Below are 57,260 nucleotides of genomic sequence, written 5' to 3' on the forward strand. Positions count from 1 at the left end.
AGCGCCCGGCGCAGCAGGGCGGCATCACCGGCCAGGCCGCCCCGGGTCGGCCAGACCGAGAAGTCCCTGCGGGTGGACTGCTCCCACGCGGTGGGCGGGACCCGGATCAATGTGTCCGGATCCAGGGCGGATTCGGCAGCGGGATTGCGTGCGTACGGCGGGGCCGCCGCGCCGTCCGGTTCCCAGCCGTCGCCCGGAAGGCCGAGCAGCGCACCGCACACGGCGAGCGCCGCCGCCGCGACCAGGGCCGCCTTGACGTGCTGGCGGCGGCGCATCAGATCGGTCGGACGGGCCTGGAGCGAACACGGGTCGAACTCCGGGGAGCCGAGGAGCGCCGCGACGCCGGAGCGTGCCGCCGTCTCCAGCCCGTCCGCCTCCGCCAGCGCGGCCCGCGGGTCCGCCACCCCCGCGGCGGTGAGCACCTGACACACATCGAGGTCGGGCAGTTCCTCCAGCCCGCGCAGCACACACGCGGCCCTGCCGGCCCCGGTGAGCGCGGAGAGCCGCTGGTCCAGGGCGAGTTCGTCGGCGCCGCCGGAGCGCGGGAACACCCGCAGGCCCCAGACGTGCGGCAGCAACGGCGGGAGCTGGGCGCGCCGGGGCAGCGCGAGCCGCCTCAGCGGGAGCCCGGCGTCCAGAGCCTGGCTCAACACCCGTCCGCGCACATACACATAGCCGGGGTCGGTGTCGCCCGCGGCGCGGCGGGAGCCCGGGACCGCGCAGTCGGCGTCGCCGACCGCGGCCGGAGCGGTCCTGCTCCGCGGCAGTGAGCGCTGTGCCAGGGCATGCGCGGTCAGCACGCGGCGGTTGCGGCCGAGAGCCGGAGGCAGTACGAGATACGCGATCCGCACAAGCCGCGGATAGTGCTCGACGAGCGCCGCCTCGGCCTGCTCAACGGCGACGGGGCCGGGGACGGGAGCCGGCGGGGCGGGGGTGGTGACGACATCCTGTGGGCGCACGTTCAGCAGAACGAGCGAATGGTCCTATGGTCACCCGGCGCACCCCGATCGGACGGGGGGCCGTCAGCCCGCGAGCCGCTCGTGGATGTGCTCGATCGACTGGACCGGCACGCCGAGCCCTTCGACCACGTACTTCTCCATCGTGCCGTAGCGCGCGTCGACCTCGTCCAGCGCCGCGGCCAGATACTCAGGCAGTACGCCGATGACCGCGAGGGCGGCCTCGGGGTCGCCGCCCTGTGCGATGTAGCCCTCGATGAGCGGGGCGAAGGCCTGCCGTACCGCCGTGTTGACGGCGAGGTACTCCGCCTCGACCGCCTCCGGCGGCGAGCCGAGCAGAGTGAGCACGATCGCCGCCGCCCAGCCCGTACGGTCCCTGCCCGCCGTGCAGTGGAAGAGCAGGGGGCCCGCGTCGGAGTCCGCGACCTCGGACAGGAAGGCGCGGTAGGCGGCGCGTGCCGAGTCGGTGGTGACGAAGCCGCGATAGGTTTCGGCGAACACCTTCTGCGCACGGCCGCCGCCCAACTCCCGCTCGGCGAGAGCGGGGTCGGCCAGCACCTCCTTGATCCGCGCCGCGGGTGGCATGCGCCCCGCCGCGACCTGGTCGGCGAGCACGTCCGCGAGCAGGAGCCGGCCCCCCTCGGGGATGCGGTCCGGGCGGGCGAGACGCTCCGCCCGCGTCCGGAAGTCGACGACCGTGCGGATGCCGAGTGCGGCGACGGCCGGATCGGCGGCCGGGTCCAGGCGGTCCAGCTGCCCGGAGCGGAACAGCAGACCGGAGCGCACGGAGTGGCCCGCGGGCAGCGGTGTGGCGCCGAGGTCGCGGAGATTGGCGACGGTGGTGGCGGGGATCGCGGTCATGGCGGGCGGCTCCCTGGCTCAGAAAGGGTCTATATCAGGATAAACAACCTAGATGATCGACCATCCGCTGAAGTGGACCGTGCCCGTGGCCCCGCTGCCGCCGTTCGCTGCGGTCATGAACAGTCCCACGTCCTGGACGGCGGCTGCTCCCGGCACGGACACGACGGCGACCGTGCGCCAGGTGGCGCCGCCGTCCGTCGAGCAGGAGCCGGTGAAGGAGGTCCCGGCGCCGCGGGTCAGCCGGAGCAGCACCGGGGCTCTGAGGCCGGTGATGCGCTTGTAGGTGTCGAGGGTGCCGTCGCCGTTCGTGTCGTACGACAGGACGATGCCCTGGCCGGGCGTCGCCGCCAGATTCAGGAAACCCTTGTCGCCGGGCGTCGGCAGACTGTTGCGCACGACGATGCCCGCCCTGGCCCACGCGGTGGTGTGCTCCTGCGCGTCCACGCGCAGGACGACGCTCGCACCCCGTGCGAGCGCGCGCTCCCGGTAGGCCGTACCGAAGTGTGTGGTGCCCCGCCACAGGTCGGTGCCCGCGCCGTTGATGGCGAGACGGTCGCCGAACTGTCCGAAGACGGCCCTGTTCGTGGTGTACGTACGCCACCCGGAGTCCAGCGGCGACGCCACGAAGAGCGCGCTCCTGCGGGTGACGGCCACCCGCTCCTCGCCGCGTGGCCCGTACCGGGTGACCAGCTCGTACGGCACCGGGCGCAGCGGCTCGTCCAGCGGGTCGGCCGGAGCCGCCACCCGCCAGGCGACCGTCCCGGTGCCGCCCGCCCCGACCTGCGCCAGGAAGGTCTCGCCCTGTGGGGCCGCGTCCGGTCCGGTCAGGGTGAAGTCGACACGGCCGGTGGAGCGCAGCCCGCTGATGTTGCGGAAGGCGGCGGTGACGGTGCCGGTGCTGCCGGGCGTGAAGGCCGGCGGGTCCACGATGACGTCGACGAAGCCCTGGTAGGGAGCGGCGGCCAGGGTGTCGTGCACCCGCCGGGCCGTGCGGTACGCGTCACCGGTGGCCCGCACCGGATAGGCGCGCCGGTCCTTCGTCCACGCGTCCTCGGCCGGATACCAGTCGAAGTCCTTGGGCGGGCGGCCCTCCGCGAGCGCGGTGGCCAGTTCGTCCAGATACGACTGCCACTGCGGCAGATGGACGTCCCTGATCAGCCCGTGCCAGTCGCGGTTCGCGTAGTTGCCGATCCGGTCGGCCGCCGCCCGGTCCGCCCAGGTGGTGATCAGTGCGCGGGCGGTGCGCTCCAGCTCCACCGCCTCGTCAGGGTCTGTCGCCAGCCGTTTGGCGTCCTCCAGCCAGGGGCCGAGCAGGAAGGAGCGGTGACAGCCGGCCATCGTGTCGCTCAGTCTCATCAGCTTCAGCCAGAGCGCCGCAATCGCACGGAAGCCGTCGACGTCCTTGTCCGCATATGCCGCCCGTAACGCGGGCTGCAAGGTGCGGGAGCGGTTGGCGAGGGCCTGACGGGCCAGGTCGGTCAGATCATGGCGGTAGGAGTCCGAGTCCCGCAGCGAGGGCCGCACGCCGAGCAGCGCCGCGAACGCCGTGTCGAAGCCCGCCGGGTCGAAGGCGGTGGCGATCGAGGACGTCATGCCGGGGCGGTGGCAGAACAGCGAGTCGTAGGGGCGGCCGTCGGTGCTGGTGAGCCGGTACGCCGTCGCGGCGAGCGCGGAGAAGGCGGCGCGAGCGGAGCGGTCCTCGCCGCCGTAGCGGATCTGCGCGTACTGGGCGAACCACGCCTCCCGGTCGATCGTCTCCTCGCGCCAGGCGAGCTCGCTGAACAGCTCCAGGGCCGCCGGGTCGCGCTCGGCGGCCTCGGGCATGTACGCGGTGCCCGCCAGCGCGCTGCCCGGCCTGTCGCGCCAGGCGGTGAACCTGGCCGTCCAGCGGTCGGTGTTCGCGCCGATCGTCGTACGCCCGCCGAAGTTCGGGATGGTGCCGAAGGCGTACGGGGCTCCGCCCCACTCCTTCTCGCGGTCGGTGACGGTGTCGAGGTCGGAGAGCCCGTCGACGATCAGCACCCGGTCGGTGTCGATGGCGTCCAGGAGCGCCGGCCGCGGGTTGGACCGCCAGCCGAGGATCACCCACGTGGCGCCGGGCCGGGCCTTGTGCAGTGACGCCTCGACCGCGCGGGCCGCGTCCGCGACCGGAACGTCCCCGGGCGTGCCGCCCTCGTGCAGGAGATCCATCTTGAAGTGGCCCACTTCGCCGAACAGTTCCCCCTGGTGCCGGTAGAAGCTCGCGGCGACATCGGCGAAGCTCCCGGTGCGGGGGTCGAGCCAGTCGGGACGGCGCAGTCCGTTCCAGGTTCCCTGCGGGACGACGCGAGCGCCGGGATTGCGGGCGGCGAAGCCGTCGGGGACCGTGCCGAAGTAGCCGGGCAGGACCGGGCGCATGCCGAGCTCACGCATCCGGTCGGCGATGCTCCTGCCGAGTGCGGCCCGCTTGGCGATCAGCCCGGGGGAGAGCGGGCCGCCGTACTCGCTCATGTTCTGCAGTAGCCACCAGGGCTGGTGGGACGGCGCGGGCAGCCAGGTGCGGGCCTCGGTGTCGGTGTAGCCGAAGTCCATCAGGAGCCGGTGGTAGACGGCCTCCTGGCCGGGGGTGACCAGGACCTCGTTGCAGCCGTGCAGGGCGAGCACGTCGAGCAGGCGCTCCCAGCGGGGCCAGTCCGCGTACGGGGCGGTGTAGCCGTCGTGGGTGTCGTTGCAGACGAACCGGTGCGGGACGGTCGCCGACCGCTCCAGCGGCCGGTGGGGTGCGGGCAGCCGCCGCGGCAGATCCGTCCGGCTGCCCGACCAGGTGATGTGCGCCCGGCAGACGTACTTGAGGTACCAGTGCACTCCGGTGAGCTGGACGGCCGGGCTGGTTCCGGCCACCTCGATGCGGCCCGCCGAGCCGGTGACGCGGAAGCGTTCGGGGCCTTCCAGCGCCCGCAGCCGGAACTGCTCGGCGTGGTGGGGGAGCAGCCGCAGGAGCGCTTCCCGCGCGGGCGGGACGGCCGGGGGCCGTGTCGAGGGGACGGCGGCGGGGGGCGCCGTTTCCTCGGCCGCCGCCCGGGGAGCGCGGCCGGCGAGGGCCGCGCCTGCCCCGATCACCCCCACGGTGCCCAGGACGGTACGTCTCGACAACTCGCTCATCAGCGCTCCTCCGTGTTGCCCACGTCACAGCCGGTGCGTGCGTCGCGCAGGTTACCGGGAGTTCGCTCGCGTGAAGGGAGGGTGTCAGGGCACGATGGCCGGATGCGGACGAGTACGAACAAGGGCGCGAGGCGGACGGCCCGCGCAGCACTGGCAGTTCTGGCCCTGACCCTTGCCGCGGCCTGCAGTTCGGGCGGCGACAGCGACGGGCGTGGCGGCGACGGGGACAAGGCGCCGAAGACGGCGACCGGCACCCTGGAACAGATAGCCGAGCAGGCCGAATGCACACCGAACATCCAGACGGACGCGGCCGAGATCCGGCAGGCGAACTGCACCACCGGCGACGGCAAGTATGTGCTGGCCACCTTCGCGTCCGACCGCGGTCAGCGCGAATGGATCAACGAGGCCAATGACTACGGCGGCACCTACCTGGTGGGCCGCAAGTGGGTCGCGGTCGGAGACGCCAAGGTGGTGACGGCGCTGCGCGGCCGGCTCGGCGGTGAGGTGGAGACCGGCACGGAGCACCACGAGGGAAGCGGCGGTGGCAGTGGCGAGGGCGAGACGGGCCACTCGGAACATCACGGAAGCTGACGGCGAAGACTCTGGGCGGGGCCGAATCGGCAGGATCGGCCCCGCACACGCCCCGCTCAGGGGAGCCGAAACGGCACATCGGCCCCCCGCTCAGGGGAGCCGAAACGGCAGGATCGGCCCCCCTGAGCAGGGGAGCCGATCCAGGCCGTGTCAGGGCGTCACTGGCACTTCTGGCCGTTGTTGATGCAGTTCACCACCTTGTTCATCACGTTCTCGTCGAAGACGTTGATGAAGTCGCCGTGGTCCGTGATCGGCTTGTGCAGCTGCTCCGGGAAGGAGTCCACCGCGAAGCCGGGGCCCGGAGGAACGTTGTAGACGATCCGCTGGACCAGCTGCGGGATCGCCTTGAATCCGTTGCCGCACTGGCCGTTGGCGTTCGCGAAGGCCACATGGGTGCGGTGGTTCGCGCTGTCGGTGTTCTGGCCGTCCCAGCAGCTCTGGAACTTGAAGGAGCGGACCACCTGGCTGCCCTGGGGGCAGATCGGGTACTTGTCCTTCAGCTGGCGGTTCTCGAAGCCGGTGCAGCTCCAGGAGGCGTTGGCGTTGGCGGGCCCGTTGACGAAGGCCTTTGCGTCACCGGTGATGATGCGCAGGAGCTTCGGCATGGCCGTCACCTTGCTGACGGGGTTGCCGACGAATTTCATCGTGACCTGGGTCGGAGTCTGGATCTTTCCGATGTTCTGGTCCTTGCCGCCACCGTCCGCGTTGGCGTCGTTCTCGTTCTGGCCGTTCTGCAGACGCAGCACCGGCCAGAAGTAACTCGACTTGTCGCCCTGGTTCTGGCACGTGGTGTCACCGTTGGCGAGATCGTCGTCGCTGGCGAAGGCGTCATTGGCCTGATTGCCGACGTAGTCGTGCATATGGTGCGCGCCATTGCTCACACCGGGGGCGACGATCACATTGTCCGGATTGAACTTGCCGTTCTGGTTCGTTCCGCACTGGGTGACGAAGGAGCCCCGGGAGCCGTTACGGCGCTGCTGGGGCTGCTGGACATTGGGCTGAACGGACTGGATGTCTACGAAGTCGGACGCCTCGGGGCCGTTGCCGCCCTTTCCGCCGCCGTTGCCCTGATCGTCGCCCTGACCATCGCCATTGCCCTGGTCATCGCCCTGACCGTTGTCCTGGCCGCCATTCTGGTCACCATCTTGACCACCGTCCTGGCCGTTGCCGTCCTGACCGTCCTGACCGTTCTGGTCGTTCTGGTCGCCCTGACCGTTCTGGTCGTTGTCCTGGTTGTCTCCGTTGTTCTGGTCGTTCTGGTTGTCACCGTTGTTGTCGTCATCGGCCAGGAGCGAGCATTCAGCGAGTTTGTCCATGTTCTCGGGTCGCTGACCAAACCGGCCGATGGCCCCCGAGATCCGGTCGATGCTCGCCCGGCGCTTGTCCCTGAGGGGATTCAGGATCGCGCTGTCGGCGAACTGCTGATCGCGCTCGACCTGCTGCTTCTGGTCAGCGAATCTCTTGTACGCGTCAGTGATCTGGCTGTCCATCTTGGCCAGTTCGCCGTCGACTTCCTGGCGGGCCTGGTCCGGCACGTCCGGGAGACCGTTCGCGACCTCGGGGCAGTCGATGGTGGAGACCTGCCGCCCTGCGTTCTCTGTCTGCCCGAACGTGCGACCGGAGTGGTTCTCGCCGGCGGATGCATACACATTGACCGCGACCAGCCCACCCCCGCCCAGGATCAATGCGGCGGAGGCGACAATCGCCCGGTTCGCCAGCGTCGAGCGTTTTCTCATTGCGTGTCCCATGGAACTCCTCTGCTTCGTCGCCGGGTGTGGGTAAGGGGGTCCCGGCTGAGGGGAGAAGCGCGACGTCCAATACGGGTGTGGCGCGTGGGGTGTTCAAGCCGATCGCGTTTGAACCGCGGATTCGTAGAATCCTCCAGCAGCAAATCCTGTCCATTGCCCCGAAGTCGGACAGCCAGCGGGATGGCAGGATGGACACCATGACCGAGATCCATACCCCCAGGCTCCTGCTGCGCCGCTGGCACGACGACGACCTTGTCCCGATGGCCGACATCAACGCGGATCCGCAGGTGATGAGGTGGATCGAAGACGGCTCCGCCCTCGACCTCGAGGAGACCGCCGAAGCCATCGAGCGCTGGGAGGAGGAGTGGGACGAGGAGGGCTTCGGGCTCTTTGCCGTCGAACTGCTCGCCTCGGGCGAACTGGCAGGCTTCGTGGGCCTGTCCGTGCCGCACTTCCTGCCGGAGGTGCTCCCCGCGGTGGAGATCGGCTGGCGGCTCGGCACTCCCTTCTGGGGTCAGGGCTACGCCTCCGAAGCCGCCCAGGCCGTCTTGGAGTTCGCGCTCCAGGACCGTGGCCTGGACCGGGTGATCAGCATCGTCCGGCCCGGCAACGACGCCTCGGAGAACGTGATGCGCAAGCTCGGCATGGTCCCGGAACGCGAAACGACGCACCCCGTCCACGGGTTCCCGCTGAACGTCTACGCGATCGACCTCACGGAGTACGTCGGGTGACCTCGCCGGGCGGGCCGGGTGATCGGCCCGCCCGGAGCCGGCGGCCGGCGCGAAGCTACCCGCGGTCCAGATACGCGAGCACCGCGAGCACCCGGCGGTTGTCGTCGTCCGACACCGGCAGCCCCAGCTTCCCGAAGATGTTCGACGTGTGCTTGGCCACCGCCCGCTCCGTGACCACCAGTTGCCCGGCGATGGCCGCGTTGGAACGGCCCTGCGCCATCAGCTCCATGACCTCCAGCTCACGTGGCGTCAGCCCGCCCAAGGGCTTGTTCTGCGACCGCCGCGAGAGCAGCTGTGCGATCACCTGCGGGTCCATCGCCGTGCCGCCCGCGGCCACCCGCCGTACGGCGTCGATGAACTGTTCGGCGTCGAAGACCCGGTCCTTGAGGAGATAGCCGACCCCGCCGTTGCCGTCGGCCAGCAGCTCGCGTGCGTACAACTGCTCCACATGCTGCGACAGCACGAGCACCGGCAGCCCGGGCCGTGCCTGCCTGGCCGCCAGCGCGCACTGCAGGCCCTCGTCCGTGTGCGACGGCGGGAGCCGGACGTCGACGACAGCGACATCCGGCTCCAACTCGGCCAGCGCCTTGGTCAGTTCGGGCCCGCTCTCCACCGCGGCCAGAATCTCGAAGTCGTACGCCTGAAGCATGCGGACCAGGCCGTCACGCAGCAGGAACAGATCTTCGGCTAGAACAACGCGCAAGGGATCTCCATGGTGACCATGGTCGGGCCGCCCGCGGGACTGCTGACGGCGAGTACGCCGTCGAATGTACCGAGCCGGCGTTCGATACCACTCAGTCCGGAGCCCGAACCGATCGAGGCGCCGCCCCTGCCGTCGTCCGTGACCGCGATGCGCAGCGAGCCGTCCGCATAGGTCAGATCGATCCAGATCCGGTCGGCGCCCGCATGCTTGACCGCGTTGGTCAGGACCTCGCTGAGCGCGAAGTACGCGGCGGACTCGACCGGGGCGTCGGCGCGGCCGGACAGTTCCACATCCACCTCGGTCTCCACGGGAGTGCGCAGCGCCAGCGCCTTCACCGCGTCCCCGAGCCCGCGCTCCGCCAGGACCGGCGGGTGGATACCGCGGACCAGGTCGCGCAGCTCGGTCAGCGCCTCTGCGGAGGACTCACGCGCCTTGGAGATGAGTTCCTTGGCCTGCGCCGGGTCCTTCTCGATCAGCGCCTCGATCGTGCCGAGGTTCATCCCCATGGCGACGAGCCGGGCCTGTGCCCCGTCGTGCAGATCCCGTTCGATACGGCGCAGTTCGGCCGCGGAGGAGTCGAGCGCGTCGTGCCGGGTCTCGGTCAGCCGGTCGATGCGCTGCTCCAGTTCCCTCGCGTGGCCGGGGGCCAGCATCGCGCGGGTGAGCCGGAAGTGGGAGCGGACCAGGACCGGGTTGGCGTTCATGGCGACGACCAGCCAGATCACCCCGAGCGCAGCCGCCAGACCGGCCGTGGTCCAGCTGTCGACCGGTACGAACGCGTACCAGTAGGTGCCGTCCGCCTCCACGATCGGCTTCCACAGGCCGGTCAGGAGCAACAGGCCGAAGATCCCGTCGAGGACCAGCCCCGGAGCGACGAGCGTGCCGACCGCGCCCGCCGTCATGTCCACCAGCAGCCACCGCATGTCCCGCCAGGTCGCCGGGTCCTTCAGCATCAGCGTGCAGCGCTCCACCTGGCCGGTGACGCCGGTGCGCAGATCGCGGGGGAAGGCGCGGTACGGGACGGGTATCCGCACAGACGCCCACCGGGCCGCCAGCAGCCGCCGCTGATGGGCGTGGGCGCGCACCAGGGCCAGCACCGTGGGAGTGGTGAACACACCCACACCGATGGGGATCAGGCATAGGGAGACCACCGTCAACACGAACAACGTGATCGACCCGATCAGCGCCATCAGCGCGAGCACCAGCCCTTGTACACCGGCCACCACCGCGTCACGTGCCTTCACAGCCATCATGGTGTTTCCCCTCGCCGTCCGGTCTCAGGCACCAGTGTGGCCGGGGCGTTCAGCGAAGGCACTGGGCTCTGCCACCGAGTGGGGGTGTAGCCAGCACCACCCCCTGAGCTCGCCTTTCGTCCCCGGGGAAGGGCCCAGCTGCTGGTGTGGCGTCGCGTGCTTCGCCCCCCGGGACTCCGCCCGGGGGAGCCGACGGGGCTGCGTGTGCAGCCCCGCTGCCGATGGAGGACGAGCCGTCGCGGCTCAGGGCGCGTACTTGTAGCCGACTCGCCGTACCGTCTGGATCGTCCGGCGGTGCTCCGCGCCCAGCTTGCGGCGCAGCCGCGCGACATGAACGTCCACCGTCCGGCCGTCGCCGACATGGCCGTAGCCCCAGACGGTCGTCACCAACTGGTCGCGGGTGTGCACCCGGTGGGGGTGGGCCACCAGACGCGCGAGCAACTCGAACTCCAGATAGGTCAGATCGAGCGTCGCGCCGTCCACATGGGCCGTGCGCTGCTGCGCGTCGATCCGCACGGGGCCCTCGCCCGCCGCCCCCTCCGGCTGCTCGGGCGACATCCTGCCCGGGAGCTGATCGGCCGGCAGGAGCACGAGGTAGCCGACCATCGGCGGCCGGCCCGGCAGGGTGGGCAGAGTGTGCTGGGGCGCGGGCAGCCATGTGGCCCCCGGCGGAAGGAAGCCGGCGACATCGATCAGAGCCTCCGGCGCGACGACCTCGTCGCGTTCGACGGCTCGGAGCCGATGCCGGCCCGGGGTGGGCGTGTCGGCGGCGGGGACAGCGGAAACGGCGGAGAAGGTACGGGTGTTCGCCATGAGAGGTCAGCTCTTTCGCGCGAGAAGTCGACGAGGAAACGTACGGACCTGCGCGCTGGCCGAAGGCCGGGATGGGCGGCTTTAGAGGGCCTGCGCGTTCTTCGCGCGGCAACACACCCGGTCGAAGTCGTGATGCTGCCGGGACGGCCAGAACGGCTCAAGGTCGGTGCGCCCCGTCGCGGTGTGCTGGTGGCTGGCCATGTCCCTATTGAAGCAGATGGCAGGGTGCCGCATCAGTGCCCTTCCGTACCTTGATACGACTCCGGCGCTCACCTCACGCCGAAGGGCGCTCAGCTCAGCCGGAGGACGCTCACCTCACGCCGAAGGGCGCTCACCGGCCGTACCGGTGAACGCCCTTTCGTGATGCCCGTGGCGTCAGACCTGGTCGGCCTTCTCCAGCGCGGCGCAGCAGGTTTCGACGAGGAGACGCGTCACCACGTACGGGTCGACGTTGGCGTTCGGGCGGCGGTCCTCGATGTAGCCCTTGCCGTCCTGCTCGACCTGCCAGGGGATACGGACCGAGGCGCCGCGGTCCGAGACGCCGTAGCTGTACTCGTTCCACGGGGCGGTCTCGTGCAGACCGGTCAGGCGGTCGTCGATGCCCGCGCCGTAGTTCTTGACGTGGTCGAGCGGCTTGGAGCCCTCGCCCAGAGACTCGCAGGCGGTGATGATCGCGTCGTAGCCCTCGCGCATCGCCTTGGTGGAGAAGTTGGTGTGCGCGCCCGCGCCGTTCCAGTCGCCCTTGACCGGCTTGGGGTCGAGGGTCGCGGAGACCTCGAAGTCCTCGGCGGTGCGGTAGAGCAGCCAGCGGGCCACCCACAGCTGGTCCGAGACCTCCAGCGGGGCGAGCGGGCCGACCTGGAACTCCCACTGGCCGGGCATGACCTCGGCGTTGATGCCGGAGATGCCCAGACCCGCGGCGAGGCAGTTCTCCAGGTGGGCCTCGACGACGTCACGGCCGAAGATCTCGTCAGCGCCGACACCGCAGTAGTAGCCGCCCTGCGCGGCCGGGAAGCCGCCCTCGGGGAAGCCGAGCGGGCGTGCGCCCTTGAAGAAGGTGTACTCCTGCTCGATGCCGAAGATCGGCTCCTGCGCGGCGAACCTCTCGGCGACCTCGGCGAGCGCGGCTCGTGTGTTGGTCTCGTGCGGCGTCATGTCCGTGTTGAGGACCTCGCACATCACGAGCACGTCGTTGCCGCCGCGGATCGGGTCCGGGCAGGAGAAGACCGGCTTGAGGACGCGGTCCGAGGCGTGGCCCTTGGCCTGGTTGGTGCTGGATCCGTCGAAGCCCCAGATGGGCAGCTCGGCGCCGTCCGTCAGTATCTTCGTCTTCGAGCGAAGCTTGGCGGTCGGCTCTGTGCCGTCGATCCAGATGTACTCAGCCTTGAACGTCACGGGGCCTCATCCTTTGCGGGTGCAGCGGTCTGCTGTGCAGCTTCGCAATTCGGGATTTCCCGACCGTTGCCCGATTGTGAACCCCACGTTACGCCGGACCGGTGCTCCGGTCCCGCCGCCTGGTGAGGTCCGCGACGAAGGTGTGCGGAACGACGGAGAGGCCGTGGACAGCGGGCGGGCATGCATCGGATCCGTCCGCTTCGTATACGGGATCCCTCTCTTCGCGGCCTACCCCGGGACCATTCCGGCGGCGGGCACACGGCAGGCACACTGGGGCCCATGACGAACCCCGCGAAGCGACTGCGTATCGGACTCCTCGGCGCCGGGCCATGGGCGGAGCACACTCAGGCTCCCGCGCTGGCAGCCCACCCGGATGTCGACTTCGCCGGGGTGTGGGCCAGGCGGCCCGAGGCCGCCGTCGCGCTCGCCGGTGCGCACGGCACCACGGCCTACTCCGGCGACGACGGCGCGGACGCGCTCTTCGCCGCCTGCGACGCGGTCGCCTTCGCGCTTCCGCCGGACATCCAGGCGCCGCTGGCGGCCCGCGCCGCCGCGGCGGGCTGCCACCTTCTGCTGGACAAGCCGGTGGCCACGAGCGTGGAGGCGGCAGCGGAGACGGCGCGGGCCGCCGAGCGGGCCCAAGTCGCCTCGGTGGTCTTCTGCACGCTCCGCTTCTCCGCGGACACCGTGGCCTGGATCGCCGAACAGGCGGCGGTGGACGGCTGGTTCACGGCTCACGCGCAGTGGCTGGGCTCGCTGTACGCGCACGGCGGGGACAGCCGCTATGCCGCCTCGCCGTGGCGGCGCGAGAAGGGCGGTCTGTGGGACGTCGGACCGCATGTGCTGTCCGTGCTGATTCCGGTGCTCGGCGATGTGACGCAGGTGACCGCGGCACGCGGCCCCAAGGACACCGTGCATCTGGTGCTGGGGCACACCTCCGGTGCGTCCAGCACGGCCACGCTCGGCCTGAGCGCTCCGCTGAAGGCGTCCGGCGTGAGCATCGAACTCGTGGGGGAGCCGGGGAAGGTCGCACTGCCGGACTGGGGCGACGCGGTCCGCTCGTTCTCATCGGCGGTGGACGCGCTGCTGGAGTCGGCGCGCACGGGCCGGGCGCACGACTGCGACGTACGGTTCGGGCTGCGGATAACGGAGATCCTGGCCGAGGCCGAACGTGGCCTCGGGCCCCAAGGGGTGTAGGGCCTCTCGTTGTGCCCGGCGGCGGTCGGCAGGGCACAAGGCCAGGACGGTGCCGTGCCAGACCCGACGGACATCCGCTTCCGCGGGCGGGTGGACTTCCCAGAGCCCGCCCGAGGAGTCGGGAAGGGGCGGCACCGTCCTGAGATCCGCCGGGTCAGCCGATCTTCTCGATCCGGGCCTTGCGGATGAGGAACTTTCCGGGCTCGCGGACCTGCTCGAAGGCGGCGTTGTTCAGCAGGGCGCAGCTCCCGGAGGTGGAGGCGACCTTGACCGTGGTCGACTTGTTGTTGTCGAGGTTGGTCACCTTGAGGGTGGTGCCGATCGGGAACTGGCCGCTGGAGGCGGCGGGGGCGCCGGCCTCGCCGGAGAGGGTCACGGTCGATCCGGCGCAGACGACCTGACCGGCCGCCTGACCGCCGCCGTTCTGGTCTCCGCCCTGGTTCCCGCCCTGATTGCCGGCCTGGCCGCCGCCTTGACCGCCGCCGTTCTGGTTCCCGTTCTGGTTTCCGCCCTGATTACCGTTGCCGATCTTCTCGATCCGGGCCTTGCGGATGAGGTTCTTTCCGGGCTCGCGGACCTGCTCGAAGGCGGCGTTGTTCAGCAGGGCGCAGCTGCCGGAGGTGGAGGTGACCTTGACCGTGGTCGACTTGTTGTTGTCGAGGTTGGTCACCTTGAGGGTGGTGCCGATCGGGAACTGGTTGCTGGAGGCGGCGGGGGCGCCGGCCTCGCCGGAGAGGGTCACGGTCGATCCGGCGCAGACGACCTCGCCGTTCGCCTGACCGCCGCCGTTCTGGCCTCCGGCCTGGTTCCCGCCCTGGCCTCCGGCCTGGTTGCCGCCTTGGTTCCCGGCCTGGTTTCCCGCGGGCGGCTGAGTGGCCTCATCTCCCGCACCTCCCGCCTCGCACCCGGAAGCCGCCTGCTTCCGCTTGATCTCCTCGATGACCGCTTGCCGGTTGGCGATCCTCGCCTCGGACTGCGCGTCCGGATTGGCCCGCTGGTCGGCGATGAACTTCTCGTTGTTCTTCAGGGCGGTGTCCAGGCCGTCGCAGGCCACCGACGCGTTGCTGGTACCGGTCATGACGACTGCCGTACCGCCGACGACGACGGCGGCGCCGACGAGCATGGCGATCTTCTTCTTACCGCTGAGGGTCTTCTTGCGCGACACGTGGGACTCCTTGTCGGGTCGGTTCCGTGTGCCGTTACGTACGAGTAGCCCTCACGTTCTTCTCAGCAATCCTACCTACAACTTCCTTAATCTTTCTTAAGGTTGGTGCTGGTCAGCGGGCTGACGGGGCTTGGTCAGCGGATATCCACCCCGGCGGCCGACCGCTCCCTACCCGCCACTCACCGGGGCCGCTGCCAGGGACACCATCGGGGTTCGCTGCCGGCGGCTGCGGTCGCCGCGTCCGCGTCGGCGGGTGTGCTGCTCGTCGAACCCCTCACGCACCGCCGCTGGTACGCCGTCCCGCTCTGAGAGCGGCAGGAGGGCCTCCTGCCCCGCTCCGAGGCGGCAGGGGCCCGCCGTACCGGTCCGTGGCGGCGGGAGGATCCGGCTGTCTCACTCGCGGCCGAGTGCGTCCCTTACCGCCTCGTCCGTACGCGCCACCAGCGCCGATCCATCGTCCGCCGTGATGATCGGCCGCTGGATCAGCTTGGGGTGCCGCGCGAGCGCGGCGACCCACCGGTCGCGTGAACCCTCGTCCCGCGCCCATTCCTTGAGCCCGAGCTCCTTCGCCGCGGCTTCCTGCGTCCGCGTGATGTCCCAGGGTTCAAGTCCGAGCCGCTCAAGGACGGCCCGGATCTCGTCCTCGGTGGGCACGTCCTCCAGGTAGCGCCGGACGGTGTATTCGGCGCCTTCCGCGTCGAGCAGATCGATGGCGCTGCGGCATTTCGAACAGGCGGGATTGATCCAGATCTCCATGCCGCCACGGTACCGCCAGCGCATCCCTCAAACGCCGCCTGGCCAGCGCCGATTGTCAGTGGCCGCCACTAGAATGAACAGTAGTTCGGGATGGTCCCGCCACCGCGCCAGGAGGTTGCCGATGGCCGTTGCCACACTCATGACGAAGCCCGTGTACCAGCCGCCGAAGAAGAAGCCGCTCCCGGCCGGACAGCCGCGCGAGTGGTATGTCTCGCACAACCGCCGGCTGAAGGCCATGCGCCTGGCCATCGCCCTGCTCGACTCGGGCGTCTACCACCCGGCCACGGCGGACAACCGCACGATACGAGCGACGGCGGAGCGGGTGGGAGTCCACCCGCCGTCGGACACGACGTGTCGCATGGTGCGCGCACTGATCCGCTACGGCCGCTGAGCACGGGCTGAAGCAGGGCTGAAGAAGGGCTGAACGAGCGTCCGTGCGGACGCCGAACGGCCGCCCGGGTCGGGGCATCCCGCCGCCGTTTCCCACGGGTTGCGGCGGCGGGACCACGTCCCGCAGGAAACCGGCCCGGCGTGGGGTGCGTTCGGTGCGGATGGGGGCATTCTGGTCCCAGTCGCTTCGAGCAGCCCCGGGGGGCCCGTCATGTCGCGTCCGCACCGCACTTTTCGTGCGCTCCGGAGATTCCTCGTCCTGTGCGCCGCCGGTGTGCTGGGCGCCGGCACATCACTCGCCTTCGCCCCACCCGCCGCCGCCGAGCCGGCCACGGCGGCCTCCTTCCCCGTCGGTTCGAGCGCGACCCGGTACGCGGGACTCGCCTTCGACACGTGCACGGCACCGACGCTCAGCGCGATCAAGGCGTGGAGCGACTCCCCGTACCGTGCCGTCGGCGTGTACTTCGGGGGCGTCAACCGCACGTGTGCCCAGCCGCAGCTGACCTCTTCCTGGGTCGCGTCCGTATCGGCGCTGAAGTGGCGCCTGCTGCCCGTCTACAAGGGTCTGCAGCCATCGTGCGGCGCAAGGCCCACCGACGCCAAGATCAGTACGGTCGCGTCGACCGCCAGGTCCCAGGGCGCCTCGGCGGCGACCGACGCCATCGCCCGCGCCAAGGCACTCGGCATGCAGCCCGGCAGCGCCTTCTACAACGACATCGAGGACTACACGCAGACGGACGCGGTCTGCCGGACGTCCGTCCTGTCGTACCTCTCCGGCTGGACGAAGGAGCTGCACAGACTCGGCTATGTCTCGGGCGTCTACATGAACCTCACCCTCGGAGCCAAGCAGCTCTCCGACGCCTACACCTCGACCACATACGCCCGGCCCGACGCGCTCTGGATCGCCCGCTACGACGGAGTCGACTCCCTCAAGGGCTGGACGAACATCGCCGACTCCAAGTGGGCCGTACACCAGCGGGCCAAGCAGCTCCAGGGCAGCCACGACGAGACGTACGGCGACGTCACCATCAACATCGACACCGACCGGCTCGACGCCCCGGTCGCCACCGTGGCGTACACCTACCAGGTGACGAGCTCCACCACGCTCGGCGCCCGCACCGGCCCCACGACGGGCTACCCCGTCGCGAAGACCTACGCGCCAGGCGCCTCCCTCACGGTGGTCTGCCAGGCGCCCGGTTCGACCGTGGGCGGCACCCGCGTATGGAACAAGCTCACGGACGGCACGTACGTCACCGACCACTACGTCAACACGCCCTCCGACACCAACTACAGTGCGCCGCTGCCGCGTTGCACCTATCCGTACCAGACCACCGCCCCGGTCGGTCTCACCGAGCGCACCGGCCCCGGCACGTCCTACGCCGCCGCGGGGACCTCGCCCAACGGGTCCCTGGCGTGGGTGTACTGCCAGCGGTCCGGCTCGGCGGTCGGTACCACCAAGGTCTGGGACCGCATGGACAACGGCCGCTATGTCTCCGACTACTACGTCTCCACGCCGAGCAAGCGGACCTACAGCGGTCCGGCCCCACGCTGCTGATCCCGGCGCCGGGCCCTGTCCGGTGCCCAGGCCCTTTCGGTGCCCGAGGAGGGCTCAGCCGGCCGTACCGGCGGCCCAGGTGGGCAGCACGGCGCGCGCAGCGAAGGGCCCCTACGCGTGTCGGGCACCGCTCTTCGCCGGTATCTGGCCGGCCGTCAGGAGGCCACACTGTCCGGCCGGCCCGGCCGGCCGTGGTCAGCGCGTCGCGGCCGGAGTATGCCGCCGCGACAGAGTGTGACTTGTCACAGACAACGGGGCTGCGCTGTGGGAGCTTCAACTGCGATACCCCTCAGTGGAGTTCGTGGTCGGCCCGCACATGAAGAGGATCCCATGAGCACCTTGGAAGCCATGCCACTCGACCAGGTGGTCGACACCGCTCGCTACCCCCTGTCGGAACTCGACGGCGCCGAGGGACGGACCGTCGTGTCCCGTGCCCGGCGCGAACTCTCGGCTCTCGGCTGCACCGTGCTGCCGGACTTCATCCGCCCGGCCCTGCGCGACATCCTGCGCGAGGAGTGCTCGGCCATCGCCCCCCAGGCCCATTTCGACGTCGAGACCGTCAACGTCTACAACATCGCGGTCGACTCGGCCCTCCCCGCTCATCACCCGGGCCGCAAGGTCTTCGAGCGGGGCAACGCGTTCGTCGCCCGGGACCGCATTCCCGCCGGTGCCCTCATCAGCCAGCTCTACTCCCACACTCTCTTCCAGCGCTTCATCGCCCACTGCTTCGAACTCCCGCGGCTGCACGAACTGGGGGACCCGCTCTCCGGCCTGGTGCTCAATGTCGTCGAGCCCGGCAGGGAACACCCCTGGCACTTCGACACCAACGAGTTCACCGTCAGCATGCTCACCCAGGAACCGCGGGCCGGCGGAGTCTTCGAGTACTGCCCGAACATCCGGTCTGCCGAGGCCGAGAACTTCGACGACGTACGGGACGTACTGGAGGGCAGGGGCGGGCGGCTGACCCGGCGCCTTCCCCTGCGGCCGGGTGACCTTCAACTGTTCAAGGGCCGCTACTCGCTGCACCGGGTGAGCCCCGTCCAGGGAGAAGTGGCCCGGCACTCGGCGATCTTCGCCTACAGCGAGCGGCCGGGCGTCATCGGCAGCGTCGCACGGACCCGTCAGCTCTTCGGCCGCGTACTGCCACAGCACCTGGCGGCCGAGGGCCGGGCGGTCCGGGGCGACGGGCTGCTGGACTAGGTCCTGTCCGGGCGAGGACGTACATGCTGCCGCCTGTGCCGTGCCAGTAGCCGTCGCCTGTGCCGTGGCCGTGGCAGTAGCCGTCGCCTGTGCCGTGGCCATGACTGTTGTCGTAGGACGTTTCCCCATCCGCTTCCACTCTGCGATCCACGGAGGAGCAAGCCCCGTGCGTTTCGACGCGACCGGAAAAGTCTCGCTCGACCACATCTACACCCAGCCGGACCCCCGCACCTACTTCACCGTGCTCCGCCCGCTCGGGTACTGCGTGCCGCAGCAGGCCAAGCCCTACTTCGCCAAGCTCATCCAGGAGTACCGGGACTCCCTGCACGTCGAGGTGCCCCAGGTGCTCGACATCGGATGCTCGTACGGAATCAACGCGGCCCTGCTCAAGTACGACGCAACGATGGACGAGCTGTACGCCCGCTACGGCGACGCCGAGCGCAAGCGCGAGAGCCGCGAGGCGCTGCTGGACCGCGACCGCGAACTGGCACGCTCGCGCCGCCCGGCGCAGCGCGTCCGTTTCGTCGGCCTGGACGCCTCCGCCTCCGCACTGTCCTACGCGCGCGAGGCCGCGTTCCTGGACGACGCCGTCCACGCCGACCTGGAGAACAACGATCCCACCCCGCGCCAGCGCACCCTGCTCGCGGGGACCGACCTGGTGATCTCGACGGGGTGCCTCGGCTACGTCACCGAGCGGACGCTCGCCCGCGTCGTGCGGGCGCAGGACGGCCGTCGCCCCTGGATGGCGCACTTCGTGCTGCGGATGTTCCCCTTCGACGCCGTCGACCGCGCGCTGACCGGTCTGGGATACCGGACCATCCGCGTCGACGAGGTCTTCAAGCAGCGGCGGTTCGCCTCTCCGCAGGAAAAGTCGCTCGTACTGGACGGCATGTCGGCCGCAGGGGTGGATGCCCGGGGCCTGGAAGAGGAAGGCTGGCTCCACGCACAGCTCTACATCTCCCGGCCCGACGACACCCCACATGTCTCCACAACGATCTGAATCGAGAGCAGAAGTGATGATCAGTCAGGAAGCAGCGGGCAGCACCTTCTCGCGGGAGAACAGCCTGCCGCGAGTGCCGCTGCCGACGCTTGAGGCGAGCTGCGAGAAGTTCCTCGCCTGGTGCGCCCCGCTGCTGACCGCCGAGGAACGCGCCACAACGGAGACGGAGGTGGCAGCTTTCCTGCGGCCCGACGGCCCCGGCCGGGTCCTGCACACGGCGCTGGAGGAGTACGACGCCTCTCCGGGCGTGCACAGCTGGCTCGACACGTTCTGGCCGTACCGCTACCTGGGCCGCCGGGACCGGATCGCGCTCAACGCCAACTTCTTCTTCCTCTTCCGGGACTCGGACGAACCGCAGGTGGAGCGGGCCGCCGGACTCGTCGCGGGCGCGCTCAACTACAAGCGGCAGCTCGACCAGGAGCTCATCCCGCCGGTCGTGCAGCGCGGAACGCCCCAGTCGATGGCGCAGAACAGATTCCTCTTCTCCACGACCCGGATCCCCGGCGCGCAGCAGGACACCGTCCGAGCCCCGTACACCGACCGGTCGCCCGGCCCGTCGGACGCCCGGCACATCGTGGTGTTCTTCCGCGGCGGCATGTTCCGGCTCGACGTACTCGGCGCGGACGGCGTCCCGCACAGCCTGGACGACCTGGAGGCGGGGCTGCGCGCCGTGATGAAGGCCGGCGCCGAGCCGGCCGCCGACTCGGTGGGCCACCTGACCACGATGGCCCGCGCACAGTGGGCGGCGGCCCGCGGGTCCCTGCTCGACCGCCACCCGGGCAACGCGGGCGCACTGGACGACATCGAGACCGCGCTGTTCTGCGTCGCTCTGGAGGACTTCGCACCCACCGACACCCAGGAGACCTGCGACCAGCTGCTCTACGGTGACCGCGGCAACCGCTGGTTCGACAAGGCCGTGACTCTGATCGTCTTCGCCGACGGCCGGGCCGGCATCAACGTGGAGCACTGCGAGCTGGACGGAACCACCATCCTCAGCTTCACCGACGCTCTGCTGAGCACCCCGGCGAAGGAGCAGTCCCGCCAGTCCGGCGCCCGCTCCCAGGGTGTGCCGCAGCCGCGGCCGATCGTGTTCGAGCTGGACGACGCCCTGCGCGCACAGCTCCGCTCCGCCGCCGACGCCTTCACGGCGTACGGAGCGGCCACCGCGACCCGCACGGTCTCCTTCGCTGACTTCGGCAGCAACGCGGCCAAGAAGCTGGGGGTCTCGCCGGACGCGTTCGTCCAGGCCGCCTACCAGCTCGCCCATCAGCGCGCCAAGGGCCTGTTGGGCGCCACGTACGAGTCGATCGCCACCCGCCAGTACCGCAACGGCCGGACCGAGGCGATGCGTGTCGTCACGCCCGAGATGGTCGCGTTCGCGGCGGCCATGGAAGACCCGACGACGGACGCGCCCACGCGCCGCGCCGCCCTCCACGCCGCGGCGGCGGCCCATGTGGCACGCGCCAAGGAGTGCCAGTTGGGCCAGGTCCCCGAGCAGCACCTGTGGGAGCTGGAACTGATCCAGCGCCGGCGCGGACCGGAGCTCGGGGTGACGGAACAGCCCGCCCTGTACCGGACACCGGGCTGGCTGACGATGCGGGACGACTATCTGAGCACCAGCTCGGCGCCGTCCCACAACATCCAGTACTTCGGCTTCGGCTCGACGAGCAGCCGCTGCATCGGTGTCGCGTATGTCCTGCTGCCGGAGCGCTTCAACATCTACCTGAGCACCCCTGCGGCGGTGGCGGACCAGATGCTCACCTTCGCGGACCGCCTGCGGGAGTCGGTGGAGGAGCTTCGGGAACTGCTCGCGACCCAAGAGCCGCAGACCTGACCCGAAGGGCCCTCGGCGGCGGTCGAGGGCCCTTGGCTCACGTTTTCGGCGGTACGACCTGCACGGCGCGGGCAGACATCCACGATGCGGGCGCGCGACGGCTCGGCACGCGTGGTCGGTGCCACGACTGAGGGCCGCCACCCAGGTGGCGGCCCTCAGCGTTGCTGACACTGGGTCAGGAAATCGACCGAGCGGTGCACAAGGGGGGTGACAAACGAGCGGAACAAAGTGAACTGCTGAGAGCCTGCGCCTACGGCGGTGTGCGAGCAGAGCGCTGAGCGCAGCCAACGCCAAGCCAGTGGCGGACCACGCCATGGTCGGTGATAACGAGCAGTCAGTGGGCCTGCTTCAGTCCTGCCTGTGCCTGGCCGCAGACAGCGCCGCCAAAAGCGCGTCCAGGTCTCCGGTGTAGACGATGACTTCTTCGTCGTCGACCGGGGGGTCGAATCGGGCGAAGAAGTCGTCGAGGGCTTCGGGGGTGACGGTGAGGGCGTTGGCGTCCTCGCGCTGGTTGCGTTCGGCAAGGCGTCGCAGCAACTCCTCCCGGTCGGCGGGGAGGTAGACGACGAGGGGGTGGCCGCCCGCTTCGCGGGCGGCCTGTTGCCAGACGTCGCGCTCGGCGCGCCGCCATAGCCCGTGGTCCAGGACGACGTCGTTCCCGGCTTCCAGCTCCTTGACGAACCGTGCCCGGATCGCCTCGACCACGGGCCGTTCGCGCTCGAAGTAGGTGTGCTCGGGGTAGTCCACGCCGTATCGGCCGTGGAGGCGGTGCACCTCCTCGTCCACGGACAGCCGCGTGCAGCCGTGGTCGGCCAGGGCTTGGGCGACGGTGGTCTTCCCGGAGGCGGTGATGCCAGCCAAGAGATCGGCGAGGGGCACGTGGTCATCCCTTCCGCGACGAGCTGTCCGTGGGCGCGTTCATTGTCTCCAATCCTGGCTGGTGCGCGCGTGCGGTCGCCAGGCCGTGACAATGCTGCGGGCCTCGCTGGGCCAGCTGAACGGCATGCGGTCCAGGCTCACCCGGCGGAAGGCGAACCGCGGATCGCTGGTGTTGATCACGCCGCCGTGCTGGCCGACGTGCGACAGGAGACGGCTGGCCTCGTCGCGCACGGCCGGGGTCTGTTCCTGCCATGTGCCGGTCGAGAAATGCTGGACCCGGTGGCGGATGTCGTCCAAGACGCCCGAGCGCCACTTGAAGTGGTGAACCGCGCAGATACGGTCGGCATCCGGGCGCTGTCCGGGGGCCCTGTGGTTGCCGCCCGCCACGGTGACATCGTGGCGGGCGAGAACGATCTTGCGGGGGTCTCCGTGCAGCAGCCGGTGGGTGAGGTGGCCGCCGAGGGGATAGGCGAGATCCAGTCCGCCTTCGGGCCTCCAGCCGGTCAGGCGCCCGCTCGCGGCGATCCGGTCGAGCATCAGGCCGCCCACGACGCGGTGCCCGGACTTCTCGGCCTGGGCGATCACCTCACTCAGCGGGGCGGGGTACTGCTGGAACTCGTCGGCGTCGGCGAGCAGGTGCCAGCCCGGGCCGGCCCGGTGCCGCAGGGCGTCCCTGAGCTGGGTGTTGGTGTGCTCGTGCCACGGACCGGTGCTGGTGCCGGTGGGGATGATGCCCAGTTCGCGGCTGGCGGCCTGGAGTTCGTGCCGCTGCTGGTCGGGCACGTGCTCGGGGAAGTGGAAGGCGATCAGGAACCGCTCGACGCCCAGCCACCGGTAGTGGCGGACCCAGGCGGCCAGCAGCGGGGGTTCGACGGGGCCGACGACGGCGATCAGCGCGGGAGGGGTGCTCAGCATCGGGACTCCTTCGTACGCAGTGAGGCGAAGGTGCGGGTGAGGAGGTCGGCCTGCCCGGCGGCCGGCCACATCCCCAGCAGGTGGGGCGCCTCGGGGCCGGGCCGCTCGGGCGGCTGACGGATGACGCTGTGCAGGGCCTCGGCGAGGGCGTCCGGGGCGCTGGCGGTGAAGGTCAGGGCCCAGGGCCGGCCGCTCAGGCGGGCGGTGGGACCGGGGTCGTGGTCGGAGACGACCAGGGGGACGCCGAGGCGGGCGGCGTCCATCACGAGCCCGGACTCCTTGCCGACGCCGGGGCGGCGGGTGACCAGGGCGGCGTCGGCGGCGGCGTAGACCAGCCGCAGCACCGATTCGCTGACCGGTCCGGGCACCGTGTGGAGGCGGACGTTCGGCAGGTCGCGCCATCGGGCGAGCACGGCTTCTTCGAGCGGGATGCCGGTGACCACCAGGTGCAGCGGCTCCTTCAGCAAGGTCAGGGCGGCGTCGATGACTCCGATGTCCTTGTAGGGCCACCAGCCGCCGACCAGGCACACCGCGGCTTCGCCGTTGGGGATGGCGAAGGCGGTGCGGCCGCCGTCGCGTTCGGCGTCGGTGAGGCGGCGGCCGTCGTCGACCGCGAAGGCCCGCACTACCGCGGGCAGGTCCGGGAAGGCTGCCCTGAACTGATCGCCTACGGCCTGGGTCGGGCACATCGCCAGAATCTGCCTCTCGCCCCGGCGGGCGAGCCGGCCGAGGAACCGCACGACGGCGTCCTCGGTGGTGACTTGTTCGTGGACGAACCGCAGGTGTGGCAGCCCGCCGAGGAGGGCGGCGGCACCGTGCAGGGCCTCGCTCGCGCTCAGGATCACCACCGCCTCGGCGCCGGACGCCAGCCGGCGGGCGGTCCGCAGGGCCGACGCCTCCGCAAGGCACCGGGCGATGAGGGTGATCTGGTGCGGAAGCCGCCGCAGGAAGCGCGGCCAGCGGCGCGAGCGGAAGACCCGCAGCCCAGCCCTGGAGAGCCCGACCGCGAGGCGGGAGGCGGCCAGCAGTACGGCCGCCGGGTGCCCGGCCGGTGCGGTCACCAGCCGGGCCCCGGCTTCGCGTAGGGCCGCCATCGACTCGCGGACGATCCCGTGCGGGGCGATCACCAGGCTGCAGGGCCGGGCCTGGGCGAGGGCCACCAGCGTGCGCTGGTGGTGCCCGCCCAGGCGGTCGGCGTACGGCTCGATCAGCACCTGGGGCTGTCGTCCAGGCCCTTGCGCTCCGCCCGGCGCTGGCCGAACAGGTCCATGACCCGCAGCCTGACGGTGCCCGACGCGACCAGGTCGCGGGCCAGGCCCACGAACTGCCCGGTGCCGTAGTGCGCGTACAGCCGGTGGTTGTAGACGCCGATCGCCCCGGCGCCGGAGGCGGGCTGCATGGTGGCGGGGTCGCGTACCAGACGCTCGTCACGCGGGGCGGGCACCACTCGCAGCTTCTCGTCGAGGTCCACGGTCATCCGGGTGGCTGCCGCCGACACCCAGGACGCGGCCGTGGAGGAGTGGACCAGCACCCGGTCACAGGCGGCCAGTCCGGCGGCGAACGCCAGCAGCACCGTCCGCCCGAGCCCCGCGTCGTTCAGGGACGGGTCGACCTGGAGCTGACCGCCGCCCGTGAAGGAGAAGGGCAGGTAGTGGCAGTAGCCGGCTAGTAGGGCGTTGGATCCGGCCTCCAGTAGGGCCGAGCGAATCGCCGGGGCCTCCTCGATCTGGTTGGCCACGACCACGTCGGGCTTCTCCGCCCGGATCAGTGCCACCAACTCGTCGATGTCCGCGGAGAAGCGGGCCCGGTACTTCGTCCCCGGCACCTTCGTCTGGTGGAATCCGCAGCGTGCATCCCCGGCCGGAGCCGGGGCCGCGACCGTCACCTCAGCCCCGGCATCCGCCAGAGCCGGGGCAAGCAGGTCCGCGAAAACCCACCCCGAGTCGGCCGAAAGCCGATCGGGGTTGGAGATGTTCAGCAGGTACAGCACGCGCATGGTGCTTCGCCTCCCTCATCTGCCCGGAGGGTCGATCCGGGCCAGTAAGGGAAGGAAAGCGGCGACGCAGACCGTGACGGGATGGTGAACTTGGATCACTCACAGTTCATTCATGCTCACCACGATGACGCGGGGCTTCGATGGAAGCGCAAGGCGAGGAGATCACCGCCGAGCAGGCGGCCGAGGACTACGCAGCCGAGGTGGCGCGCTGGCGGGAAGTACGCGGCATGTCCAAGAGGGCGTTAGCGCTGGCCATGGGCTTCGACCCCTCCTATGTCAGCCACGTGGAGTCGGGCCGCCACAAGCCCAGCGAGGAGTTCTCGCGTCTCGCCGACGAGTCACTGAACGCCGGGAAGGCGATCTGGAGACGCTGGTGCGACTACGAGCAGGCAAGGGCCCGTACCCGGCGGCCAGCGGCGGCGCCGCCCGCCCAGCGCAGGCCCGAACAGCCGTATGCGACCGGATCGGCCCTCGTCGTGGAACACGACGCGGCGCGGCTCCAGTACGACGGCAGCTCGTACCGGCTGACCATGCGCCGACGGCTGCGGAACACCGGCGACGAGCCGGTGACCCGCTACCTGATCCGTATCTCCGTGGACCGCTACCCAGGCGACCCCCAGCGGTCCAACGCCCACTACCGGGCACACCCGTTGACCTGGGAAGAACTCGACCTCACCGCCACCTGCCGGGGTGAGGCGATGCGGTGGCAGGCCAAGCACGACCGCGATGCCTTCAAGGAAGTCTGGCTGCTGTTCGACAACGAACACGGCCGCTTCCCGCTCTACCCCGGCGAGTCCGTGTGGATCGAGTACGCCTACACCGTCGGCGACGACAAATGGGGCAACTGGTTCCAGCGAGCCGTCCGCCTGCCCACCGAACAACTCGAAGTCCAGCTCGCCTTCCCTGCCACCCTCGACCCCGTCGTGTGGGGCACCGAGACCTCCATGACCGCCGAAGCCTCCCCGCTGCGAACCCCGCCCGTCCGCAGCGACGACGGTGAACTACGGCAATTCACGTGGATCACGACTACACCCGCCCTGCACGCTCGGTACCGTCTGGAGTGGCGGTTTCGGGCACGGACCGAACGCGACACAGATCAAGGGGAGTTCAGGTGATTGACGTGCGGCCCAGTCAGCGAATGCGAGACCTCGGCGTCGTCCAGCACGGCGCCGGCATTCTCAGCGAACCGGCCCGCGCCTTCGACCTGCCCGCCGAGCGTGACGAGGCCGAACGCATCACGGACGAGCTGTTCGCCGCCATGGAACGGATCGGCCAGGTCCACCCCTTCGCCAAGGGCATGGGCATCGCCGCCCCGCAGATCGGCATCGCACGCGCCGCCGCAGTCGTCCAGCCGCCCGGCGACGCCCCCGCCATCACCCTCCTCAACCCCCGGATCACCACCCGCTCCGAGGAGATGGACGAGCAGTACGAGGGCTGTCTGAGCTTCTTCGACGTGCGCGGCCTCGTACCCCGCCCCCTGAAGATCACGGTGGAGACCACGGCCCTGACCGGCGAGACCGTGACCACCGTGTACGAACGCGGCCTCGCCCGCCTCATCCACCACGAGATCGACCACCTCGACGGACTGCTTTACTCCGCCCGCATGCGAACTGGCGTCGAACCGATCCCCGTGGAGGAATACCGCCAGACCGGCCGCGCATGGGTCTACGACGGTGCCTGACCCACAGGAATGCCGTCGGTGCAGGTGGGCGAGAACACGCCACGGCTCGGCTCTGATCCGCTACCGCTTGACGCGGCCGCGGACGGCAAGGACGGCGAGACCGAGCAGGACCGGCTCGCCAATGCGAGAGATCATCATATCCAGGGGACGCGGCGTGACGGCCGCTCGGTTGCCGTGCCGCTCGCGTACGTCAGTCCGCTTGTATCACCTCGGATGAAACATCGCCCAGGCTGTCTCGAGACCGGTTGTGAGTCATCAGGCCACGGCCCGCAGGGAAGATCCCCGCAGGTCACCGACCTGGCTCGTTACTAGGAGACCGAGAAGGCTGCCGCCGTACACAGAGCCTGGACGAGCCAGCGAGGGCCGCTACCCCGACTATGGGGTAGCGGCCCTCGCAGCGTTTCTGACATCAAGTTAGAGAATTGGCCGGGCGGTGCACACTCGGTGCACAAGGAGGCGGCAAGCAAGCGGTGACAGTGAGAACTACTGAGAAGAGTTTTCGCAGGTCACAGCCTGTTTCCAGGGATCCCGCCCAGGTCACCCGACCCCGCTCTTTAGATGTCGAAGTACAGCTCGAACTCGTGCGGGTGCGGGCGCAGCTGGATCGGGGCGATTTCGCTCGTCCGCTTGTAGTCGATCCACGTCTCGATCAGGTCGGACGTGAAGACACCACCGGCCTGCAGGTACTCGTTGTCCTCCTCCAGCGCTTCCAGCACCGCCGGGAGCGAGGTCGGGACCTGCGGGACGCCCGCGTGCTCGTCGGGGGCGAGCTCGTAGAGGTCCTTGTCGATCGGCTCCGCCGGCTCGATCTTGTTCTTGACGCCGTCGAGGCCCGCGAGCAGCAGCGCCGAGAACGCCAGGTACGGGTTCGAGGACGGGTCCGGGGCGCGGAACTCGACGCGCTTGGCCTTGGGGTTCGAGCCCGTGATCGGGATACGCATCGCAGCCGAGCGGTTGCGCTGCGAGTACACCAGGTTGACCGGGGCCTCGAAGCCGGGGACCAGACGGTGGTAGGAGTTCACCGTCGGGTTGGTGAACGCCAGCAGCGACGGGGCGTGCTTCAGGATGCCGCCGATGTAGTAGCGGGCGGTGTCCGACAGGCCCGCGTAGCCCTGCTCGTCGTAGAAGAGCGGGACGCCGCCCTGCCACAGCGACTGGTGGACGTGCATGCCCGAGCCGTTGTCACCGAAGATCGGCTTCGGCATGAAGGTCGCGGTCTTGCCGTTGCGCCAGGCGACGTTCTTCACGATGTACTTGAAGAGCATCAGGTCGTCGGCCGCGGCCAGCAGCGTGTTGAACTTGTAGTTGATCTCGGCCTGGCCGGCGGTGCCCACCTCGTGGTGCTGGCGCTCGACCTGGAGGCCGGAAGCCTCCAGTTGCAGGGAGATCTCGGCGCGCAGGTCGGCGAAGTGGTCGACCGGCGGGGCCGGGAAGTAGCCGCCCTTGTAGCGGACCTTGTAGCCACGGTTGTTCTCGACCGCACCGGTGTTCCAGGCGCCCGCCTCGGAGTCGATGTGGTAGAAGCTCTCGTTCGCCGCGGTGTTGAAGCGCACCGAGTCGAAGACGTAGAACTCGGCCTCGGGGCCGAAGTACGCGGTGTCGGCGATGCCGGTGGAGGCGAGGTACGCCTCGGCCTTCTTCGCGATGTTCCGCGGGTCACGGCTGTACTGCTCGCCCGTGATCGGGTCGTGGATGAAGAAGTTGATGTTGACGGTCTTGTCGCGGCGGAAGGGGTCGACACGAGCGGTCGACAGGTCCGCGCGGAGCGCCATGTCGGACTCGTGGATGGCCTGGAAGCCGCGGATCGACGAGCCGTCGAAGGCCAGCTCTTCGGCCGGGTCGAACGCCGCTGCCGGGATGGTGAAGTGCTGCATCACACCAGGCAGGTCGCAGAACCGGACATCGACGAACTTCACGTCCTCGTCGGCGATGTACTTCTTCGCGTCGTCGGCGTTCTGGAACATCCAACTCCTCCTACTCCCGACCCGGGAGGGGCGGGGTTGCAGCTCGGTTGTGCGGCCAGTGCGGTGGCACACGCTGGGACCCGACCATAGGCAGACGGGATTTCTCCAGCATGACCCATTTGTTTCGCACACGTTAACCAGGGCGGGTGGCGGACCGACGGGCAGAGACTCACAAAAGTCGCGTACGGGCCCCGGGCGCAGGGGGGCGAATGGGGGCGCAGTACCGTGGACGGGTGGACAACAGGCAAGCAATCGGATCGTGGCTGTCCGGGCCCCGCGCGACGGCCGAGGACATGGGCGCCGACTTCGGCCACCGGGGTGAGCGGCTGGGCCTGCCGGAGGCCGGACCCGGCTCCGTCGCCCCTCTTGGACGGCGCTTCGGCGCCGTCTTCGTCGACTGGGGGCTCTGCCTGCTGATCGCATACGGGCTGTTTGCGAACGGTGACCGGCAGGCGGCCGGAAACTGGGCCCTCGGCATCTTCCTCGTACTGAGCATGGTCACCGTCGGTACCGTCGGCTTCACACCCGGCAAGCGGCTCCTCGGGCTGCGGATCGTCGCCGAGGACGGCGGGCGGCTCGGGATCGTCCGGGTCATGCTGCGCAGCGTTCTGCTCTGCCTGGCGATCCCCGCCCTCATCTGGGACCGCGACGGACGCGGCCTGCACGACCGGCTCGCCCGCGCCGTGCAGGTGCGGATCTAGCCCTTCTTCCGAAGGAAGGGTCCCCAGGGCACGACGGTGCAGACGGCCATGACAGTGCAGGCAGCCTCGACAGCGCAGACACCGGGGACATGAACGGCAAGCCGCGGACATGAACAGCAAGAGGGGCTCCCCGCGCAGGGGAGCCCCTCTTTGCCGGTCTCGTGCGGTTCTTTGCCGGTCTCGTGCGGTCAGCGTGCCTTTCCGCCGCGCGGCATCCGCATGCCCTTCGGCATCGGCCCCTTTGGCAGCGGCATGTTGCTCATCAGGTCGCCCATCGCCCGCAGACGGTCGTTCGCCGCCGTGACCTGCGGACCGGTGAGCACGCGCGGCAGCTTCAGCATCGTCGTGCGCACCTTCTTCAGCGGCACCTCGCCCTCACCGTTGCCGACGATGATGTCGTGCACCGGGACGTCCACCACGATGCGCGCCATCTTCTTCTTCTCGGCCGCCAGCAGTGTCCTGAGCCGGTTCGGGTTGCCCTCGGCCACCAGCACGATGCCGGCCTTGCCGACCGCCCGGTGCACGACGTCCTGGCTGCGGTTCATCGCGACCGCCGGGGTGGTGCTCCAGCCCCGGCCCACGTTCTGCAGCACCGCGGCCGCCGCGCCCGGCTGGCCCTCCATCTGCCCGAAAGCCGCCCGCTCGGCGCGGCGTCCGAAGACGATCGCCATCGCGAGGAAGCCCAGCAGGAGTCCGAGGATGCCCAGATAAACGGGGTGGTCGATCAAGAAACCGATCGCGAGGAAGACACCGAAGGTGACGATTCCCACAGCCGCGACGACAAGACCGACCTTCGGGTCGGCCTTTCGGGTCATCTTGTAGGTCAGAGCGATCTGCTTCAGTCGCCCAGTGTTCGCAGCAGCGTCAGTGCTGTCGGAGTTTGCCTTCCTCGCCATGACAGGAAGTTTACGTGGCCTAGGAAGTGCGGTCGGCCACGGCCTCCAGTACATGCTGCGCCTCGACCCGGTCCTTGGCCCTGCGCCGGTCTTCGAGGACTGCGGTCCAGGCGTTCCTGCGGGCTGTGCGCTGCCCGCTGCCCATGAGCAGCGACTCCATGGCGCGCAGAGCATCGGTGACGGACGGGATGGCGGTTGCGCGTACGGGACGAACCGGCGCGGCCTGCATGGTGTGGGTCCCCCTCGGGGTGAGGATCGACGATGAAGTTGTGTGGTGAAACGGGCTGTGCGTGCGGGACGTGCGGTGTACGAACGACGGGCGGGTGCGCGGAGCGTTACGGGGGTGGTGCGCGCTGTGCGTATCGCCAGGGTCACTGATTGGTGTTACCAGGGCGTGACCGAAGGGTCAAACGCCGATGAAACCTTTACGCAGGGAGCAGGAAAACCGACGCGGCCCGTACGCCGCCCCGGACCTGCGGGGGGGAGTACGGGCCGCGCCCAATCCGCCATTACTCGGCGGTAATTTCTTGTGCCTGAATTCACACGGTCTGGGACGGGATTGCGGCGCCCCGCCGCTCCATCGCCTGCTGGTACAGACGGCCCGCGCGGTACGAGGAGCGGACCAGCGGACCCGACATCACGCCGGAGTAGCCGATCTCGTCGGCCTCCTCCTTCAGCTCCACGAACTCGTGCGGCTTCACCCAGCGCTCGACGGGGTGATGCCGCGGCGAGGGCCGCAGGTACTGGGTGATGGTGATGAGCTCGCAGCCCGCGTCGTACAGGTCCTGCAGCGCCTGGCTGACCTCCTCGCGCTCCTCGCCCATGCCCAGGATCAGGTTCGACTTGGTCACGAGCCCGGCCTCACGGGCGCGCGTGATCACTTCGAGCGAGCGCTCGTAACGGAAACCGGGGCGGATCCGCTTGAAGATCCGCGGCACGGTCTCGACGTTGTGGGCGAGCACCTCGGGCCGGGCCGAGAAGACCTCGGCCAGCTGCTCGGGCACCGCGTTGAAGTCGGGGATGAGGAGCTCGACCTTGGTGCGGCCCTCCTCGCGCTCCGACGTCATCGCGTGGATCCGGCGCACGGTCTCCGCGTACAGCCAGGCGCCGCCGTCCTCCAGGTCGTCGCGCGCGACGCCGGTGATGGTGGCGTAGTTCAGGTCCATCGTGACGACCGACTCGCCGACCCGGCGGGGCTCGTCACGGTCCAGCGCCTGCGGCTTGCCCGTGTCGATCTGGCAGAAGTCGCAGCGCCGGGTGCACTGGTCGCCGCCGATGAGGAAGGTCGCCTCGCGGTCTTCCCAGCATTCGTAGATGTTCGGGCAGCCGGCCTCCTGGCACACGGTGTGCAGTCCCTCGCCCTTCACGAGCGCCTGCATCTTCGTGTACTCGGGGCCCATCTTCGCCCGGGTCTTGATCCACTCGGGCTTGCGCTCGATGGGGGTCTGGCTGTTCCGGACCTCCAGGCGCAGCATCTTGCGTCCGTCGGGTGCGACTGCGGACACGACCGGCTCCCTACAGCTTCGATTCTTCGGCGGACACCAGGGTACGCCCGTAATTCGTACGGCCTTACGTCTGGCCAACCTGCGGCAGGACGGTCGCATTCCTCAGGCGGGCGCCTTCTCGGTCGCGCGCACGCTCGCGGTCGCGGACGCGCGCTCGATCGCGCGGGGCTTCGGCTCCGTGCGCTCCAGCACGTCCCGAAGATGCCTCTCCAGGACGGGGATCACCTCCGCGATCGTGATGTCGCGTCCCAGCTCGTTCGCCAGTGAGGCCACGCCCGCGTCCCGGATCCCGCACGGCACGATCTTGTCGAACCAGGTGTTGTCCGGGTTCACGTTCAGGGCGAAGCCGTGCATCGAGACGCCCTTGGCGATGCGGATGCCTATCGCCGCGAGCTTGCGGTCCTCACGGCGCTGGCCGGCGTTCGAGGGGGCGTACTCCGGGCCGTTGAGCCGCGGGTCGAACTCCTCGTCCGTCAGCCGCGGGTCGAAGTCGAGCGAGAGACCGCCGATCGCCGGACGCCGCTCCACCGGGTCGCCCAGCACCCACACACCGCTGCGGCCCTCCACACGGCTGGTCTCCAGGCCGAACTCCGCGCAGGCGCGGATCAGCGCGTCCTCAAGCCTGCGCACATGCGCGACGACGTCCACCGGACGCGGCAGCTTGAGGATCGGGTAGCCCACCAGCTGGCCGGGGCCGTGCCAGGTGATCTTCCCTCCGCGGTCCACGTCGACGACGGGGGTGCCGTCCAGCGGGCGCTCACTGTCCGCCGTACGCCGCCCGGCCGTATAGACCGGCGGGTGCTCCAGAAGCAGGCAGGTGTCCTCGATCTCGTCCGCGAAGCGGGCTGCGTGGACCTCGCGCTGCTTCTCCCACGCCTCCCGGTACTCCACGGCGTCGTCGCCGAAACCCAGATGGACGAACCGCAGCTCGCTCACGGCTTGTGCCTCCCTAGAACCTTCAACCTGCACCTACCACGCCCAGGCCACTGTACGGCGGCTCGCGGGAGGGATGTCGGCCAGGTACGGCCCATCCGCGTCCCGTCAGCGCTGCCGTCAATCCTCACACGATCGGATGAATCTGGGGCGAAGGCGGCGGTCCGGGCGGGACAGGCAGCTAAATTCACGCCGTTCCATGAGGGCTGCTCCCGGCCCGGAAGGCAGGAGACCGCACAGCTGATGACGGAACGACCCCCTCAGCGCATCCCCAACCGACAGCTCGCCGCGCTCATCACCGAGGCCGGATTCTCCAACGCAGGCCTTGCCCGCCGAGTGGACCAGCTCGGCCTTGAGCACGGGCTGGATCTGCGCTACGACAAGACCTCCGTGACGCGCTGGCTGCGCGGCCAGCAGCCGCGGGGGACGACACCCGCGCTGATCGCCGAGGTGTTCACACGCCGGCTCGGCCGCCGGCTCTCCGCGCAGGACCTGGGGCTGGACGCCTGCGCGCCCGTCTACGCGGGTCTGGAGTTCGCCGCCACGCCCGAAGAGGCCGTGGACATCGTCAGCGGCCTGTGGCGCAAGGACTCCGGCAGCCATGCGGAGCTGCGGAAGATCGCGTTCACCCCTGCCGGACTGGTGGTCCCGAGCCGGGACTGGCTGATCGGGCGGGCCGACGAGCGGGTCGGCCGCGCGGATACGGGGCACCCGGGCACGGTCCGCATCCCCGTGCAGGGCAGGCCGTCCGTACCCCGCCAGCGCGGCACCGACCGAGGGCCCGGGCAGAAGGTCTCCGGCGGCGACATCTCGGCGCTGCGCTCGGTCGGCGAGCTGTTCCGCACCCTCGATCACGCGTACGGCGGCGGGCACGCCCGGCAGGCGCTCGTGCGCTACCTCGAACACGAGGCCGAACCGATGCTCCGCGGCACATACGGGGAGGTGACCGGGCGGCGGTTGTTCGCCGCGGTGGCCGATCTGACCCGGCTGGCCGGCTGGACCTCGTACGACATTGCGGCCCACGGGCTGGCCCAGCGGTACTTCGTCCAGGCGCTGCGGCTCGCGCAGGCCGCCGGGGACCGGGCGTACGGCTCCTACGTCCTCGTGACCATGAGCCGTCAGGCGGTCTACCTCGGGCACGGGCGCGAGGCGGTCCAGCTCACCCGGGTCGCCCAGCAGGGCGTGGGCGCGGCGGCACCGCCCGTGGTGCAGGCGCTGCTGCACGCGGTCGAGGCGCGCGGGCACGGGGTGCTGGGCGAGATGCGGGCCTGCACGGCCGCACTGGTGCGGGCGGAACGGGCGCTGGAGACGGCGCGGCCGGGCGACGATGCGCCCTACTGGGCGCGGTCCTTCGACGAGGCGCAGCTGGCGGACGAGCTCGGTCACTGCCACCGGGACCTCCAGCAGTACCGCTCGGCCGCGCAGCACGCGGAGCGTTCGCTCCAGCTGCGGGCGCCGGCGTTCGCGCGCAGCCGCCTCTTCTGCCGGGTGGTGCTCGCGACCGCGCGGCTGGGGCTCGGGGAGCTGGACCAGGCGTGCGCGCTGGGGGCGGAGGCGGCGTTGCAGGCGTCGGAGATGCGGTCGGCGCGGGCGGTGGAGTACGTACGGGAATTCGAGCGGAGGCTTGAGCCGTACCGGGACGCGGCGGCGGTCCGCAATTACCGGGACCGGGTCGCTGCGCTGGGCTGACGGGGTGGCGGGTCGTTCTCGCCCGGGGCTCCGCTCCCGGCTCCCCGCGCGCCTCAATCGCTGGCGTGGCTTGGTTTGACTCGGGTCCGACGGCGCCTCAATCGCCGGCGGGGCTGAGATTGCGCAGGCCGGGCATTTTCAGCCTCTCCGGCGATTGAGGAGCGGGGTGCGGGGCAGAGCCCCGGCCGGACCGTGCCGACAAGCCGTGCCGACAAGCCGTGCCGACAAGCCCCGCCGGCGATTGCGGCGCGGGGCGCATCCGGGAGCCCGCCCCCGGATGCGCCCCGCGCACCCCCCTACGCCACCGCCGTCAGTTCCGCAGGCTCACCCACACCCGGCTGCAGCCCGAAGTCCCGCAGAATCGCCTCCGCCGCCCTCCGCCCCGAGTACAAGGCCCCCTGCACCGTGCTCGTGTCCCGGTGGTCGCCGCAGACGTAGAGGCCCGACAGCACCCGCACCGGGCGTCGCAGGTCGTGTGGTGGTGGCATCGCGGGGACCGCTTCGGGGTCGTGATGGACCGCCAGGAGCTCCCACTCGTCGGTGGGCGTGCCGTACAGCTTCGCAAGATGCGCCCGTACGGTGCGGTCCGGATACGGCGGGGGAGTCCCGAGCACCGTGGACGAGATCAGCACACGGCCGTCCGGCGCACGCGAGGGGTCGACCTCGCTCATCACGGCCGTGTGTGCGACCGGGCCGCCGCGGTCCGCGTCCAGCACGAGGGCCGGGTCGGCGAGCGGGGCCTCGGGCGCGGTGTGGTGCAGCACCGTCACGGGGTGGAAGGGCGGTACCCGCAGACCCGGCAGCAGTTCGGCCGCCGCGCGGGCGCCGGTGGCCAGGACCAGGGCGCGGCAGCGGAGTTCGCCGTACTCCTCGGTCCGGACGCGGCTGATGGACGCGTCCTTGACCCGTACGCCCGTGTGGACCGTGCCCGGCGGCAGTGCGGCGGCCAGCCGCCGGGGCAGTGCCGCGGCGCCGCCCTCGGGCACGCACATCCGGCCGCGGGCGTAACCGCGCAGGGCGAGATCCGCGCACCGGCTCGACGTGGTCAGCGCGGGGTCGCACAGCAGCGAGGAGAGCAGCGGGCGCAGGAAGCCGTTGACCGTACGGGCCGGCAGGCCGCGGGCGCAGAGCGACCCCGCCGTGACCCGCTCCGGGCGGGCGAGCAGGCGCTCCACGGAGGTGGCGGCGATACGGGCCAGGGACGCCCCGAGGCGTGCCTGGTCCAGGGGCCGGGGGGCACTCGCCAGGGCGCGTGCCACGGTGAATGCTCCCCCCACCCCCCGCAGCGCGTTGGGTGACCCCCAGCGCGCGCTCCCCGGCTCACCGGCCCGGCGGACCGCCTCGCCGGTGCGCTGCAGCTTCCCCCCGGTGTGCACGAGCACACCGGGCGAGAAGGGCCGCAGGACGATGTCGCAGAGCCCCGCCGTGCGGCGCAGCTCGGGATACGACGTGTTGAGCAACTGACCGATACGGTCGAGCAGGAAACCGTCGAGCTCTTCGGTTGCCATCCTGCCGCCCACCTCAGGGGCGGCCTCCAGGACACTGACCGTGACTCCCGCGTCGGTCAGTTGACGAGCTGCGGAAAGGCCGGCGATTCCGGCCCCGACGATGACGACGTCCGCATGGTGAGCGGTGCTGTTGAGCACGTGCCCCTCCCCGAGGTCGGCGCGGCTGGTGGGAGGCTCATGCCCCCAACAGGCCCCCGGAATACCCGAGTTCGGACCGAGAGTAGGCAGCGGTGGCCGAACGGCGAGTAGCGCATGCCGCGGAGCACCGATGCGCGGGGGCGCACGGGCTCCTTCCCGGGACTCGGCCCGTGACACGTGCCGGCCGTGCGGCTACCGCAGCGCCGCGCGGATCGCGTCGTCGATGCCGGGAAAGGCGAACGAGAAGCCGGACTCCATCAGCCGCGCCGGCAGCACCCGTGCGCTGCTCAGGACGTCCCCGGCCAGCCCCCCCAGGGCGACGCGCAGCGCCCACTCCGGGGCCGGGAACAGCGTGGGGCGGTGCAGCGCACGGCCCATCGCCGAGGTGACCTCGCCGTTGGTGACCGGGTGCGGAGCCGTCAGATTGAAGGGCCCGGACAGGGAGTCCGTGTCGAGGAGATGGCGCAGGGCTGCCACCTCGTCGTGCAGCGCGATGAAACTCCAGTACTGCCTGCCGCTGCCCAGACGCCCGCCGAGGCCGGCCTTGAACAGCGGGAACATCCGGCCCCACGCCCCGCCCTTCGGCGCCACCACGAGGCCGGTGCGGGCGAAGGCCGTGCGGATGCCCGCCTCTTCGGCCGGGGCCGCCGCGCCCTCCCACTCCACCACCATGTTTGGCAGAAATCCGTCGCCGGGCGGGGCGCTCTCGTCCACCGGGCGGTCCCCGGTGTCGCCGTAGTAGCCGATGGCGCTCCCGCAGACCAGAACCCTGGGCGGTGTGTCCAGCGAGACGACGGCCTTCGCGAGTGCGGCCGTGCCGAGCACCCGGCTGTCCCGGAGTTCCTTGCGGTACGCGTCGGTCCAGCGGCGGTCACCGATCCCGGCGCCCGCGAGATTCACCACGCCCTCACAGCCGGCCAGCCCGGCCACGTCGACGAACTGCCGCCGCGGGTCCCACTCCACCTCGTCCCCGGCCCGCGCGGGGCGGCGCACCAGGCGCACCACCTCGTGCCCGTCCGAGCGCAGCGAGCGCACGAGTGCCGTACCGATGAGTCCGGTCGAGCCGGTGACCGCGATCCGCATGGGTCCCATCCTGCCCCGCGGGGGCCGCATGGCACAGTGACGCCCATGCCCGAGTCGCACATACGCCCAGCACACCACGCCGACGAGGCGGGCCTCGGCGCGCTCGACCGGGACACCTGGTCGCCGCTGCACTCCGTACAGCCGCCGCAGCAGCCTCCGTACGACCCCTTCTTCGATTCGAACCACCGGCCCGGGCACTTCCTGGTGGCCGAGGACGCAGACGGTTCGGTCGTCGGCTACATCCGCCTCGTCCCGCCCACCACGCTCGCGAGCAACCGGCATGTGCGGCAGATCCAGGGCCTGGCGGTGGCCTGCGGGGCGCGCGGACGGGGGATCGGGCGGGCGCTGTTGCGGGCGGCGTTCGAGGAGGCGCGGCGGCAGGGCGCGATGCGCATCACGCTGCGGGTGCTCGGCCACAACCAACCGGCGCGTGCGCTCTACGAGTCGGAGGGCTTCGTGGTCGAGGGGGTCCTGCCGGGGGAGTTCCACCTCGACGGTCAGTACGTCGACGATGTCCTGATGGGCCGCAGCCTCCTCGCCTGACGCAGTCGCGCCGCCCGACGCAGCCTCCTCGCCCGACGCAGTCGCGCCGCCCGACCGAGCATCCTCGCCCGACGCAGCTTTCGCCGCCTGACGCCGCCTCCACGCGTGACGTGGCGTCAGGGCTCCCCGAAGCGCTCCCAGAGTCTGGGGAAACGTTGCGCCAGAGCCGCGTCGTCATCGAAGTCGAACGGACTGCCCGTCGGCTCCGCCGTCTGCGCCGTGATCCCCAGATCCGGCGCGACCACCCCGGTGAGCTGCTCGTACGCCTCGTCGGCCGCGTATCCCAGCTCTTCGCCGTCCCCGTCGATGTCCTCGTCGAACTCGTCGAGGAGCTCGGAGAGTGTGTCCGGCTCGTGCACCCCGCCCTCGAAGATCTCCCGGCCCTGGCCGATCAGCCAGCAGCGGAAGTAGTCGAAGGCGTCGTCGCTGGCCCCGCCCAGGAGCACGGCTGCCGCGCCCCACAGGTCCCAGGTGTACGCACGGTTGTAGCGGGCCTCGAAGTGCCGGGCGAAGTCCAGCACGGAGTCGGGGTCGAGCTGCAGCAGCCGCTCGACCAGCAGATCGGCATGGTCCTCGGGGTCACCCTCGGCTGCCTCGCGCGTACTGTCGATGATCTCCCAGAACTCCGTCTCGTCCATCACGGGACAAGCATCCTGGTTGGCGGAGGGCGGCGCACGCGGAGCACCGAAATGCTGACTCTTTCGAATGGCGGACAGGAGATGTCGGGTATCCGTGCGACGGTCGGCGTATGACGACCAAGACACCACTGGCAGGGAAGATCGCGCTGGTCGCGGGGGCCACCCGGGGCGCGGGGCGGGCCATCGCCGTGCAGCTCGGCGCCGCGGGCGCCACGGTCTATGTCACGGGGCGCACGGTCCGCGGACGGGTCAGCGAGATGGGCCGGGCCACGGAGACCATCGAGGAGACGGCGGAACTCGTCGGCGCGGCGGGCGGCGCGGGCATCGCCGTGCCGACCGACCATCTGGAGCCGGGGCAGGTACGGGCCCTGGTCGAACGGATCGACCGCGACCACGGCCGGCTCGACATCCTGGTGAACGACGTCTGGGGCGGCAACCACCTCCTCGACTTCAACACGAAGATGTGGGACGTCGACCTGGCCCGCGGGCTGCGGCTGCTCGACCTCGGAGCGAAGAGCCACATCATCACCAGCAGCATCGCCCTTCCCCTGCTGGTCCGCGAGCCGGGCGGGCTGGTCGTCGAGGTCACGGACGGCACCGCCGAGACGAACAGGGACTTCCGCGAGAACTTCTACTACGACCTCGCCAAGAACGCCCCGATCCGGATGGCCTTCATCCTCGGCGAGGAGCTCAGGAGCGTGGGCGGCACAGCCGTGGCCGTCAGCCCGGGTTTCATCCGCTCCGAGGAGATGCTCGACATCTTCGGCATCACCGAAGCGACCTGGCGCGACGGGATCGAGAAGCAGCCGCACTGGGCGCTGTCGGAGTCGCCGCTCTACATCGGCCGGGGCGTCGCGGCGCTCGCCGCGGACCCGGAGCGCGCCCGCTGGAACGGACGGTCGCTCTCCAGCGGAGAACTGGCCAGGGAGTACGGCGTCACGGACGCGGACGGCAGCCGCCCGGACGTGTGGGCGTACCTCACGGCGGAGAAGGCGGGGCAGAAGCCTCCGATGGAGCACTACCGGTAGTGGAGGACCCGTCGCGGTAGAGCCGCGCGGCCCGCTCCGCCGCCCCGGCGAACCGGGCCCGTAGCGCGGGCGGCTCCAGCATCTCCAGATCGGGCCCGAGCCCGAACAGCTGGCCGAAGGCCACCTCGTGGGACTCGACCGGCAGAGTGACCGTCAGACGGCCCTGGTCGTCCGGCCCTTCGGCCCTCTCCAGCGCCTCGCTCACCGCCGCGCGGTCGATGAGGTGCGGCAGCCGGCGCGCCGCCGCTTCGGTGACCCGCACCACCACCTCGGTACGGAGGATGGAGCGCGCGAACTGGGCCGCGCGCTCCTCCCAGAAGCGGGGCAGGTCGAACTCCTCGTCGCGGGCGAAGACTTCGCCGTCCACGTCCACCGAGGCGAACCGGTCGATCCGGTACACCCGGAACGTCCCTTCCGCGCGGGCGCAGACGTACCAGACGCCCGCTTTGAGCACGAGCCCGTACGGCTCCAGCCCGCGCTCGACCTCGCTGTCCCCGCGCCGGTACCGGGCCCTGATGCGGCGGTCGTCCCACACGGCCTCCGCCACGGCCGGCAGCAGCTCGGGCGTCCGCGGTTCCCGGTGCCAGCCGGGGGCGTCCAGATGGAAGCGCTGTGCCGCGCTCCGCGAGGCGTCCTGGAGCGAGGGCAGCAGCGCCGCGGACACCTTCAGCCGGGCCGCGGACGCCGCGTCATGGAGGCCCATCTCCCGCAGCGCGCCCGGCAGCCCGGACAGGAAGAGGGCCTCCGCCTCACTGCGCCCGAGCCCGGTCAGCCGAGTGCGGTAGCCGCCGACGAGCCGGTAGCCCCCGGCCCGGCCCCGGTCGGCGTAGACCGGGACGCCCGCCTCGGAGAGCGCGAGCGCGTCCCGGGTGACGGTCCGCTCCGACACCTCCAGCTCGCGCGCCAGCTCGGCCCCGGTCATCGAGGGCCTTGCCTGGAGGAGCAGAACCATCTTGATCAGCCGGGCAGCGCGCATGCTCCCCATGATGGCGGAGGCCCCCATGATGACTGGGACCCGTGGTGACTCAGGCCCCTGGCCGAGGCCTCAGGCGAGCGGTTCCTGCAGCTCGGTGACCCACTTCTCGCGGTCCTCGGGGCATTCGAGGTTGACCTCGCGCGCGTACCCGGCCGAGTTGTGACCGCCCGCGTCGATCCAGCGGGCCAGAGTCTGCGCCGTCGGCATCACCGCGTCCATCGGGCCGCGGTGCACGATCGTCGCGGCGCGCTCGACCGCCGGCAGGTCGACGATCTCGAAGTCGAAGCCGGGCTGCGGCCCGGCGGCGACCGTGATCCCCGTGTGCACAACGATCCTGCCTTCGCCCTCGGCCGCGTCCTCGTAGTACGCGATACCGGGCCCGGTCGGAGTCACGCCCGCCGCCTCCAGCCGGCGGAACAGCTCCACGTACAGCGGATTGATGACCGGGCCGATGTGCTCGGGTCCGTATCCGGCGGCGACGGCGGTCAGCTCGGCCACCCGCACCGCGGGAAGGCTCTTGATGATGACGTCCTCGGTGGGCATGTGCCCCTCGCTCTCGATCGACCGGAGCCTCGCCTCGACCTGGGACAGCCTTCCGGCGGCCTCGGCCATCGCCGTCTCCAGCTCGGCCCGTCGCAGCGTCAGCATCCCGCGCAGCTCCTCCGTGCTCACCTTGTCCTGAAGGATCTCCTGCACCTGTTGCAGCGTGAAGCCGAGATCCTTCAGGGCGATGATGCGGTTGAGCTGGGCGAGCTGGGCCGCCGCGTAGTAGCGGTACCCACTGAACGGGTCCGTGCGCTCGGGACGCAGCAGCCCGAGCGCGTCGTAGTGGCGCAGCATGCGGGCCGACACGCGGCCGTGCCTGGCGAAGTCTCCGATGGTGAACATGACGTCCCTCAGTGCATGCCTTCACACGGTGTCAGGGTCAAGGATGGCCCATGACGAACCCCCGGCGGCCGTCGGGCCACCGGGGGTTCGCAGATCAAGCAGCCGGCAGAAGCCGCCGGATCAATCGTCGGATCAATCGTCGGATCAAGCCGCCGGATCAAGCCGTCGGCGTTCGAGCAGCCGTCACAGGCCGTAGCGCTCGCGCGCCTCCTTCACGGCCGAGGCCGGGACCTCACCGCGCCTGGCCAGCTGAGCCAGCGCGGCGACGGTGATCGACTCGGCGTCCACACCGAAGTGGCGGCGGGCCGCGTCACGGGTGTCGGAGAGTCCGAAGCCGTCCGTGCCGAGCGAGGAGTAGTCCTGCTCGACCCACTGGGCGATCTGGTCCGGGACCTGGCGCATCCAGTCGCTGACCGCGAGGACCGGGCCCGCGGCACCTTCGAGTGCCCGGGTGACGTACGGGATGCGCTGGTCGCCGCGGAGCAGGGCCTCATCCGCCTCCAGAGCGTCCCGGCGCAGCTCGCCCCAGGAGGTCGCGGACCAGACGTCGGCCGCCACGCCCCATTCGGAGCGCAGCAGCTCCTGCGCCGCGAGCGCCCAGTGGATCGCCGTGCCGGAGGCCAGCAGCTGCAGGCGCGGAGCGTCCGCGGCGGCGGCCTCGGCCTCCTTGAAGCGGTAGAGGCCGCGCAGGATGCCTTCCTCGACGCCTTCCGGCATCGCGGGCTGCACCTTCGGCTCGTTGTAGACCGTCAGGTAGTAGAAGACGTTCTCCGCGTCGGGGCCGTACATCCGGCGCAGGCCGTCCTTGACGATGACGGAGATCTCGTACGCGAAGGCCGGGTCGTAGTTGAGGGACGCCGGGTTCGTGGACGCGATGAGGTGCGAGTGGCCGTCGGCGTGCTGGAGGCCCTCGCCCGTCAGGGTCGTACGGCCGGCCGTGGCGCCGATGATGAAGCCCTTGCCGAGCTGGTCGGCGAGCTGCCACATCTGGTCGCCCGTGCGCTGCCAGCCGAACATCGAGTAGAAGATGTAGAAGGGGATCATCGGCTCGCCGTGCGTCGCGTACGACGTCGACGCGGCGATGAAGTCCGCCATGGCCCCGGCCTCGGTGATCCCCTCGTTGAGGATCTGGCCGTCCTTGGCCTCCTTGTAGTACATCAGCTGGTCGCGGTCGACCGGCTCGTACGTCTGGCCCAGCGGGGAGTAGATGCCGGCCGACGGGAAGAGCGACTCCATACCGAAGGTGCGCGCCTCGTCGGGGACGATCGGAACCCAGCGCCTGCCGGTCTCCTTGTCCCGCATCAGATCCTTGACCAGGCGTACGAAGGCCATGGTGGTGGCCATCTGCTGCTTGCCCGAGCCCTTCTCCAGGGCCTTGAAGCCCCGCTCCTCGGGCGCGGGCAGGGCCACGGCATGCACCCGGCGGGCCGGGGCGGGACCGCCGAGGGCGGCACGGCGCTCCTGGAGGTAGCGGACCTCGGGGGAGTCGGCGCCGGGGTGGCCGTAGGGCACCAGGCTGTCGGCGAACGCGCTGTCCGCGATCGGGAGCCCGAGCAGATCGCGCATGCCCTTGAACTCGTCGGTCGTCAGCTTCTTCATCTGGTGGTTGGCGTTCTTGGACTCGAAGCCCTTGCCGAGCGTGTAGCCCTTCACCGTCTGGGCGAGGATCACGGTCGGCGCGCCCTTGTGCTCGATGGCCGCGCGGTAGGCCGCGTACACCTTGCGGGCCTCGTGGCCGCCGCGCGAGGCGAAGAAGCACTCGGCGATCTTGGCGTCGCTGATCAGCTTCGACAGCTCGACGAGCGCGGGCTCGGCGCCGAAGAAGTGCTCGCGGATGTACGCCACGTCACGGGTCGCGTACGTCTGGAACTGCGCGTCCGGCACCTCGCGCAGACGGCGCACCAGCGCGCCCGCGGTGTCGAGGGCGAACAGCTCGTCCCAGGCGGAGCCCCAGAGCGACTTGACGACATTCCAGCCCGCGCCGCGGAACTGGGCCTCCAGCTCCTGCACGATCTTGAAGTTGGCGCGGACCGGACCGTCGAGGCGCTGCAGATTGCAGTTGATGACGAAGGTCAGGTTGTCGAGCTGCTCCCGGGCCGCGAGTCCGAGGGCGGCGGTCGACTCGGGCTCGTCCATCTCGCCGTCGCCGAGGAAGGCCCAGACGTGCGAGTTGGCCGTGTCCTTGATCCCGCGGTGGTGCAGATAGCGGTTGAAGCGCGCCTGGTAGATCGCGGAGAGCGGGCCGAGGCCCATGGAGACGGTGGGGAACTCCCACAGCCAGGGTAGACGCCTCGGGTGCGGGTAGGACGGGAGTCCGTTGCCGCCCGACTCCTGGCGGAAGTTGTCGAGCTGCTGCTCGCTCAGGCGGCCGTCGAGGAAGGCGCGGGCGTAGATGCCGGGAGAGGCGTGGCCCTGGATGTAGAGCTGGTCGCCGCTGCCGTCGCCCTCCTTGCCGCGGAAGAAGTGGTTGAAGCCGGTCTCGTAGAGCCAGGCCGCGGAGGCGAAGGTGGCGATGTGGCCGCCGACGCCGAACCGGGATCCGCGGGTGACCATCGCGGCCGCGTTCCAGCGGTTCCACGCGGTGATGCGGGACTCCATCGCCTCGTCGCCGTCGAGGCCGGGCTCGGCGGAGGTGGGGATGGTGTTGACGTAGTCCGTCTCCAGCAGCCGGGGCACGGGCACTCCGGCGCGCTCGGCGTGATGGAGCGTACGGCGCATCAGGTACGCGGCGCGGTGCGGGCCGGCGTGCTGTGCGACGGCGTCGAGGGACGCCGCCCACTCGGCGGTTTCCTCGGCGTCACGGTCCGGGAGCTGGTCGAGCTCGCTCGGAAGCTTGCCTACGGGGTCGGTCATGATCGCCGCCTTCCGGACAGGAGGGGGGTGGAGACAAGGGGCCTTGTCTGGCAGGACAGGGCGACGGGTTGGTGAACCCGACGTCGACTGTAAGTCCCTGATCGATGATCGATCAAAGTCTGGAGGGATAAATCTGCTCCGGAGGGCGAAATTGGCATTCCGTGCCGTGAAAGGGGGCACCCGGTGCCGTGTCAAAGGGTGACGATCCGGGCGCCGATGTCTCGCCGGGTGGAGCTACGGCCTCAGGCCCGGGGTGCGCAGCCGAGGACGTGCGCCTTCACCAGGGAGCCGATCTCCGGGTCGCGCCGCCGGAACGCTTCCACCAGCGCCTCGTGCTCCTCGGCGTACGACTTCTGCACCGTCCCCAGCCAGCGGATCGACAGCGCCGTGAACACCTCGATGCCCAGCCCCTCCCAGGTGTGCAGCAGCACGCCGTTCCCGGCGGCCCGTACCAGCTCCCGGTGGAAGGCGACCGTGTGCCGCACCTGCGCGGCCGAGTCCGCGTTCCGGTCCGCCTCGTACAGCGCCGCGACATGCGGCTCCAGTGCGGAGCAGTCCTCGGCCAGCCGGCCTGCCGCCAGTTCGGCCGCGATCTGCTCAAGACCGGCCCGCACGGGGTAGCTCTCCTCCAGATCGGCGGCGGTTAGATTCCGTACGCGTACGCCCTTGTTGGGCGCCGACTCGATCAGACGCAGGCTCTCCAGCTCCCGCAGGGCCTCACGCACGGGAGTCTGGGAGACCTGGAGTTCGGTCGCGATCCGCCGTTCGACGATCCGCTCGCCGGGCTTCCAACGACCGCTGACGATCCCCTCCACGATGTGCTCGCGGATCTGTTCGCGCAGCGAGTGGACGACGGGCGGGGTCATGGAAGCTCCTTACGGGGTGGCGGGGCCGAGGTTACCGGAGGGGACCCCCGCTACCCCGAGGGCGGACCCGATGTCACGATTCGTGAGCGGAGCGTGACGGGGCGCGGCTAGGCTCGTCGACCGATCAGTCTCGCTGCCGCGCGGGTGCGCGTGGGAAGGAAGTCGGCCATGCCCGGTGCGAAGGATCTGGACCCGTACACATCACCGAGGTCGTTCTACGGTGCCGAACTGCGGCGCCTGCGGGAGCAAGCGGGGCTGTCGCAGGAGCAGTTGGGGGAGCGGGTGTTCTGCTCCGGGGCGTACATCGGCTTCTTCGAGGCGGCGGCGAGACGGCCGCAGGCGGAGCTGTCGAAGCTGCTGGACGGGGTGCTGGGGACGGGGGAGCACTTTCAGCGGCTGTGCCGGCTGGCGCAGGAGTCCAGGCATCCGGACTACTTCGCGGACGCGGCCGAGTTGGAGAAGGAAGCGAGGACGATCAGCGAATACACGCCGATGCTGGTGCCCGGACTGCTCCAGACAGCGGCGTACGCACGCGGCATCACACGGGCGACGCTGCCCTTCGCACCGGACGAGGTGGTGGAGCAGCACGTGGTGGCGCGGATGGAGCGGGCAGCGCGCCTCGACAGTCCGGAGGGACCGGAGCTGTGGTTGGTGGTGCACGAGGCTGCCCTGCGCATGCCCGTGGACGATCCGGCAGTGATGCGGCAGCAGCTTGCGCATCTTGTGGCGCGAGCCCGTCACCAGCACCGGGTCATCGTGCAGGTGCTGCCGTTCTCGTCCGGCCCGAGTGCCCTGATGTACGGCACGACCATCGTCATGACCTTCTCCGATGCCCCCGCGGTCGTCTACACCGAGGGCGCATTTACGGGCCAACTCATTGACGCACCGGCGCTGGTGACCAAGTTTCAGAGGTCATACGATCACGTCAGGGCCGCCGCGTTGTCGCCGAAGGCGTCCCTCTCCCTGATCGAGTCGGTGGCGAAGGACTACACAACATGATGAGCAGCCAGGTCGTAGAGATCGCGGGCACATGGCGGAAGTCGTCGTACAGCAACGGTGAAGGCGGAGCGTGCGTCGAGGTGGCCGACGGCTTCGTCGGCGTCCTGCCCGTCCGGGACAGCAAGTGCCCCCACGGCCCCGCCCTGGTGTTCGGCGCGCGGGGGTGGGAGGCGTTCGTGGACGCCCTCAAGGGTGAGGCTCTCTGACGCCGCGGTAACGCGCGTGCCCCTGTCCCGGAGCGATCCGGGACAGGGGCACGCGCGTTGACGGTGAGCCTTACAGGCCGAGCTCGACCTCGAACTCGCCGGCCTCAAGGATCGCCTTGACGGCCGTCAGGTAGCGGGCCGCGTCGGCGCCGTCCACCAGGCGGTGGTCGTAGGAGAGCGAGAGGTACGTCATGTCGCGGACGCCGATGACGGTGCCCTCGGCGGTCTCGATGACCGCCGGACGCTTGACGGTGGCTCCGATGCCCAGGATGGCGGCCTGGTTCGGCGGCACGATGACCGTGTCGAAGAGCGCGCCGCGCGAGCCGGTGTTGCTGATGGTGAAGGTCGCGCCGGACAGCTCGTCCGGGGTGATCTTGTTACCGCGGACCTTGGCCGCCAGATCGGCGGTGGCCTTCGAGATGCCGGCGAGGTTCAGGTCGCCCGCACCCTTGATGACCGGCGTCATCAGTCCCTTCTCGGAGTCGACGGCGATGCCGATGTTCTCCGAGTCGAAGTACGTGATGGTGCCCTCGTCCTCGTTGATCCGGGCGTTGATGACCGGGTGGGCCTTCAGCGCCTGGGCCGCCGCCTTGACGAAGAACGGCATCGGGGACAGCTTGACGCCCTCGCGGGCGGCGAAGGAGTCCTTGGCCCGGTTGCGCAGCTTCATCAGCTTGGTGATGTCGGCCTCGACGACCGAGGTCAGCTGGGCCTGCGTGTGCAGGGCCTTCATCATGTTGTCGCCGATGACCTTGCGCATGCGCGTCATCTTGACGGTCTGCCCGCGCAGCGGGGACGCCTCAAGGGCAGGGGCCTTCGAAGCGGCGGCCGGAGCAGCCGCGGCCGGTGCCGGGGCGGCGGCCTTGGCGGCCTCCGCGGCGGCGATGACGTCCTGCTTGCGGATACGGCCACCGACGCCCGTGCCCTTGACCGAGGCCAGGTTCACGCCGTTCTCGGCGGCGAGCTTACGGACCAGGGGGGTCACGTACGCGTCGCCCGCGTCGACGGCGGCGGGCGCGGCCGGTGCCGCCGGAGCCGGGGTGACCGGAGCCGGAGCAGCCGGGGCGGGAGCAGCCGGAGCAGCGGCGACCGGAGCCGGAGCGGCAGGCGCGGCCGGGGCAGCGGGAGCCACAGGGGCAGCCGGGGCCGGGGCGGGCAGCGCCGGAGGCGCGGCGGGGGCAGCGGCCGGGGCGGCGGGCGCGGGAGCGGCGGCCGGAGCGGCACCCGGGGCACCGATCACGGCCAGCTTCGCGCCGACCTCAGCGGTCTCGTCCTCGCCGACGACGATCTCGAGCAGCACACCGGCGGACGGGGCCGGGATCTCGGTGTCGACCTTGTCCGTGGAGACCTCGAGCAGCGGCTCGTCCTCCTCCACGCTCTCGCCGACCTGCTTCAGCCAGCGTGTGACGGTGCCCTCGGTGACGCTCTCGCCGAGCGCGGGAAGGACGACGTCGGTGCCGGTGGCGCCGCCGGCCGGAGCCGCAGCCGGGGCCGCGGGGGCCTCGGCGACCGGAGCCGGTGTGGCCGGGGTCTCGGCGACGACGGTCTGGGCCTCGGCGGCGGCAGGTGCCGGGGCGGCAGCCGCCCCGCCGCTGCCGTCGTCGATGATCGCCAGCTCGGCGCCGACCTCGACGGTCTCGTCCTCGGCGACCTTGATGGACGCGAGGATGCCCGAGGCGGGAGCCGGGATCTCGGTGTCGACCTTGTCGGTCGACACCTCGAGCAGCGGCTCGTCGGCCTCGACGCGCTCGCCCTCGGCCTTCAGCCAGCGTGTGACGGTGCCCTCGGTGACGCTCTCGCCGAGCGCCGGAAGGGTTACGGAAACCGACATGGTTTCTGTTGCTCCTAACGAATGTGCGGAAGTGGTCGTCGCGCCCGAGGGACTAGTCGTGGGCGTGCAGGGGCTTGCCCGCGAGTGCCAGGTGGGCCTCGCCGAGCGCCTCGTTCTGCGTCGGGTGGGCATGGATGAGCTGCGCGACCTCGGCCGGCAGCGCCTCCCAGTTGTAGATCAGCTGGGCTTCGCCGACCTGCTCGCCCATACGGTCACCGACCATGTGGACGCCGACCACGGCACCGTCCTTGACCTGGACGAGCTTGATCTCGCCCGCGGTCTTGAGGATCTTGCTCTTGCCGTTGCCCGCCAGGCTGTACTTGAGAGCGACGACCTTGTCCGCGCCGTAGATCTCCTTGGCCTTCGCCTCGGTGATGCCCACGGAGGCGACCTCGGGGTGGCAGTACGTCACCCGGGGCACGCCGTCGTAGTCGATCGGGACGGTCTTGAGACCGGCCAGGCGCTCTGCCACCAGCATGCCCTCGGCGAAGCCGACGTGCGCGAGCTGGAGGGTCGGGACGAGGTCGCCGACCGCGGAGATCGTGGGGACGTTCGTCTGCATGTACTCGTCGACCAGGACGTAGCCGCGGTCCATCGCGACGCCCTGCTCGTCGTACCCGAGACCGGCGGAGACCGGGCCGCGGCCGACGGCGACCAGCAGTACCTCGGCCTCGAAGGTCTTGCCGTCGGCGAGGGTGACGCGTACGCCGTTGTCGGTGTACTCGGCCTTCTCGAAGAAGGTGCCGATGTTGAACTTGATGCCGCGCTTGCGGAACGCGCGCTCAAGAAGCTTGGAGCTGTCCTCGTCCTCGACCGGGACCAGGTGCTTCAGGCCCTCGATGACGGTGACCTCGGAGCCGAAGGACTTCCACGCGGAGGCGAACTCGACGCCGATGACGCCGCCGCCCAGCACGATGGCGGACTGCGGGACGCGGTCCAGCGTCAGCGCGTGGTCCGAGGAGATGATGCGGTTGCCGTCGATCTCCAGGCCCGGCAGCGACTTCGGTACGGAGCCGGTGGCGAGGAGGACGTGGCGGCCCTGGACACGCTGGCCGTTCACGTCGACGGAGGTGGGGGAGGACAGCCGGCCCTCACCCTCGATGTAGGTGACCTTGCGGGAGGCGATCAGACCCTGGAGACCCTTGTAGAGTCCCGAGATCACGTCGTCCTTGTACTTGTGGACGGCCTCGATGTCGATGCCCTCGAAGGTGGCCTTGACGCCGAACTGGCCGGCCTCACGAGCCTGGTCGGCGATCTCGCCGGCGTGCAGCAGCGCCTTCGTGGGAATGCATCCGTTGTGCAGGCAGGTGCCGCCGACCTTGCCCTTCTCGATCAGGGCGACGTCGAGGCCCAGCTGAGCTCCGCGCAGCGCCGCAGCGTAACCGCCGCTACCACCGCCGAGGATCACTAGGTCGAAAACGGTGCTGGCGTCGTTCGCCACGTCACGTCCTCCATGCATGTGCGCCGGTCGCCGGTCCTCGATGACCGGGCGGCGGCTGGTGTTCGGCCGCTGTATTTTCGGCCCTGTGGTGGGGGCCCTGTCCTGCCGAGAACCCATCTTCGCACTTGTTGACGGGCGGCGGGACGCGGGGCCGGGGTATGGGACGGCTGATAAACCGCCCTGACGGGTTACTGGTCCGTACGAATGTACGTAATTCGCAGAAATCGATCGGGACAACACGGACGGCCCCGAACATATGCCCGGGGCCGTCAGTGGTACAGGACTCAGCCCAGGTCGCCGTCAGCGGTTCGCTCGGCCAGCTTGACCAGTGTGCGGACCGCGGAGCCGGTGCCGCCCTTGGGGGTGTAGCCGAACGGCGCGCCCTCGTGGAAGGCGGGGCCCGCGATGTCCAGGTGCGCCCAGGTGATGCCCTCGCCCACGAACTCCTTCAGGAACAGGCCGGCCACCAGGCCGCCGCCCATCCGCTCGCCCATGTTCGCGATGTCGGCGGTCGGGGAGTCCATGCCCTTGCGCAGGTCGCCGGGGAGCGGCATCGGCCAGGACTGCTCGCCGACCTCCTCCGCGATCTCGTGGATCGAGGTACGGAAGGCGTCGTCGTTCGCCATGATGCCGAAGGTGCGGTTTCCCAGCGCCATCACCATCGCGCCGGTCAGTGTCGCCACGTCGACGATCGCGTCCGGGTTCTCCTCGGACGCCCGGGTGAGCGCGTCACCCAGGACAAGACGGCCCTCGGCGTCGGTGTTGAGGACCTCGACCGTCTTGCCGCTGTACATGCGCAGCACGTCGCCGGGGCGGGTGGCCGAGCCCGACGGCATGTTCTCGGCGAGCGCGAGCCAGCCGGTGACATTGACGGCGAGGCCCAGACGGGCAGCCGCGACGACCGCGGCGAACACCGCGGCGGCGCCGCTCATGTCGCACTTCATCGTCTCGTTGTGGCCGGCCGGCTTGAGCGAGATGCCGCCCGAGTCGTACGTGATGCCCTTGCCGACCAGGGCGAGCGTCTTGGCCGCCTTGGAGTGGGTGTAGGAGAGCTTCACCAGGCGCGGCGGGTTCTGCGAACCCTGGCCGACACCGAGGATGCCGCCGAAGCCGCCCTTGAGGAGCGCCTTCTCGTCGAGGACCTGCACCTTGATGCCGTGCTCCTTGCCGGCGGCGCTGGCCACGGCGGCGAAGGCCTCGGGGGTGAGGTCGTTCGGCGGGGTGTTGATCAGGTCGCGGGCGCGGTTGATCTCCTCGGTGAGGGCGATCGCACGCTCGGCGGCGGCCTTGTACGCCTTGTCGCGCGGCTTCGCTCCGAGCAGGGCGACCTCGCCGAGCGGCTGCTTGCCGTTGCTGTTCTTGGCGCCCTTCTCGCCGCCCTTCTCGCCGCCCTGGTAGGCGGTGAAGGCGTACGCGCCGAGCAGCGCGCCCTCGGCGATCGCCTCCGCGTCCTCGGATGCCTCGACCGGAAGGGCGAACGCGGCCTTCTTCGCGCCGGCCAGCGCGCGGGCGGCGGAGCCCGCGGCGCGGCGCAGCGACTCGGCGGCGTACGCCCCGTCCTTCTCGGGGACAGGGCCGAGGCCGACCGCAAGAACGACCGGCGTCTTGAGCGAGGAGGGAGCGGGGAGCTTGGTCACCTCGCCCTCGGCACCGGTGGCACCGAGGGTCTCCAGGACAGCGGCGAGCTTTCCGTCGAACGCCTTGTCCACGGCCTCGGCGCCCGGCGCGACGACCGGGCCCTTGGCGCCCTTCGCGACGCCGACGACAAGGGCGTCGGCGCGGAGCGTTGCCGCGCCGGCGGTGCTGAGAGTGAGAGCAGTCACGGTGGTGAATTCTCGCTTCCGTTGAGTTCCGGGGCCGTATCCGGGGCCGTGGAGGGGATGGATCGACATCCCACGCCGGAACAGAGCCTACGCGCGGCGGCATGTCTCGCCGACGGGGGCAGTAATTCACTCGTCCGTGGCGTCTCTTACACGTTTGGCTCACAAGCTACGAGACGTGAGTCACACTCGCTCCATTCAGGCAAGAGAGCGAGGGGCTCTTTTGCGTTATCTCCACAGGTCCTCCTCACGCTTCGCGTGTGCAGAGAGACCGTGTGAGGGGGGAACCACATGAGTCTGTACCGAACGCGCGCGGGCAGAGCCGCGGCCGCGCTGCTGGCCGCCGGAGTGCTGTCGACCGTCGCTCCGGCATCGGGCGCGGCGGCCGCCACGGCGCCGCGGATCGATCTGACGGTGCTCGTCGTCGACGACGGAGGTGGCGCGGTCGAGGCGATCGTCGCCGAGCTCAAGGGCATCGGAGTGCCCTACCGCACGCTGCGGCTGGACGACCCGGCGCGGCCGACGGTCAACGCCGCGTTCCTCAGCGACACCGTCGGCGGACGGCCGCGCGCGAAGTTCCAGGGTGTCGTCGTCCCCGACGAGGACCCCTTCGGCGCGTCCTCGGCCGCCGGGGCTGCGGAGAACGAAGCACTCTTCGCGTACGAGAAGACCTTCGGCATCCGCCAGGTCGACGCCTACACCTGGGCGCACCCCGGCGTAGGCCTTGAGTACACGGACAACGGCGGCTACGCGGGCGTGCTGGATGGCGCAAAAAGCGCGGTCACCGCGGCGGGGAAGGCGGCCGGGGCACCTTTCGGGTACCTCGGCGGGCCGGTCACCTTCGAGGACAACTCCCCGCTGATCGCCGAGAGCTACGGCTACGCGGGCAAGCCGATGGAAGGCTTCACCAGCTACCTCGACACTCCCGTCGACGAGGCGGGCACCCGCGCCAGCCTGGTCGGCCAGTACGCCCACGACGGGCGCCAGGAACTGGTCGTGACCTTCGCCTACAACCAGTACCAGCGGCAGTTCCGGGTGCTGGCGCGCGGCATGGTCGAGTGGCTCACCCAGGGCGTCCACCTCGGTCAGAGCCGCCAGTACTTCACCGTGCACGTCGACGACGTCTTCGCTCCCGACGCCCGCTGGGACTCCGAGCGCAACTGCACTCCCGGTGACATCGACTGCGGCGACGGTTCGCAGGAGACCACCACCGACATCCGGATGACCGCCGCGGACGCGCAGTACGCCAAGCAGTGGCAGCAGACCAGCGGCTTCACCCTGGACATGGTCTACAACGCGGGCGCCGGCGAGGAGTGGAAGACCGAGCACGACGGCACCGACGCGCTCGCCGCGCAGCTGGTGGCCGACCGGGCGCAGTACCGCTGGATCAACCACACGTACACCCACCTCTTCCTCGGCTGCATCCAGGACGTCTCCGTCGTGCCCTGGCAGTGCTCCAAGGACGCCTCGGGCAACACCCAGTGGACGACCCGCGCCGACATCTCCGCCCAGATCCGCGACAACCACAACTGGGCCACCGGCAAGGGCATCTCGGTCGACCGCAGCGAACTGGTCACCGGTGAGCACTCCGGACTCATGACCCTGCCGCAGCAGCCCCAGGACAACCCCAACCTCGCCGGGGCCCTGTCGGACAACGGTGTGAAGTGGATCGCGAGCGACAACTCCCGCGAACCGCAGCAGCGCAAGGCCGGGGCGGCGCTGACCGTGCCGCGCTATCCGATGAACGTGTACTACAACACCGGCACGGCCGCCGAGATGGCCGACGAGTACAACTGGATCTACACCTCCGAGGACGACGGGGGCAGCGGCATCTGCGAGACCAATGCCGCCTCCACCTGCCTCGCCGAGCCGCTCGACGCGCAGAGCGGCTACGCGTCGTACATCGTGCCGCAGGAGGCGCGTATCGCGCTGAGCCATGTCACGGCCAACGACCCGCGTCCGCACTACGTCCACCAGTCCAACCTGGCCGAGGAGCGCATCCTCTACCCGGTGCTCGACAAGGTGCTGGCCGACTACCGGGCCCTGTTCGCCGACAGCGCCCCGGTCGTCAATCTGCGCCAGCGCGACATCGGTACCGAGCTCCAGCGCCGGGCCGTATGGAACAAGGCGGTCGAGGACGGCAAGGTGACCGCGTACCGCATCGGTGACGCCGTCACCGTCAAGGCGCCCTCGGGGGTGAGCGCGCCCGTGACCGCGCCCGAAGGCACCCGGAAGCAACTGCTGCTCGGAACCGGGGTGTTCGGCGGTGCCTACGCCGGTACCCGCTCGGCCTGGACCGCACCGGAGCTGTTCCAGTCGGCGGTCACGCTGAAGCTCCCGACCGCCTGAGACACACTGACCAGCTGTCCAGGGGGGACTGCACCATGCCGAGCGGTGGCCGTCACGTGACCATGCTCACCGAAGGGACCTATCCGCACGTCCACGGGGGCGTGTCCACGTGGTGCGACCAGCTCGTACGGGGCATGCCCGAGGTCGACTTCAATATCGTCGCCCTCACCGGCACCGGCCGTGAGCCGGTCACCTGGGAGCTGCCGCCGAACGTCTACCGGCACTGGGCCTTCCCGCTCTGGGGCCCGGTGCCGGGGCGCCGGTGGCCCCTCCGCGGGCGGGAACGACGCCGCCTCATCGAGGTCTACGAACGCTTCCTGCTGTCGGTGCTCGACCCGTCGGCAGGCTGCGACTTCGGCGAAGGACTCGATGAACTGGCCGAGTTCGCCCGCGCCGGACGGCTGTCCGCGGCGATGCGCTCGGAGTCCGTCCTGCGGACTCTGACGTGCATCTGGACCATGCCGCACCTGGAGATATCCGCCTCGCAGCCGACCGTGCACGACGCGCTGACCGCCACCGACCTGCTGGAGCACGCGCTGCGGCCGCTGGCGGCGCGGATACCCGACGACTCGATCGCGCACGCCGTCAGCGCGGGGCTCGCCACCCTGCCCGCGCTGGCGGCCCAGCGGTTCGAGGGCGTGCCGTTCCTGCTGACGGAGCACGGCATCTATCTGCGCGAGCGCTACCTCGGCTACCGGGTGGCGGCCCAGCGGGCGCCGGTGAAGGCGCTGATGCTGGGCTTCTACCGGGAACTCAACTCACTCGGCTACCGGCGGGCCGATCTGATAACACCGTGCAACCAGTACAACCGGCGGTGGGAGGAGCGGGGCGGCGCCCCCTCCGGCCGTATCCGCACCGTCTACAACGGCGTCGATCCGCACGCCTTCCCCCAGGCCGGCCCCGAACCGGACGTGCCGACGATCTCCTGGGCGGGCCGCATCGACCCGATCAAGGACCTGGAGACGCTGATCCGGGCGTACGCCATCGTCCGGGCCGAACTCCCCGCCGTACGGCTGCGGTTGTTCGGCGGAGTACCCGCGGGCGGCGAGGCCTACCGCACCGTGCTGGAGAAACTCGCCGCCGACCTGGGCGTCATGGACGGCATAGCCTGGGAGGGGCGGGTCAGCGATGTGGCCCGCGCCTACGCCTCGGGCAGCGTGGTGCTGCTCTCCAGCATCAGCGAAGGATTCCCCTTCTCGCTGATCGAGGCCATGTCATGCGGTCGCGCCACCGTCTCCACGGATGTGGGCGGCGTACGGGAAGCGGTCGGCGACACCGGGCTCGTGGTGCCGCCGCGTGAACCCGCCGTGATGGCGGAGGCGACGCTGGGGCTGCTGCGGGACGAGGCACGACGCGCCGAGCTCGGCCGGCTCGCCCGGCAGCGCGTCATCGACCGCTTCACACTCCGCCGCTCCGTGGACGGCTTCCGGCGCATCTACCGCGAACTGGCCGGACTCCCCGAGCATCCGGACTCCCGCGTCGTGACCGGCGCACTGTCCGACCCGTGGCAGCAGGGACACACGGCCGAAAGGGCACTGGGATGAGCGGACCGCTGTGGCAGGGCCCCGGCCAGAGCGTCGACACCCTGCCGGTACTGCCCCGGCAGCGCGACCGGCCCGCGCGGGCCGCCGACCCCCTCGACGAACTCGCCGAGCGCCTGGAGGAGTTGGTCGCCGCGGCCGTCCACCCGGACGAGATCGCCGCGATCCTCGAGTCGGACGGCATGACGGACGACCACATCCGGCTGACCTACGGCCGCGAGGACTCCTTCGCGCTCGCCGAGGAGCTGTACGCCCGGATACCGCGCACCTACCCCGAACCCCCGGGCACGCCCGACGACCCCTGGCGCATGGGACTGCTCGGCTGTCTGCTGCGCGGACTGGTCTTTGCGCTCCCAGGCCTCGCCTACGTGCTGGGGGCACCGCTGCTGCGGGGAGCGGGCCTCGCGCCGCTGCTCGCGGGCGCGCTCACCGGATGGGTGTGGAACCAGGCGCTCTCCCACCGCGCCTACTCCTGGCTGGGCCTGGGCGACCGCGAGGCCGCGGCCCGTTCACTGCTGGCCGGCGCCCCGGCGGGAGCACTGCTGGGCACGGCGACCGCGGCGACCTCGGCGCTGGTGTCGTCGGGTCCGGGCCAGTGGCCCGCCGCGGCCTTCGCGGCGGCCCAGTCGCTGTATCTGTCGGCGGCGACGGTCCTGCTGGTCCTCGGCCGTGAACGGGCACTGCTGTGCGCCCTGCTGCCGCTGACGGCGGGATCGGTCACGGCCTTCGTGCACGACCTGCCGCTGCCGCTCGCGACGGGCCTGCTGCTGCTCTCCCTCGCTGTGTCGGTGGCGCTGGCGGGCCAGGCGCTGGGGCTGATCCCCGTCCCGCGCTTCCTCGTGGTCCGGGGCATGCCCAGGACCACCCGCCTCAGGCCCCGGGACATCTGGAAGCCGGGGCAGCGCGGAAGCACCCGCCCACCCCTGCGGGCGTCCGTTCCGTACGGGTTCTTCGGGCTCGGCACCGGTCTGCTCGTCCTCTACACCGCCCTCGGCGATGTCCTCGCCGGCGGTCCCGGAGCCGTCGTCTCCGCGCCCTCCGCCGTCGCGCTCACGCTCAGCATGGGACCCGCCGAATGGCTGCTGCACCGCTTCCGCGGCGGCAGCCTCGCCGGACTGCGGGCGAGCACCACGTCGAACGCCTTCTGGCGCGGGGCCGCCGCCGTGCTCGCCGAGTGCCTCGCCGCCTATCTCGCCATCCTCTTCGTCTTCGCCGTCGCCGGGACGCTGCTGTGGCCCCACGCTCCCGCACTGGGCGGGGTGCGCCTGGCCACCCTGCTGCTCATCGGCGCGACCCTGTGGACCGGGCTGCTGCTCCAGTCGTTCGGCGCGGTGACCGCCGCCGCCTCCGTCTGCTGCGCCGCGGCCCTCGCCCAGACCATCGCCCTGCTCACCGGGATCGGCAGCCCGCGGCTGGTCGGACTCGCCGCCGCCGCCGTCGCGGCGGGCCTGCTGGCCGCACTGGTCTGTGTTCTGCTGGGCCGTGCGACCGCACACCGCATATGAGGAAGCCACCGTGAAGACCCTGCTGGTTCCGTACTACGAGCATCCCGTCGAACAGCCCGACGGCTGGGACGCGGTCGTGGCCGCCGCGCCCCGGCTGTACGGGGTGGTGCTGAACCCGGCCAGCGGCCCCGGCGCCGCACGCGACGCGTCATTCGCGGCGGTCGCCGAGCGGCTGCGCGCCGCCGGGACACGCGTCCTCGGGTACGCCGACACGGACTACGGACGGCGACCGCACGCCGACGTCGTACGGGACCTTGTCCGCCACCGCGACTGGTACGGCGCGAACGGCGCCTTCCTCGACCAGGCATCCGCCGACCCCGAGGCGCTGCCCCACTACGGACGCCTGGCCGTCGCCGCCCGCGCGGCCGGCGCCGGAACCCTCGTCCTCAACCACGGTGTCCACCCGGACCCCGGCTACGCCGAACTCGCCGACCTGCTCGTCACGTTCGAAGGCCCCTGGGACGAGTACCACGGTCTCGCCGTCCCGCTGTGGACCGCCGCCCACCCGCCCGACCGCTTCTGTCACCTCGTCTACGGGGCCCCGCCCGAGGCTCGCGCCGCCTCGGCCGTCCACTGCCTCGTCCCCGGTGCGGGTTCCC

49 protein-coding genes (2 of these 49 cut by a window edge) are annotated in these 57,260 nt (G+C 70.6%); 20 read left to right on the forward strand and 29 right to left on the reverse strand.

All coding sequences use genetic code 11. The features are described 5' to 3' along the window. From OG293_RS26475 to OG293_RS26485, 3 genes are all read right to left on the reverse strand, one after another. Window positions 1–959, reverse strand: partial view of a hypothetical protein gene (locus tag OG293_RS26475; RefSeq protein WP_406001271.1) — the start only. It extends 1,012 nt beyond the left edge of the window; the window shows 959 of its 1,971 coding nt (coding positions 1–959); it begins with the start codon at window positions 957–959; the stop codon falls past the left edge of the window. 63 nt (window positions 960–1,022) lie between these two features. Then, window positions 1,023–1,817, reverse strand: a complete 795-nt coding sequence (locus OG293_RS26480; protein ID WP_406001272.1) for a tyrosine-protein phosphatase — start codon at window positions 1,815–1,817, stop codon at window positions 1,023–1,025. A gap of 48 nt (window positions 1,818–1,865) precedes the next feature. After that, complete coding sequence (locus OG293_RS26485; RefSeq protein WP_406001273.1) at window positions 1,866–4,958, reverse strand: alpha-N-acetylglucosaminidase; 3,093 nt, start codon at window positions 4,956–4,958, stop codon at window positions 1,866–1,868. Window positions 4,959–5,060: 102 nt separating this feature from the next. On the opposite strand from OG293_RS26485, the gene OG293_RS26490 reads away from it, so the two are divergent. Then, on the forward strand, window positions 5,061–5,549 hold the full coding sequence (locus OG293_RS26490; protein WP_406001274.1) for a hypothetical protein: 489 nt from the start codon (window positions 5,061–5,063) through the stop codon (window positions 5,547–5,549). Window positions 5,550–5,707: 158 nt separating this feature from the next. Here the strand turns inward: OG293_RS26490 and OG293_RS26495 are convergent, their stop codons facing one another. Next, window positions 5,708–7,297, reverse strand: a complete 1,590-nt coding sequence (locus OG293_RS26495) for a DUF1996 domain-containing protein (protein WP_406001275.1) — start codon at window positions 7,295–7,297, stop codon at window positions 5,708–5,710. 197 nt (window positions 7,298–7,494) lie between these two features. Here OG293_RS26495 and OG293_RS26500 point away from each other — a divergent pair, with 197 nt between their 5' ends. Continuing rightward, window positions 7,495–8,028 carry a GNAT family N-acetyltransferase gene (locus tag OG293_RS26500; protein ID WP_406001276.1) on the forward strand — a complete coding sequence of 178 codons (534 nt, stop codon included), beginning with the start codon at window positions 7,495–7,497 and terminating at the stop codon, window positions 8,026–8,028. Window positions 8,029–8,083: 55 nt separating this feature from the next. Here OG293_RS26500 and OG293_RS26505 read toward each other — a convergent pair whose 3' ends face one another. From OG293_RS26505 to glnII, 4 genes are all read right to left on the reverse strand, one after another. Beyond that, window positions 8,084–8,731 carry a LuxR C-terminal-related transcriptional regulator gene (locus tag OG293_RS26505; RefSeq protein ID WP_406001277.1) on the reverse strand — a complete coding sequence of 216 codons (648 nt, stop codon included), beginning with the start codon at window positions 8,729–8,731 and terminating at the stop codon, window positions 8,084–8,086. Next, window positions 8,716–9,984 (reverse strand): sensor histidine kinase, encoded by a 1,269-nt coding sequence (locus OG293_RS26510; RefSeq protein ID WP_406001278.1) that lies wholly within the window; start codon window positions 9,982–9,984, stop codon window positions 8,716–8,718. Before OG293_RS26510 ends, OG293_RS26505 begins: the two co-directional genes overlap by 16 nt. Window positions 9,985–10,227: 243 nt before the next feature. Beyond that, the gene (locus OG293_RS26515; protein ID WP_406001279.1) at window positions 10,228–10,797 is read right to left on the reverse strand and encodes a winged helix-turn-helix domain-containing protein; all 570 of its coding nucleotides are present in this window, start codon (window positions 10,795–10,797) and stop codon (window positions 10,228–10,230) included. Between the two features lie 375 nt (window positions 10,798–11,172). Next, on the reverse strand, window positions 11,173–12,192 hold the full coding sequence (glnII, locus tag OG293_RS26520; RefSeq protein WP_406001280.1) for a glutamine synthetase: 1,020 nt from the start codon (window positions 12,190–12,192) through the stop codon (window positions 11,173–11,175). A 279-nt stretch (window positions 12,193–12,471) separates the two neighbouring features. Between glnII and OG293_RS26525 the strand changes: the two genes are divergently transcribed. Next, window positions 12,472–13,389 (forward strand): Gfo/Idh/MocA family protein, encoded by a 918-nt coding sequence (locus OG293_RS26525; RefSeq protein ID WP_406001281.1) that lies wholly within the window; start codon window positions 12,472–12,474, stop codon window positions 13,387–13,389. A 154-nt stretch (window positions 13,390–13,543) separates the two neighbouring features. On the opposite strand, the gene OG293_RS26530 is transcribed toward OG293_RS26525, so the two are convergent. Both OG293_RS26530 and OG293_RS26535 read right to left on the reverse strand, forming a co-directional pair. Then, window positions 13,544–14,131, reverse strand: coding sequence for a hypothetical protein (locus OG293_RS26530; protein WP_406003718.1), 588 nt, complete (start codon window positions 14,129–14,131; stop codon window positions 13,544–13,546). Between the two features lie 816 nt (window positions 14,132–14,947). Continuing rightward, window positions 14,948–15,310, reverse strand: a complete 363-nt coding sequence (locus OG293_RS26535) for an arsenate reductase family protein (protein ID WP_406001282.1) — start codon at window positions 15,308–15,310, stop codon at window positions 14,948–14,950. Between the two features lie 121 nt (window positions 15,311–15,431). On the opposite strand from OG293_RS26535, the gene OG293_RS26540 reads away from it, so the two are divergent. The 5 genes from OG293_RS26540 to OG293_RS26560 all read left to right on the forward strand — a co-directional run bounded on the left by OG293_RS26540 (window position 15,432) and on the right by OG293_RS26560 (window position 21,289). After that, window positions 15,432–15,701: a hypothetical protein gene (locus tag OG293_RS26540; protein ID WP_406001283.1), complete on the forward strand. Its 270-nt coding sequence runs from the start codon at window positions 15,432–15,434 to the stop codon at window positions 15,699–15,701. A gap of 210 nt (window positions 15,702–15,911) precedes the next feature. Further along, entirely contained in the window at window positions 15,912–17,255 is a 1,344-nt protein-coding gene (locus OG293_RS26545) for a glycoside hydrolase domain-containing protein (protein ID WP_406001284.1), read from the forward strand. 330 nt (window positions 17,256–17,585) lie between these two features. Further along, window positions 17,586–18,455 carry an arpA protein gene (locus OG293_RS26550; protein WP_406001285.1) on the forward strand — a complete coding sequence of 290 codons (870 nt, stop codon included), beginning with the start codon at window positions 17,586–17,588 and terminating at the stop codon, window positions 18,453–18,455. A 166-nt stretch (window positions 18,456–18,621) separates the two neighbouring features. Next, window positions 18,622–19,455 (forward strand): class I SAM-dependent methyltransferase, encoded by an 834-nt coding sequence (locus OG293_RS26555; protein ID WP_406001286.1) that lies wholly within the window; start codon window positions 18,622–18,624, stop codon window positions 19,453–19,455. 16 nt (window positions 19,456–19,471) lie between these two features. Continuing rightward, entirely contained in the window at window positions 19,472–21,289 is a 1,818-nt protein-coding gene (locus OG293_RS26560) for a choline/carnitine O-acyltransferase (protein WP_406001287.1), read from the forward strand. Window positions 21,290–21,637: 348 nt separating this feature from the next. Here OG293_RS26560 and OG293_RS26565 read toward each other — a convergent pair whose 3' ends face one another. The 4 genes from OG293_RS26565 to OG293_RS26580 are packed head-to-tail and all read right to left on the reverse strand — an operon-like array spanning window position 21,638 to window position 25,079. Further along, the gene (locus OG293_RS26565; RefSeq protein WP_406001288.1) at window positions 21,638–22,168 is read right to left on the reverse strand and encodes an AAA family ATPase; all 531 of its coding nucleotides are present in this window, start codon (window positions 22,166–22,168) and stop codon (window positions 21,638–21,640) included. A 39-nt stretch (window positions 22,169–22,207) separates the two neighbouring features. Continuing rightward, window positions 22,208–23,083, reverse strand: coding sequence for a glycosyltransferase family 2 protein (locus tag OG293_RS26570; protein WP_406001289.1), 876 nt, complete (start codon window positions 23,081–23,083; stop codon window positions 22,208–22,210). Beyond that, window positions 23,077–24,297 carry a hypothetical protein gene (locus OG293_RS26575; RefSeq protein ID WP_406001290.1) on the reverse strand — a complete coding sequence of 407 codons (1,221 nt, stop codon included), beginning with the start codon at window positions 24,295–24,297 and terminating at the stop codon, window positions 23,077–23,079. Before OG293_RS26575 ends, OG293_RS26570 begins: the two co-directional genes overlap by 7 nt. Continuing rightward, window positions 24,291–25,079, reverse strand: a complete 789-nt coding sequence (locus tag OG293_RS26580) for a glycosyltransferase (RefSeq protein ID WP_406001291.1) — start codon at window positions 25,077–25,079, stop codon at window positions 24,291–24,293. Before OG293_RS26580 ends, OG293_RS26575 begins: the two co-directional genes overlap by 7 nt. Before the next feature lie 140 nt (window positions 25,080–25,219). On the opposite strand from OG293_RS26580, the gene OG293_RS26585 reads away from it, so the two are divergent. Both OG293_RS26585 and OG293_RS26590 read left to right on the forward strand, forming a co-directional pair. After that, entirely contained in the window at window positions 25,220–26,194 is a 975-nt protein-coding gene (locus OG293_RS26585) for a multiprotein-bridging factor 1 family protein (RefSeq protein WP_406001292.1), read from the forward strand. A gap of 23 nt (window positions 26,195–26,217) precedes the next feature. Further along, a complete protein-coding gene (locus OG293_RS26590) occupies window positions 26,218–26,760 on the forward strand; it encodes a peptide deformylase (RefSeq protein ID WP_406001293.1) in 543 nt (180 codons plus the stop codon). A gap of 554 nt (window positions 26,761–27,314) precedes the next feature. On the opposite strand, the gene glnA is transcribed toward OG293_RS26590, so the two are convergent. Further along, window positions 27,315–28,724: a type I glutamate--ammonia ligase gene (gene glnA, locus OG293_RS26595; protein ID WP_406001294.1), complete on the reverse strand. Its 1,410-nt coding sequence runs from the start codon at window positions 28,722–28,724 to the stop codon at window positions 27,315–27,317. 233 nt (window positions 28,725–28,957) lie between these two features. On the opposite strand from glnA, the gene OG293_RS26600 reads away from it, so the two are divergent. Further along, complete coding sequence (locus tag OG293_RS26600; protein ID WP_406001295.1) at window positions 28,958–29,425, forward strand: RDD family protein; 468 nt, start codon at window positions 28,958–28,960, stop codon at window positions 29,423–29,425. Between the two features lie 188 nt (window positions 29,426–29,613). Here the strand turns inward: OG293_RS26600 and OG293_RS26605 are convergent, their stop codons facing one another. The 4 genes from OG293_RS26605 to lipB form a co-directional block, all read right to left on the reverse strand. Beyond that, the gene (locus OG293_RS26605; RefSeq protein ID WP_406001296.1) at window positions 29,614–30,321 is read right to left on the reverse strand and encodes a DUF4191 domain-containing protein; all 708 of its coding nucleotides are present in this window, start codon (window positions 30,319–30,321) and stop codon (window positions 29,614–29,616) included. Window positions 30,322–30,340: 19 nt separating this feature from the next. After that, window positions 30,341–30,550, reverse strand: coding sequence for a hypothetical protein (locus OG293_RS26610; RefSeq protein WP_406001297.1), 210 nt, complete (start codon window positions 30,548–30,550; stop codon window positions 30,341–30,343). A gap of 310 nt (window positions 30,551–30,860) precedes the next feature. Next, on the reverse strand, window positions 30,861–31,826 hold the full coding sequence (gene lipA, locus OG293_RS26615; protein ID WP_406001298.1) for a lipoyl synthase: 966 nt from the start codon (window positions 31,824–31,826) through the stop codon (window positions 30,861–30,863). 102 nt (window positions 31,827–31,928) lie between these two features. Beyond that, complete coding sequence (lipB, locus tag OG293_RS26620; RefSeq protein ID WP_406001299.1) at window positions 31,929–32,762, reverse strand: lipoyl(octanoyl) transferase LipB; 834 nt, start codon at window positions 32,760–32,762, stop codon at window positions 31,929–31,931. Between the two features lie 240 nt (window positions 32,763–33,002). On the opposite strand from lipB, the gene OG293_RS26625 reads away from it, so the two are divergent. Next, window positions 33,003–34,448 (forward strand): regulator, encoded by a 1,446-nt coding sequence (locus OG293_RS26625; RefSeq protein ID WP_406001300.1) that lies wholly within the window; start codon window positions 33,003–33,005, stop codon window positions 34,446–34,448. Between the two features lie 296 nt (window positions 34,449–34,744). Here the strand turns inward: OG293_RS26625 and OG293_RS26630 are convergent, their stop codons facing one another. Further along, window positions 34,745–36,094: an NAD(P)/FAD-dependent oxidoreductase gene (locus OG293_RS26630; RefSeq protein ID WP_406001301.1), complete on the reverse strand. Its 1,350-nt coding sequence runs from the start codon at window positions 36,092–36,094 to the stop codon at window positions 34,745–34,747. 192 nt (window positions 36,095–36,286) lie between these two features. Next, entirely contained in the window at window positions 36,287–37,186 is a 900-nt protein-coding gene (locus OG293_RS26635) for a TIGR01777 family oxidoreductase (protein WP_406001302.1), read from the reverse strand. A 36-nt stretch (window positions 37,187–37,222) separates the two neighbouring features. Between OG293_RS26635 and OG293_RS26640 the strand changes: the two genes are divergently transcribed. Continuing rightward, complete coding sequence (locus OG293_RS26640) at window positions 37,223–37,720, forward strand: GNAT family N-acetyltransferase (protein WP_406001303.1); 498 nt, start codon at window positions 37,223–37,225, stop codon at window positions 37,718–37,720. A 116-nt stretch (window positions 37,721–37,836) separates the two neighbouring features. Here OG293_RS26640 and OG293_RS26645 read toward each other — a convergent pair whose 3' ends face one another. Further along, window positions 37,837–38,358 carry a DUF4240 domain-containing protein gene (locus tag OG293_RS26645; RefSeq protein ID WP_406003719.1) on the reverse strand — a complete coding sequence of 174 codons (522 nt, stop codon included), beginning with the start codon at window positions 38,356–38,358 and terminating at the stop codon, window positions 37,837–37,839. A 110-nt stretch (window positions 38,359–38,468) separates the two neighbouring features. Here OG293_RS26645 and OG293_RS26650 point away from each other — a divergent pair, with 110 nt between their 5' ends. After that, entirely contained in the window at window positions 38,469–39,386 is a 918-nt protein-coding gene (locus OG293_RS26650) for an SDR family oxidoreductase (RefSeq protein WP_406001304.1), read from the forward strand. Here OG293_RS26650 and OG293_RS26655 read toward each other — a convergent pair. The 4 genes from OG293_RS26655 to OG293_RS26670 form a co-directional block, all read right to left on the reverse strand. Continuing rightward, the gene (locus OG293_RS26655) at window positions 39,337–40,362 is read right to left on the reverse strand and encodes a helix-turn-helix transcriptional regulator (protein ID WP_406001305.1); all 1,026 of its coding nucleotides are present in this window, start codon (window positions 40,360–40,362) and stop codon (window positions 39,337–39,339) included. The genes OG293_RS26650 and OG293_RS26655 overlap by 50 nt on opposite strands. 69 nt (window positions 40,363–40,431) lie before the next feature. Further along, window positions 40,432–41,250: a MerR family transcriptional regulator gene (locus tag OG293_RS26660; protein WP_406001306.1), complete on the reverse strand. Its 819-nt coding sequence runs from the start codon at window positions 41,248–41,250 to the stop codon at window positions 40,432–40,434. Between the two features lie 183 nt (window positions 41,251–41,433). Next, window positions 41,434–44,103, reverse strand: a complete 2,670-nt coding sequence (gene aceE, locus OG293_RS26665) for a pyruvate dehydrogenase (acetyl-transferring), homodimeric type (protein ID WP_406001307.1) — start codon at window positions 44,101–44,103, stop codon at window positions 41,434–41,436. Between the two features lie 242 nt (window positions 44,104–44,345). Continuing rightward, a complete protein-coding gene (locus OG293_RS26670) occupies window positions 44,346–44,969 on the reverse strand; it encodes a GntR family transcriptional regulator (protein WP_406001308.1) in 624 nt (207 codons plus the stop codon). 168 nt (window positions 44,970–45,137) lie between these two features. Here OG293_RS26670 and OG293_RS26675 point away from each other — a divergent pair, with 168 nt between their 5' ends. Together OG293_RS26675 and OG293_RS26680 are read left to right on the forward strand one after the other, a co-directional pair. Continuing rightward, window positions 45,138–45,968 (forward strand): helix-turn-helix transcriptional regulator, encoded by an 831-nt coding sequence (locus tag OG293_RS26675; protein WP_406001309.1) that lies wholly within the window; start codon window positions 45,138–45,140, stop codon window positions 45,966–45,968. Beyond that, window positions 45,965–46,174, forward strand: coding sequence for a DUF397 domain-containing protein (locus OG293_RS26680; protein ID WP_406001310.1), 210 nt, complete (start codon window positions 45,965–45,967; stop codon window positions 46,172–46,174). Before OG293_RS26675 ends, OG293_RS26680 begins: the two co-directional genes overlap by 4 nt. Before the next feature lie 70 nt (window positions 46,175–46,244). Here the strand turns inward: OG293_RS26680 and sucB are convergent, their stop codons facing one another. The 3 genes from sucB to OG293_RS26695 all read right to left on the reverse strand — a co-directional run bounded on the left by sucB (window position 46,245) and on the right by OG293_RS26695 (window position 51,269). Next, a complete protein-coding gene (gene sucB, locus OG293_RS26685; protein WP_406001311.1) occupies window positions 46,245–48,005 on the reverse strand; it encodes a 2-oxoglutarate dehydrogenase, E2 component, dihydrolipoamide succinyltransferase in 1,761 nt (586 codons plus the stop codon). 52 nt (window positions 48,006–48,057) lie between these two features. Then, window positions 48,058–49,446 (reverse strand): dihydrolipoyl dehydrogenase, encoded by a 1,389-nt coding sequence (gene lpdA, locus OG293_RS26690; protein WP_406001312.1) that lies wholly within the window; start codon window positions 49,444–49,446, stop codon window positions 48,058–48,060. A gap of 284 nt (window positions 49,447–49,730) precedes the next feature. Continuing rightward, window positions 49,731–51,269, reverse strand: coding sequence for a leucyl aminopeptidase (locus OG293_RS26695; protein ID WP_406001313.1), 1,539 nt, complete (start codon window positions 51,267–51,269; stop codon window positions 49,731–49,733). 288 nt (window positions 51,270–51,557) lie between these two features. On the opposite strand from OG293_RS26695, the gene OG293_RS26700 reads away from it, so the two are divergent. The 4 genes in view from OG293_RS26700 to OG293_RS26715 are tightly spaced (at most 35 nt apart) and all read left to right on the forward strand, a layout consistent with a single transcriptional unit that may run on beyond the window. Further along, window positions 51,558–53,615, forward strand: a complete 2,058-nt coding sequence (locus OG293_RS26700; protein WP_406001314.1) for a hypothetical protein — start codon at window positions 51,558–51,560, stop codon at window positions 53,613–53,615. A gap of 35 nt (window positions 53,616–53,650) precedes the next feature. After that, entirely contained in the window at window positions 53,651–55,159 is a 1,509-nt protein-coding gene (pelF, locus tag OG293_RS26705; protein ID WP_406001315.1) for a GT4 family glycosyltransferase PelF, read from the forward strand. Beyond that, the gene (locus tag OG293_RS26710; protein ID WP_406001316.1) at window positions 55,156–56,661 is read left to right on the forward strand and encodes a hypothetical protein; all 1,506 of its coding nucleotides are present in this window, start codon (window positions 55,156–55,158) and stop codon (window positions 56,659–56,661) included. Before pelF ends, OG293_RS26710 begins: the two co-directional genes overlap by 4 nt. Before the next feature lie 10 nt (window positions 56,662–56,671). Then, window positions 56,672–57,260, forward strand: partial view of a spherulation-specific family 4 protein gene (locus tag OG293_RS26715; RefSeq protein WP_406001317.1) — the 5' portion only. It continues 44 nt past the right edge of the window; only the first 589 of its 633 coding nucleotides appear in the window; its start codon is at window positions 56,672–56,674; the stop codon falls past the right edge of the window.

Origin of the sequence: Streptomyces sp. NBC_00829 (genome assembly GCF_045161795.1) — a bacterium.
Classification (GTDB): domain Bacteria; phylum Actinomycetota; class Actinomycetes; order Streptomycetales; family Streptomycetaceae; genus Streptomyces.

Excerpts from the sequence above, each read along its gene's own strand:
- OG293_RS26590 (WP_406001293.1), top strand. The coding sequence starts at position 26,218 with ATGCGAGACCTCGGCGTCGTCCAGCACGGCGCCGGCATTCTCAGCGAA.
- OG293_RS26670 (WP_406001308.1), bottom strand. The coding sequence starts at position 44,969 with ATGACCCCGCCCGTCGTCCACTCGCTGCGCGAACAGATCCGCGAGCAC.
- OG293_RS26585 (WP_406001292.1), top strand. The coding sequence starts at position 25,220 with ATGGAAGCGCAAGGCGAGGAGATCACCGCCGAGCAGGCGGCCGAGGAC.
- OG293_RS26660 (WP_406001306.1), bottom strand. The coding sequence starts at position 41,250 with ATGTTCACCATCGGAGACTTCGCCAGGCACGGCCGCGTGTCGGCCCGC.
- OG293_RS26495 (WP_406001275.1), bottom strand. The coding sequence starts at position 7,297 with ATGGGACACGCAATGAGAAAACGCTCGACGCTGGCGAACCGGGCGATT.
- OG293_RS26550 (WP_406001285.1), top strand. The coding sequence starts at position 17,586 with ATGAGCACCTTGGAAGCCATGCCACTCGACCAGGTGGTCGACACCGCT.
- OG293_RS26610 (WP_406001297.1), bottom strand. The coding sequence starts at position 30,550 with ATGCAGGCCGCGCCGGTTCGTCCCGTACGCGCAACCGCCATCCCGTCC.
- OG293_RS26650 (WP_406001304.1), top strand. The coding sequence starts at position 38,469 with ATGACGACCAAGACACCACTGGCAGGGAAGATCGCGCTGGTCGCGGGG.
- OG293_RS26710 (WP_406001316.1), top strand. The coding sequence starts at position 55,156 with ATGAGCGGACCGCTGTGGCAGGGCCCCGGCCAGAGCGTCGACACCCTG.
- OG293_RS26485 (WP_406001273.1), bottom strand. The coding sequence starts at position 4,958 with ATGAGCGAGTTGTCGAGACGTACCGTCCTGGGCACCGTGGGGGTGATC.
- OG293_RS26605 (WP_406001296.1), bottom strand. The coding sequence starts at position 30,321 with ATGGCGAGGAAGGCAAACTCCGACAGCACTGACGCTGCTGCGAACACT.
- OG293_RS26540 (WP_406001283.1), top strand. The coding sequence starts at position 15,432 with ATGGCCGTTGCCACACTCATGACGAAGCCCGTGTACCAGCCGCCGAAG.
- OG293_RS26560 (WP_406001287.1), top strand. The coding sequence starts at position 19,472 with ATGATCAGTCAGGAAGCAGCGGGCAGCACCTTCTCGCGGGAGAACAGC.
- OG293_RS26680 (WP_406001310.1), top strand. The coding sequence starts at position 45,965 with ATGATGAGCAGCCAGGTCGTAGAGATCGCGGGCACATGGCGGAAGTCG.
- OG293_RS26570 (WP_406001289.1), bottom strand. The coding sequence starts at position 23,083 with ATGCTGAGCACCCCTCCCGCGCTGATCGCCGTCGTCGGCCCCGTCGAA.
- OG293_RS26700 (WP_406001314.1), top strand. The coding sequence starts at position 51,558 with ATGAGTCTGTACCGAACGCGCGCGGGCAGAGCCGCGGCCGCGCTGCTG.
- sucB (WP_406001311.1), bottom strand. The coding sequence starts at position 48,005 with ATGTCGGTTTCCGTAACCCTTCCGGCGCTCGGCGAGAGCGTCACCGAG.
- OG293_RS26625 (WP_406001300.1), top strand. The coding sequence starts at position 33,003 with ATGACGGAACGACCCCCTCAGCGCATCCCCAACCGACAGCTCGCCGCG.
- OG293_RS26645 (WP_406003719.1), bottom strand. The coding sequence starts at position 38,358 with ATGGACGAGACGGAGTTCTGGGAGATCATCGACAGTACGCGCGAGGCA.
- OG293_RS26525 (WP_406001281.1), top strand. The coding sequence starts at position 12,472 with ATGACGAACCCCGCGAAGCGACTGCGTATCGGACTCCTCGGCGCCGGG.
- pelF (WP_406001315.1), top strand. The coding sequence starts at position 53,651 with ATGCCGAGCGGTGGCCGTCACGTGACCATGCTCACCGAAGGGACCTAT.
- OG293_RS26500 (WP_406001276.1), top strand. The coding sequence starts at position 7,495 with ATGACCGAGATCCATACCCCCAGGCTCCTGCTGCGCCGCTGGCACGAC.
- glnA (WP_406001294.1), bottom strand. The coding sequence starts at position 28,724 with ATGTTCCAGAACGCCGACGACGCGAAGAAGTACATCGCCGACGAGGAC.
- OG293_RS26545 (WP_406001284.1), top strand. The coding sequence starts at position 15,912 with ATGTCGCGTCCGCACCGCACTTTTCGTGCGCTCCGGAGATTCCTCGTC.
- OG293_RS26515 (WP_406001279.1), bottom strand. The coding sequence starts at position 10,797 with ATGGCGAACACCCGTACCTTCTCCGCCGTTTCCGCTGTCCCCGCCGCC.
- OG293_RS26480 (WP_406001272.1), bottom strand. The coding sequence starts at position 1,817 with ATGACCGCGATCCCCGCCACCACCGTCGCCAATCTCCGCGACCTCGGC.
- aceE (WP_406001307.1), bottom strand. The coding sequence starts at position 44,103 with ATGACCGACCCCGTAGGCAAGCTTCCGAGCGAGCTCGACCAGCTCCCG.
- OG293_RS26640 (WP_406001303.1), top strand. The coding sequence starts at position 37,223 with ATGCCCGAGTCGCACATACGCCCAGCACACCACGCCGACGAGGCGGGC.
- OG293_RS26580 (WP_406001291.1), bottom strand. The coding sequence starts at position 25,079 with ATGCGCGTGCTGTACCTGCTGAACATCTCCAACCCCGATCGGCTTTCG.
- OG293_RS26535 (WP_406001282.1), bottom strand. The coding sequence starts at position 15,310 with ATGGAGATCTGGATCAATCCCGCCTGTTCGAAATGCCGCAGCGCCATC.
- OG293_RS26510 (WP_406001278.1), bottom strand. The coding sequence starts at position 9,984 with ATGATGGCTGTGAAGGCACGTGACGCGGTGGTGGCCGGTGTACAAGGG.
- OG293_RS26655 (WP_406001305.1), bottom strand. The coding sequence starts at position 40,362 with ATGCGCGCTGCCCGGCTGATCAAGATGGTTCTGCTCCTCCAGGCAAGG.
- OG293_RS26490 (WP_406001274.1), top strand. The coding sequence starts at position 5,061 with ATGCGGACGAGTACGAACAAGGGCGCGAGGCGGACGGCCCGCGCAGCA.
- OG293_RS26635 (WP_406001302.1), bottom strand. The coding sequence starts at position 37,186 with ATGGGACCCATGCGGATCGCGGTCACCGGCTCGACCGGACTCATCGGT.
- OG293_RS26675 (WP_406001309.1), top strand. The coding sequence starts at position 45,138 with ATGCCCGGTGCGAAGGATCTGGACCCGTACACATCACCGAGGTCGTTC.